The organism is Nocardia transvalensis NBRC 15921 (assembly GCF_000308875.1).
Classification (GTDB): domain Bacteria; phylum Actinomycetota; class Actinomycetes; order Mycobacteriales; family Mycobacteriaceae; genus Nocardia; species Nocardia transvalensis.
In genome coordinates, this window is sequence record NZ_BAGL01000080.1 from 1 (window position 1) to 57,671 (window position 57,671).

Below are 57,671 nucleotides of genomic sequence, written 5' to 3' on the forward strand. Positions count from 1 at the left end.
GAGCCGGCCCTCGCTGCCCACCTCGCGCGCCACGCGGGTCACCTCGTCGCCGAAGGCCGACAGCTGATCCACCATCGTGTTGATGGTGTTCTTCAGCTCCAGCAGCTCGCCCTTGACGTCGACGGTGATCTTCTGCGACAGATCGCCTTTGGCGACCGCGGTGGCGACGCCGGCGATATCGCGCACCTGCGCGGTGAGGTTGTCCGCCATGGCGTTCACCGAGGCGGTGAGGTCCTTCCACGTGCCCGACAGCCCCGGCACCGACGCCTGACCGCCGAGCTTGCCGTCGGTGCCCACCTCGCGGGCCACCCGGATCACCTCGGTGGTGAACAGCGCCAGCTGGTCGACCATGCCGTTGAACACGATGGCGATCTCGTCCAGCGTCGGATCGCCCACCTGCGGCAGCGACCGGCCGAAATCGCCGTCTCGGACGGCCTTCAGGCCGTTGAGCAGCGGCTGCAGGCGCTCGTCGTTGCCACTGACCCGTTCTGCGGTCGCCATGTCCTGGACCATCGTCGGCCTGCCTTCACTGCGATATCTGTCAATGCCCGAGATCGGCGTCGAAATAGTCGTCACCGGCGGCGACCCGCCGGATCACCTGTAGGAGGTCCTCGAACAGGCCCGTCTTCAACATCAGCCCGGCGCCGCCCGCCCTGGCCACCCGGTCGAGCATGTCCCGGTCGGCGTATCCGGTGAATACGAGGACCCGGACTCCCGGCGACACGTCGCACAGCGTGGTGATCGCCTCGATGCCGTCGCCGTCGCGCAGGCGGCGGTCGAGCAGGACGACGTTCGGGCGGGCGCGCGCCGTCGCGGTGATCGTGTCGGCGACCGATCCGGTCCGCTCGACGACCTGGATGTCGTCGACCAGTTCGAAGGCGGAATCCAGTGCCACCGCAACCATCGGATGGTCCTCCGCCACCAGCAGCCGGATGGCGTCCTCCGCCGTATCGGATGGCATGCGGAAATTCTATGGCGATTACCGGCGGTTACCACCCGGTTTCCCGAAGATAAACGCAGGTCATGGACCCACCGCACGGTCTCTTTCGGGTGTGTTGACACTAGGATTCAGCGCCCGGGCAACCCGTCCGGTACGTATGTGGGACGGCACTCCCCGGCCCCGGCGCGGCCGGGCCGCACACACCTATCCAGCCAGGTCGCCGGGTTCGCACCGGGATCCGGGCGAACCGCGGGGCCGCCCGGATTCCCGCCCGCTCCGGCCATCGCCGCGGACCCGGAGCGGTCGTCCGGACGCCCGGTTTCGCTGTGATGGGAATCTCAGTGCGACAAAAGTTTTCAATCACCGGGTCAGTGCTTGCGAACCACCCGCTCGTCCTCGCCGGGCTTCCAGATGGTCACGTCCATGTGACCGCCGCCGACCTCGACCGCGGACGCGCCGGTGATATCGGCGACGTAGAACGGGTCGAACACCCGCCCGCGCAGGTCGAACCCGGTCTTGTCGTACAGGTCCCGGGCGTAGCGCTGGTGCAGCCGGTCGTCCGGGACGTGGCGGACCGTGCCCCACAGTTTCGCGTCCCCGTCGCCCACCTGCGTGTCGACGGTGGCCGTGTGCAGGCAGAACCGCGGATCGCGGCGCAGGTCCAGGAATTTCGTCGTGCCCGGCATACCGCCCACGACCAGTTCGCCCTCGAAGATCCGCGGTTCCATCGGGCTGATCCGGGGGTAGCCGTCCGAGCGATTGGTGGCCAGCATGCAGAGATTGCCCGTCGCGGCGTGACGCCGGAGGAAGATCGCGGAGATCCGCGGCGCCGCCGTCGTGAACTCGGCCCAGGTCGTCATGCGCCCACGGTAGGCCGCGCGGACCGGAACGCGGCGCATTCCGCCGTATCCGCCCGCGTCCCCGCCGACTCGCCAGTACGGCGGCCGGTGCGGCAGACTCGCGTCGGTGTGCCCGGCCGCCGGTCCGGGCGCCCGTCATCCGAGGAGGTACGACATGCCCATCTCCCGCGGCGTCACCGCGGCCCTCGCCGCGCTCACGGGCGCCGGATTCCTCGCCGCGGCGCCGGCCCAGGCAGTGGTGGGCGGCGCCGAGGCCCAGGCGTCGGCCTATCCGTGGCTGGGCGCCATCGGCACCCCCTGGTACGCGACCCGGCCCGGCGGCCAGTTCTGCGCCGGATCGCTCGTCGCGCCCGATCGCGTCGTCACGGCCGCGCACTGCGGCGCGCTGGCGAAGGTGCTGCCCGGGACGACGGTCACCTTCGGACGCACCGATGCCGGGGACTCCGGCGGAATCACCGTGGGTATCAAGGACATCCGGATCCATCCGGACTTCCGGGTCTCGACGTTCGGCGATACGCTCGCCTTCCACCACGACGTCGCCGTGCTCACCCTCGCCGATCCCGTCGACCTGCCGACCGTGGACATCGGTGCCCCGCACGGCGATTCGGCCACCGTGGCCGGATGGGGCGTCACCTCCGACGAGGACGACTCCAACAGCCACCTGCGCGCCGCGGACGTTCCCCTCCTCCCCGATGCCGCGTGCGCGGCCTACGGCGCCGATTTCGATCCCGGCGAGGCCCTGTGCGCCGGCTCGACCGACGCCGACGCCGCCAATTTCGACAGCGGCGGCCCGCTGCTCGTCGACGGCAAGCTCGCGGGCATCGTGTCGTGGGGCAAGGGAAGCGCCGAACCGGGTTACCCCGGTCTCTACGCCCGCGTTCCGGCGCTCGACTTCTGAGAATCGCCCGCGATTCCGATCCTCGGGTAGGCAAGGGATTCCCCCCGAGCGGTGCCGGACGAGTTTGCTGCCGGTGTGCTTGCGTCTCGATGCCGCCGACCTGACAGCACGAGGTGTAGTTGCCCGGCCGGCGCTGAATCGGGCGAACGGGATGTGGTCAACTGTCGCGGAACCGGCACGGCCACTGCCTCTCGCACGTAGGCTGACCCCATCCACCCCGGCCGCGACGACGCGGGGCGCACGCGACCGGCGGAGCACCGATCAGTGATGAGGGACTCTGATGACCGCGCCGGATCCGAACGTGCCGTACTCGACTGTCGTGTCCACCGACGGCACCACCATCGCCTATCTCACCGTCGGCGCCGGGCCGCCGGTGGTCGTCGTCCCCGGCGTATTGGCGGTTGCCGGAGGATATCTGGACTTCGCCCGAGCCTTGGGGCTGCACTTCACCGTGCACGTGATCGAGCGCCGCGGCCGCGACGGCAGCGGCCCGCAGGGCGACGACTACAGCATCGACAAGGAGCGCGAGGACCTGCTCGCCGTGTGCGACAAGACCGGCGCCCGATTTCTCGTCGGCCACAGTTACGGCGGGCTGGTGGCGCTGGAGACCGCGCGCGAGCGTCCCGATATCCGCAAGGTCGCCGTCTACGAGCCCGGCCTGTCGATCGACGGTTCCGTGCCGACCGCCTGGATGCCCGTCTACGAGCGAAAACTCGCCCAGCACAAGCCGTTCGACGCGTTCGTGGAATTCACGCGGGCGATGGGCCCGGAGTCGGCGCGCCGCGCGCCGCGCTGGGTCATGCGGCGTGTCATGCCCATGCTCATGGAGGCACCCGAGCGCACGCTCGTCACCGGCCTGCTCGCCGAGAATCTCCGCGAGCACCGCGAGATCGTCCGCCTGGACAACACCTATCCCCGCTACCAGGACATCGACGCCGAGGTCCTGTTCCTCCAGGGCGGCAAGGACCACACTCCCCAAGCCGACATCGACCGCGCCACACTCGAATACACCATCCCCCGCTGCACCGGCCACCTGTTCCCCGACCTCGACCACTTCGGCCTCGACAAACACGCGCCTCAGCGAGTAGCCGGGGTCATCAACACCTTCTTCTCCGGCTGACCCTCGATTGCTCGTTTTCCGGCATGCTGTTGGCCGGAATTCACTGCTGGTAGCTGGTTCCCGGCCAAAAGCGTGCCGGGAAAATGAAGGGGCTCGCGCGGGGCGGGAAACGAGGGGGCTCGCGCGGGTGGGAAACGAAGGCGCTCACGCGGGGCGGGAAACGAAGGCGCTCACGCGGGGCGGGAAACAAAGGCACTCACGCAGGTGGGAAACGAAGGCGCTCACGCGGGGCGGGAAACAAAGGCACTCACGCAGGTGGGAAACGAAGGCGCTCACGCGGGGCGGGAAACAAAGGCACTCACGCAGGGCGGGAAATAAAGGGGCTTGCGCGGGGTGAGTCAGGCTGGGGTGGGGCGGCGGGTGGGTTCGCAGCAGCCGACGGCGCAGGGGGCTCCGTTCGTGGTGCAGCCGTAGCCGGGGACCTCGCCGAGGCGGCGGGGGGCGGTGTCCGAGAGGTGTTCGGCCACCAATTCGGCTACCAGTTCGGCGAAGCGGGGGTCCGTGCCCGGGGTGGCGGCGCGGGCGAAGGCCATGCCGAGGTCGGCGGCCTTCTCGCGGGCCTCGTTGTCGAGATCCCAGACGACCTCGAGGTGGTCGGAGACGAAACCCACGGGGCAGACGACGACGGCGTCGATTCCCTTGGCGGACAGCGCTTCCAGGTGGTCGACGATATCGGGGTCCAGCCACGGGACCTGGGGCGGGCCGGAGCGGGACTGCCAGACCACGTCGTAGTCGCCGAATCCGGTGGCGGCGGCGCACAATCGGGCGGCCTCGGCGACCTGGCGGCTGTACAGTTCACCGCCGTCGGCCGGTGGTCCGGCGGCGGCATCGGCCGCCACCGGAATCGAGTGCGCCGTGAAGACCAGCCGGGCGCGGTCCCGCCGGTCGGCCGGAATCTCCCGCACCGCAGCGCGAATCGCGTCGGCGAAGGCATCGACGAGCAGCGGGTGGTCGAAGAACTGCCGCAGCTTCACCAGCTCCGGCGCTCCCGCTCCGGCCGCCGCGCGCGCCCGCGCGATGTCCTCGTCGTACTGCCGGCAGCCGGAGTAGCCGCCCCACGCGGATGTCGGGAACACCAGGGCCGCCCCGATCCCGTCGGCCCGCATCCGCTCGACCGTCTCCTCGACCATCGGATGCCAGTTGCGGTTACCGAAGTACACCGGCAATTCGACACCGCGCCTGGCGAATTCGGCCTCCACGGCCGCGATGATGTCGCGGTTGAGCGCGTTGATGGGCGAGACGCCGCCGAAGTGCAGATAGTGCTGAGCGACCTCCTCGAGACGTTCCCGGGGCACACCGCGCCCCCGGGTCACGTTCTCCAGGAAGGGCATCACGTCCTCCGGACGCTCCGGCCCGCCGAAGGACAGCACCAGTAACGCCTCGTAGTCCGTGCCCGTCTCGGTCATCGCGGGAAGGCTCAGTTCGTGCCGAAGTTGTCCGGGAACCAGGTGTTGTGGCTGGCGCCGCCGTCGACGTAGATGATGGAGCCGGTGGTGCCGGGCAGCCAGTCCGACAGCAGGGTGACGATGGAGCGGGCCACGACCGTCGGGTCGTCGACGTCCCAGCCGATCGGGGACGCGCCGTCCCAGTAGGTGTTGAGCATGGTCAGCTGCTTGGCGTCGTCGGTGGCGGTGCCCGCGATGGCCTTGGCGGCGAGGGTCTTGATCGGGCCCGCGGCGATCAGGTTGGAGCGAATCCGCTTGGCCTCGCCCACCTCTCGCGCCACGTACCGGTTCACCGACTCCAGCGCGGCCTTGGCGACGCCCATCCAGTTGTAGTACGGCAGCGCGGTGCGCGGATCGAAGTCCATGCCCACGATCGAGCCGCCCTCGTTCATCACCGGCAGCACGGCCCGCGCCAGCGACGCGTAGCTCCAGGCCGAGATCTCGAACGACTTCGCGGCGTCGGGACCCGGGCCGTCCAGGAACGGCTTGGCCTCGGGGCCCATCAGGGTCCGCGGTGCGAAGGCGATCGAGTGCAGCACGCCGTCGACGCCCTCGGGGGCCAGTTCGCGCACCTTGTCCGCCAGCGCGCCGAGGTCGTCCTCGCTGGTGATGTCGAGGCCGATGGCGGCCGGGATCTCCTGCGGCAGCCGCTTGGCGATCCGGTCGATCAGCCGCAGCCGCTCCGGGATGCCGGTGATGATCACCTTCGCGCCCTGCTCCTGCGCCACCTTGGCGGCGTGGAAGGCGATCGAGGCGTCGGTGATGATGCCGGTGATGAGGACGGTCTTGCCCTCGAGCAATCCGGTCATGGGGTGTCGGGTCTCCTGTTCAGGGGTCTGATGGGTCCCGGCGCGCACACGGCCCGGGACGGCGAGATCGGAACGCTCAGTGGCCCATGCCCAGGCCGCCGTCGACCGGGATGATCGCGCCGGAGATGTACTGGGCGTCGTCGGAGGCCAGGAAGCTGATCGCGGCGGCGACGTCGTCCGTATTGCCCATCCGGCCGGCCGGGATCGCCTTCAGGGCGACCTCGCGCATCTCCTCGGTCATCTCGTCGCGGGTCATATCGGTATCGATGAACCCGGGCGCCACCACGTTGGCGGTGATGTTGCGCGACCCGATCTCGCGGGTGATCGCGCGCGCCATACCGATCAGACCCGCCTTGGCCGCCGCGTAGTTGACCTGGCCCGGGACGCCCATTGTGCCCACGACCGAGCCGAGGAAGATCATCCGCCCGAACCGCGCCCGCAGCATCGCCCGGTTGGCCCGCTTGGCGCAGCGCCACGCGCCGGTCAGGTTGGCGTCGATGACCCGGGTGAACTGCTCCTCGCTCATCCGCATCAGCAGCGTGTTGTCCACGATGCCCGCGTTGGCCACCAGCACCTCGACCGGACCCTGCTTCGCCTCCACCTCGGCGAACGCCTGGTCGATCGAATCGATATCGGTCACATCGCATTTCACGCCGAGCAGCCCGTCCGGCACCCCGGAACCGCGATGCGTCACAGCGACCTTGTGTCCGTCGGCGGCGAGCCGCTGGGCGACCGCGAGACCGATGCCGCGGTTGCCGCCCGTCACCAGAACCGAGCGGGATGTGAAGTTCGACATGGGTGTAAACCTATCTGTTCGAGTTCAGCTGTCGTGCTCGGGCTGCGCGGTACCCGCTATGGCAGGCGTTGACGATAGACCAAACCACCCACGACACCCGCGGCGGTTATCAGAAGTCCCAACAGCAGCCACGGACGGCTGGCGTCGCCCATCTGCATCTCGAACCCGATCTGCTTGTCCAGGGTGTCGTAGACGGCGGTCAGTTCCTCCAGCGAGGACGCGGTGTAGAAGTCGCCGCCGGAGATCTTCGCGATCTCGCGCAGCGAATCGTCGTCCACCGGCACCGGCACGCGCTGCGGGGACTTGCCGTCCTTGTCCGGGATCTCCACCGACCCCCAGGTGGTGCCGAACGAGATCGTCGACACGGGGATGCCCTTCTGCTTGGCCATCCGGGCGGCGACGAAGCCGTGCCGCGGATTGTCGATGTCCTTGTCATCGGGCACGGTCTGCTTACCGTCGGACATCAGCACGATGCGCGCGGGCGGCGGGGTCTCGGCGCCGCCGAGGACCGAGGCGAGGGTGTCGACGGCCTGCATGGCGCTGAAGATGCCCTCACCGGTGGCCGTGCGCTCGGCCAGTTTCATGTTCTGGATGGCCGCCTTGACGGCCTCGCGGTTGGTGGTCGGCGACACCTGCACCGAGGCGGTGCCCGCGAAGGTCACCAGCCCGAGATTGATTCCGGGCGTGAGACCTTCGGCGAAGTCGCTGGCCGCCTTCTTGGCGACCTGCACGCGCGAGGGCGGCACGTCGGTCGCCTCCATGGACAGCGACACGTCGATCACCAGCATGACGGTGGCGCGGTTGCGCGGGACCTTCTTCGCCGCCTGCGGACCGGCCGCGGCGATGGTCAGCAGGACGAGGCCGACCAGCATGAGGGCCACGGGCACGTGCCGCCAGCCGCTGGGCCGCTTGGGCGCGACCTGTTCCAGCGCCTCCATATTGGCGAACCGGAGCACGTGCCGCTTGCGCCGCCGCTGCACCACCACGTAGAGCAGGGCGATGGCGGCGACGACGAGCAGGAAGGCCAGCCAGCCGGCGGCCGAGAAGTGCGAAATACTCACTGTCGGGGGACCTGTCCGGTCGGGGCGCCGAACGTGTGGCGCCGGGTGGACACGAACCGGACGACGTCGGCGATCCAATCCCGATCGGTGCGCAGGGTCATCACCGGGGCGCCGCAGCTGCGCAGCGCCTGTTCGACCTGACCGCGGTGCCGCTCCGCCGCGCGCGCGAAATCGCCACGCAGCGTGGGGGTTACGGTGAACTCGCGGGTGCGACCGGTCTCGGGATCGTGCAGCACCACGTCGCCCACGTCGGGCAGATCCAGATCCAGCGGATCCAGCACCTCCACCCCGAGCAGATCGTGGCGGCCGGAGATGGCGCGCAGCGACCGTTGCCAGTCGATGTCGCCGAGGAAGTCCGAAATCACCACGGCCAGACCGCGTTTGCGCTGCGGCCGGCGCAGCGACTCGATGGCGCCGCGCAGATCCCCGCGCACGCCGTCGGCCGCGTGTGGTGTGGTGGCGATGGTGCGCAGCATCGCCTGGGCGTGCACGCGCCCGGTGCGGGCGGGAATGCGGAACAGCCGCTCGCCGTTGGCGACGACCGCGCCGACGCGGTTACCGCCGCCGCTGGTCAGATACGTGATCGCGGCCGCCGCGGCGACCACCAGATCCCGCTTCTGGCACAGCGCGGTGCCGAAGTCCAGGCTCGCAGACAGGTCGACCACGAGCCAGGTCTCGAGCTCCCGGTCCGCGATCATCTGCCGCACGTGCGGATAGGTCGTGCGGGCCGTCACCGACCAATCCATCTGGCGCACATCGTCGCCCGGCTGATACAGCCGCGCGTCGCCGGGCTCGGAGCCCGGACCCGGGATGAGGCCCAGGTGATCTCCGTGCAGGACGCCGTCGAGGCGGCGGCGCACGGTCAGTTCGAGGGTCTTCAGCGCCGCCGTCAGCCGCGGGTCGTTCAGCTGACCGGAACGGAAGGAGGGCGGGGCCGCTGTCTCTCTGCTCGGTGGGATCTTCGGTGAATTCGTCACGGGCGCAACCGGTTCCGGTCCTCCGTTCACGGACGCTGCGGTTGCTGACCGGCGGCCTGCTGGCCGTTCGGCACGGGCGGCTGCGGGGCGCCCTGCTGCGGCGCGGCCATCGCCGGCGCGGGCATCGGGGCGGGACCCGGCTGGCCCTGCGGCGCGGGCGCGTTGGCCTGCGGCGCCACCTGCGGCAGACCGACGGTCTGCAGCACGCGGCGGATCACGTCGTCGGGGCTGACCTCGTCGGCGAGCGCGTCGTAGGACAGCACCAGGCGGTGGCGCAGCACATCCGGCACCACCTCGACCACGTCCTGCGGCACCACGTAGTCGCGGCCGCGGATGAGCGCGACGGCGCGCGCGGCGGCGATGATGCCGAGGCTCGCGCGCGGCGAGGCGCCGTAGGCGATCCAGCCCGCGACGTCGTCGAGGCCGAAGTCGGCCGGCTTGCGGGTCGCGGAGATGACCCGGACCACGTAGTCGACCAGGGCGTGGTGCACGAAGGTGTTGGCCGCCAGCTGCTGGAGGCGGATCAGCTCGGTGGGCTCCAGAATCCGCTTCGGCTCCGGCGGGGTGACGCCCATCCGGTAGATGATCTCGCGCTCCTCCTCCACCGAGGGGTAGTCGACGACGACCTTGAACAGGAAGCGGTCGCGCTGCGCCTCGGGCAGCGGGTACACGCCCTCGCTCTCGATCGGGTTCTGGGTGGCCATGACCAGGAACGGATCGGGCATCGGGAAGGTCTTGCCGCCGATGGACACGTGCCGCTCGGCCATCACCTCGAGCAGTGCGGACTGCACCTTGGCGGGCGCGCGGTTGATCTCGTCGGCGAGCACGAAGTTGGCGACGACCGGGCCCAGCTCGGTGTCGAACTCCTCGCGGCCCTGCCGGTAGATGCGGGTGCCGACGAGGTCGGTGGGGACCAGGTCGGGGGTGAACTGCACGCGCGAGAAGGTGCCGCCGACGACGCGGGCGAACGTCTCGACGGCGAGCGTCTTGGCGATGCCGGGCACACCCTCGAGCAGCACGTGCCCGCGCGCGAGCACGCCGACGAGCAACCGTTCCACCAGGCGGTCCTGGCCCACGATGACCCGTTTGACTTCGAAGATCGCCTTCTCCAGGGTCTGGACATCGCGCTCGAGGGTGGCGGGTGTCGGCGCGTCCGGACCGGACGCCGCCGAATTCACCGTGCTCACACCATCAGTCGAAGTCACAAACATCCCCGCTTTCGCCTAGTACCGCCCCGTGGGGCCCGCCGCTGCCTCTGTGGTTCGTCACCCCGGTGCGCCCGCCACCGCGTCCGCGGCCGGCCCGGCATCACCCGGCGTGTTCCCCACCACTATTCCAGGTTCGACATCCTCCCCCAACGCAGCCAGGGGATTCCGACACGCCGCTCGTCCAGCGGCCTGTCGCGCAACACACGCGACGTGGTGAACCCTAACGCAAAACGCGTCGTCCGCGCCTGAGAGGACACTGGGAGTCCTCAGGTGAGCAATCGCACCGCATACGGCATGATGCCCCCCTCGCGCACCGGCGAAACCTTCACCACATCGCCGGATTCGGGCGCCTCCACCATCGTGCCGTCGCCCAGGTACAACGCCACGTGCTCGCTGCCGCTCGATCCCCAGAACAGCATGTCGCCGCGTTCGCGCTCGTCGACCGGCACCCGGGTGCCCATCGTGTACTGGTAGCCGCTGTAGTGCGGCAGCGCGATGCCGACCCCGGCGAACGCGTAGATCATCAGTCCCGAGCAGTCGAAACCGACCTTGTCGAAATCGCCGTAGCTGTCGGCGACGCCGCCGTCGTGGATGCCCAGGGTCGGCCCGTTCTCGTCGCCGCCGCCCCAGGAGTAGGTGACGCCCAGCTGGGACATCGCCCGGTCGACCACGGTCTCCACCAGCTCCGACCGGCTGCCGGAGGGCCGGTGCGGCGTGGGCATCGAGGCCCGCGGCGGCGGCGCGTTGTCGAGCTGGGTGTGCGGGCGCTTGCCCGAGCCCACGCGCGCGGCCTGCTCGTGGGCCGCCTGGTCGGCCGCGGCACGCGCCGCCGCCGCGGCCTGGGCGGCCGCCTGCTCGGCCGCCCGCTGCCGATCCCAGGACAGGAACGCGTCGCGCTGCCCCTGTAGTCCCGCGACCCGCTGGCGGGCCTCGTCGAGGCGCCGCTGCGCCGAATCCCGCTGCTGCTGAAGCGCGTTGCGCTGCTCGGCCTGTTGCCGCTGGGCGGCCTGCGCCGCGGCGACCGCCCGCTGGGCCTCGTTCTTCTTCTGCTCGGCGGCCGCCGCGGCGGTGTCGGCGACCTGTTTCGCCTGGCGCGCGGCCGAATCCCGGTTCGCCTGCTCGACCTGGGCCCGGCGTAATCGCTCCAGCGCATCCTGCCGGGACTTCGACGCCAGGCCGAGCAGTTGCGCGCGATCGAGCGCGATGGCCGGATCCGTGCCGGAGAGCACGTTGACCAGCGATCCCGTGCCGGGTTGCGTATAGGCCTCGATCGCGAACCGGTCGAATTCGGTCCGGGCCTGGTCCACGGTCACGCCGGCGGCGGCGAGTTCGCGGCGGCTCGCCTCCACCGCCGCCGCGGCCGCGTCGGCCTCCGCCCGCGCGGCCTGCAGATCGACGAGCGCCTTGTTCACCGCCTCGCGCTTGCGCGACACCTCGGTGTCGAGCTGCTGCAGCTGCTGTTCGGCGGCCGCGACATCGTTGATCAGCGTACTGACCTGTGTGACACCGGAATCCACCTGCCCGCCCGCGTCGGCGATGTCGCCGTCGCTCGGATTGGGTGGCGGCGGCGGGACCGCCCCGGCCGCGGGACTCGAGACCACCAGCGCGACGGCGCACACCAGCAATCCCAGAGCGACTCTGATCGAGGCCCCCTGTCGCCTTGCCCGCACCGCACACCTCCCTGGATCCGGATCCGGCTCCCGGGGAAGTCGAGACGCTCACCGGGACTGCGCGGGGCGATCGGTCACCGGCATCGCCTCACGAGTACCAGCAGAACCCCTGCATACCACCGGTCGCTCATGCCTCACACGACACTTCTTCCCCATGCGTGTCATTCGAAACCGTACGACACTTCTCTCACAGAAAAAATAAGGGCAGGGGAATGCCAGGGATGTAATTTACAGGTAGCTGCGCGATAGCTTGATGGGCCTGCGGATTCGGGCACCCGAAACAGACCGAATGCCCGGAAAGTAGGGGTGATTACAGGGTGTCTCAGGCAGGTGCGGGCGCGGCGCGCCGGGCCTTGACCCAGTACAGCGCGCCGATGACGACCAGCAGCGCCGCCAGCAACACCGACGTCGCCACGGTCGGCGACACCTTCTGCGGCGCCTCGAGGCGGCCGACGACGATCTGCGCGGCCGTATCGGCGTGTCCGACGCCCTTGCCCTTCGCCGGATCCTCGGCCCACTCCAGGCGCGCCCGGGGGATCGAATCGCTGTAGGTACCGACCATGTCGTCGCTGAACACGGCCACCGTGCCGCGTTCCGTCTTGCCCACCGCGGTCGCCAGATCGCGCAGGTCCGACTCGCGGCCTTTGTTGCCCTGCACCACCACGATGCTGAGCGGGATCCCCTGCTCGCGCGCGTCGCCGGCGATCGCCGCCAGCGCGCCCTCGCTCTGCTTCTGCCCCTTCGGCGTGGCCACGTGGTCGTCCGCGAGGTCCTTGAGGATCGCGTTCAGATCCGTATCGGGCGGTAGCGCTGCTTTGGGCGTGAGGGTGTCAAAGACGGTCATCTTCCATCCGGTCAGTCGAGCCGCCCAGGGGGCGGCGGGCATCCAACACTCTTCAGGCGATCAGCTTGCTGATGAAGGCACGCCGGAACCGGCCACTCCGACGGGCTCGAGAGCACAGTACGCGACAGGAGGATGATGGTTGCTGGCACGGCACGCGTGCGTGCCCCCCGCGTTTCACAGGACAAGCGTACTGTTAGGGTTGAACGTACGAGGCGCACAGCCCAGACTGCGCCCTCGACCGGGCCATCGGCACAGCCCCGCCGGTGGCCGAGAGACTCACCGACGAGTGGAGCTGAACGTATGACGAGCATCGATACATTCGGCGCCAAAGGCACCCTCGAGGTCGGAGATCGGTCGTATGAGATCTTCCGCCTCAACGCCGTGCCCGGCACCGAGAAGCTGCCCTACGCCCTGAAAGTGCTGGCGGAGAATCTGCTTCGCACCGAGGACGGCGCCAACATCACCGCCGATCACATCCGGGCCATTGCCGGCTGGGATCCGTCCGCGGATCCGAACACCGAAATCCAGTTCACTCCCGCGCGTGTCATCATGCAGGACTTCACCGGCGTGCCCTGCATCGTCGACCTGGCCACCATGCGCGAGGCCGTGGCGACCCTGGGCGGCGACCCGAACAAGGTGAACCCGCTCGCGCCCGCCGAGATGGTCATCGACCACTCCGTCATCATCGACGTCTTCGGCCGCGAGGACGCCTTCGAGCGCAACGTCGACATCGAGTACCAGCGCAACGGCGAGCGCTACCAGTTCCTGCGCTGGGGCCAGACCGCCTTCGACGACTTCAAGGTCGTGCCGCCCTCGACCGGCATCGTGCACCAGGTCAACATCGAGCACCTCGCGCGCGTCGTGATGGAGCGCAACGGGCAGGCCTACCCCGACACCCTCGTCGGCACCGACTCGCACACCACCATGGTCAACGGCCTGGGCGTCCTGGGCTGGGGCGTCGGCGGCATCGAGGCCGAGGCCGCCATGCTGGGCCAGCCGGTCTCGATGCTCATCCCGCGCGTGGTCGGCTTCAAGCTCACCGGTGAGATCAACCCGGGCGTCACCGCGACCGACGTCGTGCTGACGGTCACCGACATGCTGCGCAAGCACGGCGTGGTCGGCAAGTTCGTCGAGTTCTACGGCAAGGGCGTCGCGGAGGTGCCGCTGGCCAACCGCGCGACGCTGGGCAACATGAGCCCCGAATTCGGTTCCACCGCCGCGATTTTCCCGATCGACGACGTCACGATCGAGTACCTGAAGCTGACCGGCCGCAGCGACCAGCAGGTCGCGCTGGTCGAGGCCTACGCCAAGGAACAGGGTCTCTGGCACGACGCCGACAAGGAGCCCGCCTACTCGGAGTACCTGGAGCTGGACCTGAGCACCGTGGTGCCGTCCATCGCCGGCCCGAAGCGCCCGCAGGACCGAATCCTGCTGTCGGAGAGCAAGACCGCGTTCCGCAAGGACATCCACAACTACACGAACGACGCCGAATCGGGTCCCGCCGCGGTCACCCCGCACAGCCAGCTGGACGAGGCCGTCGAGGAGTCCTTCCCCGCCAGCGACCCGGCGGTCCTCTCGTTCGCCGACGACGGCTCGGTCCCGCTCACCTCGGCCGCCAACGGGGCCGAGGGCCGGCCGTCGAAGCCGGTCAAGGTCTCCACCGAGGAGTACGGCGACTTCGTGCTCGATCACGGCGCCGTGGTGGTCGCCTCGATCACCTCCTGCACCAACACCTCGAACCCGTCGGTCATGATCGGCGCCGCGCTCCTGGCACGCAATGCCGTGGACAAGGGCCTGTCCCGCAAGCCGTGGGTCAAGACCTCGATGGCGCCGGGCTCGCAGGTCGTCAACGGCTACTACGAGAAGGCCGGCCTGTGGCCGTACCTGGACAAGCTGGGCTTCAACCTGGTCGCCTTCGGCTGCGCCACCTGCATCGGCAACACCGGCCCGCTGCCGGAGGAGATCTCCAAGGCGGTCAACGACAACGACCTCACCGTCACCGCCGTGCTGTCGGGCAACCGCAACTTCGAAGGCCGCATCTCCCCCGACGTGAAGATGAACTACCTGGCCTCGCCGCCGCTGGTCATCGCGTACGCGCTCGCGGGCACGATGGACTTCGACTTCGAGAACGACGCGCTGGGCAAGGACAAGGACGGCAACGACGTCTTCCTGAAGGACATCTGGCCCTCGCCGCAGGAGATCCAGTCGACCATCGACGCGGTTATCTCCCGCGACATGTTCCTCGAGGACTACAAGGACGTCTTCAAGGGTGACGAGCGCTGGCGTTCGCTGCCCACCCCGGAGGGCAAGACCTTCGAGTGGGCCGAGGATTCGACCTACGTCCGCAAGCCTCCGTACTTCGAGGGCATGCCGCAGACGCCGGAGCCGGTCCAGGACATCAAGGGCGCGCGAGTGCTTGCGCTGCTGGGTGATTCGGTCACCACCGACCACATCTCCCCCGCCGGCAACATCAAGCCGGGCACCCCGGCCGCGCAGTACCTCGAGGCCAACGGCGTCGAGCGCAAGGACTACAACTCCTACGGCTCGCGGCGCGGCAACCACGAGGTCATGATCCGCGGCACCTTCGCCAACATCCGGCTGCGCAACCAGCTGCTGGACGACGTCTCGGGCGGCTACACCCGCGACTTCACCCAGGACGGCGGTCCGCAGGCCTTCATCTACGACGCCGCGCAGAACTACCAGGCCGCGGGCATCCCGCTGGTCGTGCTGGGCGGCAAGGAGTACGGCTCGGGTTCCTCGCGCGACTGGGCGGCCAAGGGCACCAGCCTGCTGGGCGTGAAGGCGGTCATCACCGAATCGTTCGAGCGCATCCACCGCTCGAACCTCATCGGCATGGGCGTCATCCCGCTGCAGTTCCCCGAGGGCGAGTCGGCGGCGTCGCTGAAGCTGGACGGCACCGAGACCTTCGACATCGAGGGCATCACCCAGCTGAACGAGGGGGCGACCCCGAAGACCCTGAAGGTGACCGCCACCAAGGAGAACGGCGACAAGGTCACCTTCGACGCCAAGGTCCGCATCGACACCCCCGGTGAGGCCGACTACTACCGCAATGGTGGCATCCTGCAGTTCGTGCTCCGTAACATGATCAAGAACTGACATGCCGGCCGTGGCGTCTGCCCCCGAATCCCCTTCGGGGGCAGGCCCGATCGCTCGTCGCTAGTGTGGGACCCCCGCTACCCGCCTTCGTCCTACCCGGCGGAGGCCGGGAGCGGGGGTTTCGCGCACACCCGCTTGGAGGAGCCCCATGCCGAAGGTCAGTGACGACCACCTCGCCGCCCGGCGTAGCCAGATCCTCGACGGTGCACGCCGCTGCTTCGCCGAATACGGATACGAGGGCGCGACGGTGCGCCGCCTCGAGGACGCCATCGGACTCTCGCGCGGGGCGATCTTCCACCACTTCCGGGACAAGGACGCGCTGTTCCTCGCCCTGGCCCACGAGGACGCGGCCCGCATGGCCGAGGTGGCGGCCACCCAGGGTCTGGTGCAGGTGATGCGCGATATGCTCGCGCGCCCTGAGGATTTCGACTGGCTCGGCACCCGGCTCGAGATCGCCCGGCGCCTGCGCACCGATCCCGAATTCCGCGCCAACTGGGAGCAGCGGTCCGAGGAGCTGACCGCCGCCACCATCGCCCGCCTCGAACGCCGCAAGGCGGCCGGCGCCCTGCGCGAGGACGTCCCCACCGATGTCCTGCTCGGCTATCTCGACCTGGTGCTAGACGGGCTCATCGCCCGCATCGCCTCCGGTCACGCCAACGACAACCTCTCCGCCGTGCTGGACCTCGTGGAAGCCTCGGTACGCCGCACGCGCTGAGAGTTCCCGTCCGGGAAGGTTTTTCGGCTCAGGCCGCGGCGACTCCTGCCGAGCGGTCGAGGAAAAGTCGGATGGCGGCCGTCGCCTCGTCGACATGGCTGAGATAGAGGTCGTGGCCCGCGCCCTCGATCACGGCCAGGTCGGTATTCGGGCGCCGGCGCACCATCTCCCGCGCATGGCCGGGCGGGACCACCGGGCTCTCGCCACCCAGCAGGAGCAGGGCCGGGTGCGTGCTCCCGGTCCAGTCGGCCCACCAGTCTCCGATGACGCCGCGCTTCACCGCGCGCATATCGTCGGCATTCCACCGGAAATACCAACCGTTCTCGTCTTCCGCCGCGCTTTCCAGGAAATGGAACGGCACTCCCATCGAGGCCGCCTCGCTCAGCGTGTCCCGCATCTCGGTGAGGCTGCCGAACCGCGCGGGTAACTCGTCCAACCACGGGTCGGTGAATTCGCCGGCGACCGCCGGAAAGTCGATAGCGACGAAGGATTCGACCAGATGCGGGTGCCGCGCGGCCAATTGATACGCGTTGATCGCACCCAGCGAATGCCCGATGACGGAAACGGGACCCACTCCCAGCGCCTCGACGGCCGCGGCGGTGTCGGCGACGAATGCGGCCCGGGAATAGTCGGCGGAGGTGTCGGAGCGGCCGTGGCCGCGTTGGTCGAGGGCGATGACGCGCCGCCCGAGGCGCCGGGCCAGCGGCTCCCAGCCCCGGCCGCGGCCGAAGGCGCCGTGCAGCGCCAGCACCGGCCGCCCCGGACCGTCGAAGTCCACGTAGGCGAGCCGGATCCCCTCGGGGTTGTCAGGTAGTCGGTCATGACCGTGACTCTAATCGAGACTCTCTATTCGAGACAACTCTTTTCGAGATGAGTCGAATCGAGGGTAGGGTTATCCCATGCTGGAGCTGAGCATTCTGGGCTTTCTCTACGAGCAGCCCATGCACGCCTACGAGCTGCGCCAGCGCATCTCGGGGCTGTCCGGCCACATCCGCCCGGTCAGCGACGGTGCGCTGTACCCTGCGGTGAACCGGCTGCGCGCCGCCGGCTTCGTCGACAAGATGTCCGTTCCGGACGGCGGGCGGCGGTTGCTCTCGCTCACCGAGGCGGGCCGCGCCGAGTTGCTGCGCCGGCTGCGCGATCCGGCGGATGTCGAGATCACCGACCGCAACAACTTTCTGATCCTGCTCGCCTTCCTCGGCCACCTGCCCGATCCCGCCGACCAGGCCGCGGTGCTGCGCCGCCGCCTCGACTTCTACGAGCAGCCGGCGAGTTACTTCTACGACCAGGGCCGCCCCCTGCGGGCGATCGAGATGGACGACCGGTTCCGCCGCGGCATGCTCTCGCTCGCCGCCGCCACCCGCCGCGCCGACAAGGACTGGCTGCGCGCCGAACTCGCCGACCTCGAACAGGCCCCCGGCCGGGAGGCCTAGCGATGGCACTCGATGCAGAATTGCCACGCGTGCCGCGCCGCACCACGTGCCGACGGGCGGAATCCGCAGCGCCCCAGGCGGTTCCGCCGAACGTGACACGAACCACGCCGGTTCCGGAAATACCCGGCACATCCTGGAGGTTCGCCGGGTTATGACCTTTTCCGTCCCTGTCACCGTCCGCGGCTACGAACTCGATGTGAACGGCCACCTGAATCAGGCCGTGTACCACCAGTACGCCGAGCATGCGCGGTGGGAGGTCCTGCGCGCCGCCGGGCTGGTCCCGGACAAGATGCGGCTGCAGGGTGTGGGGCCGGTGGTCCTGGAATCGACGGCGAGGTACCTGCGCGAACTGCATCTCGGCGACGAGGTGACGGTCACGTGCGCGTGCGAGTGGGGCGAGGGCAAGGCATTCCGGATGCGGCAGGAGATCGTCAAGCTGGACGGAACGATCTCGGCGGAATTCGACGTGGTGCTCGGACTGATGGATCTCACCACGCGCAAACTCGTACCGAATCCCATAGAGCGATTCCTCGAACTCGCTGACTCGCGCGAGGCGCTCGGTCTCTGATGCACGGTTCGATGCGCGCGTTGAGCGCTCAACTGAAAATCTTTCGGCGATAGCGCATTACGGATCGGCTCCGGCTCTCCGCACGTGCACGGGAAATCTCCCGTTGTGAACCGATCGGCACGATCGTGGGGCTATGATCCAGATCACGCTCGGCTTCCGTGGCAAACCGCGAGCAGATCGGAGACCAGCCCTATGACCGAAACAATTCGCCCGTTCAATCCTGTCGCCGGACCGTCCCCGGACCGCCGAGATATCGTTCTCCCGTTGTCCGGCTACCTGACGGCAGAGTCGGATCGCGCCATCAGTATCCGCACCGGCGAGGGCACCTGGACCTTCGATCGGGCGGATGTGGTGAGCATCGATGACGGCGACGGCGAACGCGGCCGTCCGGAAGTGCCGGGCCGCGCGGTCCGCGTCCGGGTACGCCCCGGCGCCACCGCCGATTTCACCCAGCGACGGCGGATCGACCTGACCGACCGCCCGATGACGTTGGCGCACCAGCACTCCCCCGCCCTCGGCGACGACGCGCTGCGGCGTCTCACCGAGGACTGGGCCCGCGAGCTGCGCCTGCCCACGTCACCCGGTATCGGGGGCGCCACCTTCACCTTCTGCCAGACCCGCACCTCCGCGCGCAGCGACGACGGCACGGCCTGCGACAGTCTGGACTGAGGTCACGTCCCATGGCCGTCCACCCGGCAGGTTCGGTCCTGATCGTCACCGAGACCGACGACCTGCACGCCGACGCGATGACGGCCACACTGCGAAAACATCATCAGCTCGGTCCGATTCGCCTGGATATGCGCGAGTTCCCGCGCGCCGGGGGCAGTTTCCGCCTCGACCGCGCGGGCACCGCTCGCTCGCTGTCGCAGGTGGTCGGGCTCGATGACGTCACCGCAGTGTGGTGGCGTCGTCCACATCGATGCGCCGTACCCGGCAGCGTCAGCGGCGCCGACGACGACTTCCGGCAGGCCGAGTGCGACGGCTTCCTGCAGGGCCTGCTGTGGTCGATCCCCGCGGTCTGGGTGAACGATCCGGGGGCCGACCGCACCGCGACCCGCAAGATCGTGCAGCTGGAGACCGCGCGGCGCAGCGGATTCGCCATTCCGGAGACCCTGATCACCAACGATCCCGACGAGGCGCGCAGCTTCGTCGGCTCGCGCCGCGGCGCGGTGGTCTACAAGCGCACCGGTACCGGCCGCGCGGAATTCTCCGAGACCCGGCTGATCCTGCCGTCGGACCTGGACCGGCTAGGTACCATCCGTTCCGCGCCGACCACCTTCCAGGACTACATCGACGCCGAGTGCGATCTGCGCGTGGTGTGGATCGACGGGATCGAATGGGCGGTGCGCATCGACTCGCAAGCCGGTGTGGGACGGGTGGATTCGCGCCTGGACACCTCGGTGGACTTCGCCCCGGCGCGGCTGCCCGCGTCGGTGAGCAAATCGCTCGCCACGCTGATGGGCGCCCTCGGGCTGGCGTTCGGGGTCCTCGACATCCGGCTCGGCGTGGACGGCGAGTACTACTTCCTCGAGGTGAACCCGCAGGGCCAGTTCGCCTACCTGGAGATCAAGACCGGGCTGCCGATCTTCGAGAGCCTCGCCAACTACCTCGTCCTCGGCGACGCGGCGGTTCCGGACTACTGATCCTCGCCCTCCAGGCTGTCCAGCAGCACCCGCAGGATCCGGTCCAGGTCGCGGCGGTCCTTCGCCGGGAGCACCGCCAGCAGCCGGGCCTCGTTCGCCGTGTGCGCGGCGACCACCTCGTCGATCAGCTCCCGGCCCGCCGCCGTCAGCACGACCCGCACCGCGCGGCGATCCCCGGCATCGGCCACCCGCTGCACGAGGCCCGCCGATTCGAGCCGATCCAGCCGCCCGGTCATCCCGGCGCGCGACAGCATCAGGGTGTCGGCGAGCACCGAGGGATTGAGCGCGAACGGCGCACCGGAACGGCGCAGTGCCGCAAGCACATCGAACTCGCCGCGCTGAAGCCCGTGCGCGGCGAAGACCGCCTCGATCGCCGGCTGGGCCACCAGGTGCAGCCGCCCGAGCCGGCCCACGATCGCCATCGCCTCCAGCTCGAGATCCGGCCGCTCGCGCCGCCACTGCTCGACGATTCCGTCGATCGCATCCGCGTTCCGCTTCGCCATGGACAGCATTCTATTCGGTGAGATATAGTTCGGTAGCGAATTATCAACCACCGAACAATATGGAGCCGGTCATGAGCGCCACTTCCCCCCGCATTCCCGCCGCGATCCGCCGGCCGCAGGACGCCGAGGTCCACCGGACCGACGCGGTCACCATGCGGCTGCTGATCGACTCCGAGGAGACGGGCGGTTCGGTCAGCACGCTCGAGGTGACGATGGCGGCGGGCGCGGACGGCGCGACGCCGCACTATCACACCCGCTCCGACGAGCTGTTCTATGTCGCGGACGGCGAACTGCAGGTGCTGGCGGGCGACGAGATCGTCACCGTCGCGGCGGGCGGGGCGATCACGGTGCCGCGCTTCATGCCGCACGCGTTCGGCGCCGCCCCCGGCAGCCCGGCGCGCATCCTCATCGCGCTCACCCCGGCGGTGCAGCGCTTCGGCTACTTCCGCCTGCTGGAACGGGTGGCCCACGGCGAGGCCACGCTGGAAGAACTGGCCGCGACCCAGGACGAGTACGACAACCACTTCGTCGACGCGCCGCGGTGGTGGGCCGAGCGCACCGCCGGTCGCCGGTGAGCGGCGGTCACTCCGCGCGGACGGTCTCGTGCACGGTGTGCCAGCGCAATCCGTTGCGGGCGGCCACATCTCGATGCAGCAGCGCCGTCGTGACCCGGTCGTCGGACTCGGCGTCGCGGCGGTGCCGTTCCAGGAACCGGACCAGCGCGTAATCGGTTGTGATGACCAGGGGTTCGAGATCGGAGATCTCGATCGTCAGGCGCGGCACCGTATTTCGCGCCGAGCGCAGCCCCGCGAGCAGGGTCGCGCGCGGCATCACCGCACCGGACACCGTCACCACCGACAACTCCGGATGCTGCTGAGCGGCAAAGCGGTCGAACACGTCCGCCGACGCGTCGGTGCCCAGCCAGCACTCCAGATCCGCGTGCAACGCCCGGACCTCGCGCTTGATCGCCTCGTCTACCGAATTCACGAGACGATAAGTTACCCAACGAGATCCGCTGCGCGCGGTTATTTACCGGCGGCCTTGCGCCGATTCGCCCCACCCCTACTGCGGAGTTGCACATGCGACTCCACCAGTACGTTGTGGATGAATCCGTACGAGCGCCCGGTCTCCCGGGCCAGGGAGCGAATGCTCGCCCCTGCCTCGTACTGTTTCTTCAGCTGGGTTTGCAGGCGGTCTCGCGACTTTCCGGTGACGCGCGTGCCCTTACCCAACGTGGACTTCCCTTGTGCGGGCCTGTCACTCATGGCTTCCTCCGGTCGCCCTGCAGCCTCACTCCAGGCTAAACACTCCGCTGTCGGTGATCAACGCCTCTCTGTGATTTAGCTCACCGATTTCGGCTACCGTCGCCTCGGAGCGACGATTTTCCGATGTCCGCGCCGTCCTACGAACGACAGCGTGACCATGAGAACCAGCACCTTGGAGCACCCCATGCGCAAGATCACCGCCGGACTGTTCATCGCCCTCGACGGCGTCGTCGACAATCCGCAGGACTGGCATTTCCCCTATTACAACGAGGAGATGGGCGCCGCCGTGGACGCTCAGCTCGGCAGCGCCGACACGCTGCTGCTCGGCCGCGTCACCTACGACAGCTTCGCCGGCGCCTGGCCGGACCGCGAGGCCGGTGGCGCCGAGGACGCCGATTTCGCCCGCAAGCTGGGCGACGCCCGCAAGATCGTGGTGTCCCGCCAGGACCTGACCTTCACCTGGCGCAACTCCGAGACGCTGAAAGGCGATCTGGTGGAGGCGGTCACGGCCCTCAAGCAGGAGCCCGGCGGGGATATCGGCATCAGCGGTTCGGTGTCGGTCGTGCGTCAGCTGCTGGCCGCGGGACTGATCGACGAACTGCATCTCCTGGTGCATCCGATCGCCGTCCGCTCCGGCCTGCGACTGTTCGAGGAGGCGGATACGCCCCTGCCCCTCACCCTGCTGACCTCCACCCAATTCAAGACGGGAGTGGTTCACCAGGTCTACGGTCCGGGTGAGCAGCTGTCGGGTGGGTATGACGACGCCAAACAACATCTCGCGCAGGGTGATTGAGGTATGTCGCGGAGGCCTGGACCGCCCGCTGCGCGGACGGTCCAGGCAATGGAAGGATGCTGTGGCCCAGGCAGTCGAAGGAGGCTGCGGTCCAGGCAATGAAGCGCCAGGCGGGCAATGGGGCGGGCGGACGATTCAGGCAATGGAGGGTCCGCCTAGCAACAGCACGGGTGGGGAGTCCACGTTTCCTTGCCTGAACCGTCCGCTCTGCGGGCGGTTCAGGCTAGCTGGATGAGTTCCAGGTATTCCTGGGACCAGTGGTCCTCGGTGCCGTCCGGGAGCATGATCACGCGTTCGGGGTTCAGGGCCTCGGCGGCGCCGGGGTCGTGGGTTACCAGGACGACGGCGCCGGCGTAGCTGCGGAGGGCGTCGAGGACCTGCTCGCGGGAGATGGGGTCCAGGTTGTTGGTGGGCTCGTCGAGCAGCAGGACGTTCGCCGCCGAGGAGACCAGGCCGGCCAGCGCGAGGCGGGTCTTCTCGCCGCCCGACAGGGTTCCTGCGGGCTGTTCGAGCTGCGGGCCGGTGAACATGAACGCGCCCAGCAGGCCGCGCAGATCCTGCTCTCCGGCGTCGGGGGCGGCGTGGCGGATGTTCTCCCACACCGACGCCCGATCGTCGAGCGTGTCGTGTTCCTGGGCGAAGTAGCCGACCTTGAGGCCGTGGCCGGGGACAAGCCCGCCTGCCGAGGGCTGCTCGACCCCCGCCAGCAGGCGCAGCAGCGTGGTCTTGCCCGCGCCGTTGAGGCCGAGCACCACGACCCGGCTGCCACGGTCGATGGCGAGGTCGACGCCGGTGAAGATCTCCAGCGACCCGTACATCTTGGTGAGGTTCTCCGCCATGAGCGGCGTCTTGCCGCAGGCGGCGGGCTCGGGGAACTTGATGCGCGCGACCTTGTCGGCCACGCGGATCTCGTCGGCCTCGGCCAGCATGCGCTCGGCGCGCTTGACCATGTTCTGTGCCGCAACGGCTTTGGTGGCCTTGGCGCCCAGCTTGGCGGCCTGCGCCTTGAGCGCCGACGCCTTCTTCTCGGCGTTGGCCCGCTCGCGGCGGCGGCGCTGTTCGTCGGTGGCGCGGGCGTCGAGGTACTTCTTCCAGCCCATGTTGTAGATGTCGGCCTCGCCGCGCACCGCGTCCAGGAACCACACCTTGTTGACGACGGCCTCGAGCAGTTCGACGTCGTGGCTGATCACGATCAGGCCGCCGTCGTGGCTCTGCAGGAAGCCGCGCAGCCAGGTGATGGAGTCGGCGTCGAGGTGGTTGGTCGGCTCGTCGAGCAGCAGGGTGGTGTCGGATTTGCCGCCGCTGCCGTCGGAGGCGGAGAACAGGATGCGCGCCAGCTCGATGCGGCGGCGCTGACCGCCCGACAGCGTGCGCAGCGACTGGCCCAGCACCCGTTCGGGCAGGCCGAGGCTGTTGCAGATGCGGGCCGCCTCGCTCTCGGCGACGTAGCCGCCGAGCGCCGAGAACCGCTCCTCGAGGCGGCCGTACTTGCGGACCGCCTTCTCGCGTTCGGCGTCGTCGGCGACCTCGGCCATCAGCGCCTGCTGCTTCTCCATCTGGCGGATCAGCGCATCCAGGCCGCGGGCGGAGAGCACCCGGTCGCGGGCCAGCACGTCGAGGTCGCCCTCGCGCGGGTCCTGCGGGAGGTAGCCGACCTCGCCCGTGCGAACGACCTTGCCCGCGTACGGCTCGCCCTCTCCCGCGAGGATGCGCAGGGTGGTGGTCTTCCCGGCGCCGTTGCGCCCGACCAGCCCGATCCGGTCGCCGGCCTGCACCCGAAGCGCCGAGCCCGGCGCCGTCAACAGGGTGCGGATTCCGGCCCGGACCTCCAGGTCGGTCGCGGTGATCACAGATATCTCCTCGGCAGGTCAGCGTTTCGGCGGGGGTGGTGACTCGAGTGTGCATCCCGATCGCACACAAGAACCACCTATTTTACCTGGGCGAAGGACGCGCCGCCGTAACCCGGGCCACCCTGCGGACGTCCGGCCGAGCGGGGAGTCCCGGCGCGACGCGGCGGCGGATGGGTTACGGTGCGGTCCATGAGCGATCTGAAGGGCAAAGCGGCGCTGGTCACGGGGGCGAGCCGGGGTATCGGCAAGGCGGTCGCGGCCGAACTGCTCGCGCGCGGGGCGAATGTGCTGATCACCGCGCGCAAGGCGGAACCGCTGGAGGAGACCGCTGTCGAGCTGCGGGCGCTCGGGCATCCCGGGAAGGTCGTCGCGCTGGCCGGGAACTCGGGGGACGCCGACGCGCGCGCCGAGGCGGTCGCGCGGGCCGTCGCCGACTTCGGGTCGCTGGACATCCTCGTCAACAACACCGGCATCAACCCCGTGTACGGGTCGCTGATGGACGCCGACCTGAACGCGGTCCGCAAGATCTTCGACGTCAATGTGGTCGCGGCACTGGGCTACGTGCAGGAGGCGTACCGGGCCTGGATGCGCGACAACGGCGGCGCGGTGGTCAATGTCGCCAGCGTGGCGGGCCTGCGTTCGACGGGCGTGATCGCGGCCTACGGCGCCTCCAAGGCGGCGCTCATCCGGCTCACCGAGGAGCTGGCCTGGCAGCTCGGGCCCGCCATCCGCGTGAACGCGGTGGCCCCGGGCGTGGTGAAGACGAAGTTCGCCGACGCGCTCTACTCCAGCGGCAGCGAGGAGGAGGTGGCCCGCGGCTATCCGCTGAAGCGGCTCGGCACGCCCGAGGATGTGGCCGCGCTCATCGGCTTCCTGGTGTCGGACCAGTCCGCGTGGATCACCGGCGAGGTCGTGCGGGTGGACGGCGGGCTGCTCGCGACCGGCGGACTCTAGACCGCGGCGGCCGCACCGGTGGCCATCGATCTCCTCGTGTGCGGCCTCGGGCCCGCCGGGCGGTCGCTCGCGCATCGCGCGGCCGCCCACGGGCTGTCGGTGGCGGCGGTCGACCCGAAGCCCGGGCGGCGGTGGACGGCGACCTATGCGGCGTGGGCGGACGAGATCCCCAAGTGGGTCGCGCCGTCCGCGATCGCGGCGACCGTGCGGCGGCCCGCGGCCTGGGGTACGCGGCGGTTCGAGATCGATCGGCCGTATTCGGTGTTCGATGTCGCGGCGCTTCAGGATTCGCTCGAGCTGAGCGGCGTCCGCGTGGTCACCGACCGGGTCGCCGAGATCTCCCGGCCGCGGGATCGGCGGAAATCCGCTGAGACAGTGCGCCTTTCGTCCGGCGAGGTGCTGCACGCGCATCGGGTCGTCGATGCGCGCGGTGTCACCCGCGCACCCGATCGTGCCGAGCAGACGGCCTACGGCGTCATGGTGTCGCGCGAACGGTGGGACGAAACGCTGTTCATGGACTGGCGGCGGGACAACGGAGCCGACGTGGCCGAGACCCCCTCGTTCCTCTACGCGATTCCCTTGGACGACAACACCTTTCTGCTCGAGGAGACGTGCCTCGCGGGCCGTCCGGCGCTGAGCGGGACGCAACTGCGGGACCGCCTGCACACCCGCCTCCACCGCCGGGGCGTCGATCTCGACGGGACGGAAACCGTGGAACACGTACGCTTCCCGGTCCAGGGCGGTCGTCCCGGCGACGGTCGGTTCGGCGCCGCGGGCGCGCTCCTGCACCCCGCGACGGGCTACAGCGTCGCCGCGTCCCTGGCGGCGGCGGACCTCCTCGTCGCCGCGCGGTCCCTCTGGCCGCTCCCGGCTCGCGCGGTGCACCGGCTCCGGTCGACCGGGCTGCGGTCCCTGCTCGCCCTGCCGCCGCAGGACATTCCGGCCTTCTTCGACGCCTTCTTCACTCTGCGCCCCGGCCTCCAGCGCGCCTACCTCTCCGATCGGACCGACCTGCGCGGCACGCTCACCGCGATGACCGTCCAGTTCGGCGCCCTCCCCTGGCATCTGCGCCGGAATCTCCTCGGCGCCACCCTCGGCCCGAGCCGATCGGCCTGATACTGGGGGCGTGATCGTCCGACTGCGCGCCGCCGCCGTGGTGGTCGTGCTGGCGGGGTTCTTCGCCGTCGGCGCGGGACTGCCGCTGCTGTTCCTCGGTGAGATCGCGCTGGCGGTGGCCGACGGCCGGTGGACGAAGATCTGGAAGGCGGCGCTGGGGGTCGTGGCGACGGTCTGGGTGACCGGACCGTGCCTGGTCGCCGGGTGGCGGCGCACACCACTTCCGGTGCACGGTGTCGAGGTGCCCCGCGAGCACCAGCCGCGATTGTGGCGGCTGGTGGACGACGTCAGCGAGCGCACAGGCGGCCCGCCCGTCCGGGAACTGTGGCTGGTCCCTGGCGCGACGACCGAGGTGCGGTGTGACGGTGGCCTGCTCGGGTTGCGGCCGGACCCGATGCGTCTGTATCTCGACGTCGCCACACTGCTGACGGCACGTGCGGACGAGCTGTCGGCCGTCATCGCGCGGGTGGCGGCTCCGCACAGCGCGCGAGGCGCACGGGCCGTGGTCGCCCGCAGCGCCGCCGCGGTGGAGGTGGCCGGGCAGCGGGTTCGCGGGCTGCCGTACGCGGTTTTTCTGCTGTCGTGGCGATGGTTGTACGACCGGTTCGCCGGGCGCGTGATCGCCGCACAGACCACCGCATCCGACGCGGCGGCCGATCGATTCGAGGATCGAGCGACCCGGGAGTCGTTGCAGCACAGAGCATCCGCCGAATGGCGACGCTATCGCGAACAGTACCTCGCGCGAGACGACGAACCGGCCTCCGTGCCGGTGGCCGGCTTCCTCCGGTTCCTCGTCCACGACGGCGGCGCACCCGGCTCAGCGCTGCTGGAGGACCCCGACGACTTGCTCACGGCGATGGACCGCCAGGTGCTCGATCCGGACCAGACGGCAGTGCGGCTCGTGGAGTCTCGAATCCTCGGTCGCGCCGCATCGTTCGGCGACGGCATCGGACGCGTAGCCCGAGCGGAGCCGACGATAGGCCTACTGCTCGACGCGCTCGGGAGCGGGGCATTGGGCCCGGCGGCCGACGCGATAGCGGACCTGGCCCACGGCGAGACGCCCGCGCCGGATCGGCGGCGTCGCCTCGCCGACGACGTGAACGCGGCCCTGGTGTCCGCCGCGATCGGGACGGGACGGGTGGGCTTCGAGGACGACGGGTCCGGCATCCCCGGCTTCCGAATCGACGGAATGCCCTACGATTTCACCCCGTCGATCACCCGCGCCCTGACCGACCCGGCCCGGCTCCCAGCACTGTGGGCATGCCTGATCGACCTGGGTATCGACCCCGATCACCGCCTGGTTCACCCGCCGATCGATACCGAGCGGCCCGCCCGGGTCTTCGGCAATGTCGGCGTCGGCGGCCGCCGAGCCGATCTCGCCCTGTTCGACTGGGGCATGATCGCCCTCCCCCACCGCTGGCGATGGCGTCCGGGCTGGATGATCGACAGCTGGCCGGAAGACCGCCGGATCGAACGGCTCGCGGCGCTCCCGGCCCGCAGCCTCCTCGAACTCCCTGCGGCACAACGGATACCGCTCGCCGAGATCGCCTCGGCGCACCTTCTGCTCCCGCTCGCGGCCCTGCGATTGCGGCTCGTCCGTACCGACGACTCCCGCCTGATACTGCGGGTGCCCCTCCGCGACGCACGGGCGGCTCTTCCTCGCCTCACCGCGCTGCTGGCCCCCGCCCTTCTGGACGACGCCGTGCGAGAGCACCGGGCCGACGTCAGCGACTGTCGATGACGAGGGCCGTGGTGTTGTCGGTACCGCCGGATTCCAGGGCGGTGTCGACCAGGGACTCGGCCGCCACGTCGGGGGTGGTGTCGGCGGCGAGGATGTCCTTGATCTCGGCGATGCCGAGGCGTTTGTGGACGCCGTCGGTGCTCAGCAGCAGGCGGCCGGAGCTCGTTCCGGTGGCGGCGTACCCGATCTCGGCCGCGCGGGCCGTGCGGGCGGTGGTGTAGACGAGGTGGTTCGCGCGCGCGGCCGGCTCCACGCCGCGATTGCGCAGATATTCGGCGACGGTGTGGTCGGTCGTGATCTGGTGCAGGACGCGGCCGTTCCAGCGGTAGGCGCGGCAGTCGCCGACCCAGGCGACCTCGCAGATCGCGTCGGAGTGGTCGCCCGGCAGCACGACGACGACCAGGACGGAGTCGGCGCTCGGCTCGGGGAATTCGCGCAGCAGCTCGCGCTGCGCCGCCAGGATGCCGGACTGTGGTCCGTGGGCGGCGGCCTCGCGGGCCGCCACCGCGGCGGCCGTGCGCGCCGCGCGGGCGGCCAGCAGGTGGTCCGCCCACACCGTCGGCCACCACGAAGGCCGAGCGGCCGGTCCCCGGATCCGTGTACCCCGCCACCGCGTCCGCGTTGATCGACCGCGACCCACGCCTGCTCACCGATTGTCCCGTGATCCCGGTGAGCCGGATGAGCTCGCGACGGGTGATGGCGGTGGTGAGTGCAGTGTCCACGGCCTGGCCTCCTCGGACTGGCCTGCGTGTGCTGCCGGTCAGCACAAGACGAGTAAACCCCGGCAATCCAAGAGTCAACCGTGTGCGCCCTGTGAAAGGGGCCACGAGTTGATCACGATTCGGTAGCGGGTGGAACGGGCCGGCGCGACGGCCGACAGGGTTGGAAGTCGCCCCGGACCAGCCCGTTCCGATGTCGCGGGCATACGGAGATGCCCGGACCCGGCAGCGTCGAACAGCACCGGCACGGCAACCGGCGCTGGCACCCACGACGAATACCGGCCTACGGCGCCGGGCATTTGCCTCTCCCGGAGCCTGCGATCACGCTAGGTCGCCGCCCGCGTCGGCGCGACCCGACTGGGACAACTCACCATCCGCGGACACGCCCGTTGCGGCGAGGCCCAGCCGCCGGACCAATCCGGCCGCCGCGGCGGCTCCGACTCCCCTGTGTCCCCCCGTCGAAAGGACGAGCGACCATACGTCGACACTCCTGACCGGTACTCTCCACACCGGCCGCGTCACCACCGAATCCGACCCGCTCGGACCCGTGAAGCCGCCGAGACATACGGGCGATCGCGGCGTGCGTACCGCATCGGATCGAATATTTTTCTGTCCGGAACCAATCCGGCGGCCCTTCGGCTACGACTCGCTTCTGTGAGGTCGTACGCATTGGCCACCGGTCTGGAAGGACACTGAATGGTCTCCCGCGCCCGAGGTTCGACGGGTGGCGTCGCTGCCGACGACGTGGCAGACATGGACGCGATACTGCACGCGCTCATCGAACGGGTCGCCGTGGGTGACGAACAGGCCTTCGCCGAACTCTACGATCTCGTCTCCGGCCCGGTGCTGGGCGTCGTCACCCGAATCCTGCGCGACCGCTCCCGCTCCGAGGAGGTCACCCAGGAGGTCATGCTGGAGATCTGGCTGAAGGCGCCGAAGTACTGCCGGCAGCCCGGAAACGTGATGGCGTGGGCCGTCACCATGGCACACCGGCGGGCGATCGACCGGGTGCGGCACGAACAGGCCAGCGCCGACCGCGAGGATCGTATCGAACAGCTCGACGTGCGCCGCCCGGTCGACGAGGTCGTCGAGACGGCGCTCGCGCGATTGGATACCGAGCTGGTGCGCACCGCCCTGGACCGGCTCACCGAGCTGCAGCGGCAGTCCATCGTGCTCGCCTACTATGGCGGGTACACCTACCGCGAGGTCTCTCAGGTTCTCGACACCCCGGTCGGAACGGTCAAGACCCGGATGCGCGACGGCCTCATCCGCCTGCGCGAATATTTGGGAGCACATCAGTGATTTGCCCGGCCGAGATGAACGATCTCACCGCGCCGTATGTTCTGAACTCACTGCCCGACGACGAGCGTGACGCATTCGAACTCCACCTCCGCTCGTGCCCGGACTGCCGTCACGACGTCGACGAGCTGGGCGCGGCCCTGGGCCGGCTCGCCGAGGAATGGGCCCGCACCCCGCCCCCCGCCCTGCGCGAGCGGGTGCTCGGGGCACTGCCGCACACGCCGCAGCAGCCGGCCGAACCCGATCCGCCCGGCCCCCCGCCGGGCGGATCGGGACGACGCCGATCAGTCCTCGATTCCCGTCAGGATCCGCGCGCGCAGGCCCGGATCGGGCTGACACGCCAGATACTCCGCGAGCCGGACGACGACCTCACGCAGTTCGACGACCTCCAGGGCGCATGCCACGCACAGCTCCAGATGCCGTTCGAATTCTTCCCGTTCCTCATCGATCAGCGCATCGAGAACGTATGCGCCACTGAGACCGTTCCACTCCGGGCACGTCGTCACGAGGCGACGACCGTGATAGCGACTGCATTTCCGAGCACCTTTCCCCGACCTCCCGATAGACGCAGCTCCTGTCCTGGACATGCCGAACTCCCCGGCCGGGCCGCTAGGGCGCCGGCCCGGCCGGGGACCTTTAGCCATGTATCTCGGTGAAATGCTCCCGCAGCGCCGCGCCGATCTCGGTCAGCGCCTCGGGAGAGGTCATCGCACCGTGCGAACATCCGACGAGATATTCGCGCAGTGCACCTCGTACCAGCGGATGCCACTGTGCCGCACCCGGATTCGGACCGCGTTCGGCGGCCGGTCCGTCCACGAGGGTCGCGGTGAACAGCAGCATGTCGCCGTCGTACCCGCCCGGCCGATACCGAGAACCCATACGGCTGCCCGCCAGATAGGCGGCGTACAGGCGCTCGACGTGGCGGGCGGTCAGTGCGCCGAACGGACCCGGCCGCTCACCGAGCAGCCGCGCCGCCTCCTCCGCGGTGACGTCCGACTCGCGCAGGTCGTCGTCGCCGAGCAGGGCGCCCAGCAGTTCCCCCGTGGTCGGCTCGGCCGCTTCCGGCTCGTCCGCGAGGATCCGGCTGTCCAGCACCGCCAGCTGCGCAACCCGCTCGCCGGACGCCGTCAGCCGCACGGCCATCTCGTAGGCGATCAGGCCGCCGAGCGACCAGCCGAGCAGGTGGTACGGGCCGGTGGGCTGGATCTTCCGCAGCTCCTCGACGTAGCGGTCGGCCAGTTCCTCGACGGTCTCGGGCCCGGTGCCGTCGCCGGTGAGGTGCGGCATCTGCAGCCCGTACACCGGCCGTTCGGCGCCGATGTGCGGCAGCAGCCCGGCGTAGCTCCAGGACACGCCGCTCACCGAGTGCACGCAGAACAGCGGGGCCTGGTCGCCGCCCGGACGGATCGGAAGAACCGTCTCGAACGCCGCGTCGGCCATCGCCGCCTCGCCCGCGTCCGGCGATCCGATCCGCGCGGCGATACCCGCGGGGGTCGGGTCGAGGAATACCGCCTGCACGGGCACCTCGAGCGCGTACCGCTCCCGCACGACCGCCGCCAGCCGCGCGGCCAGCAGGGAGTTGCCGCCGAGTTCGAAGAAGCTGTGCTCGCAGCCGACCCGGTCGATGCCGAGGACCTCCTCGAACGCGGCGCACAGCGCCGACTCCGCGGCCGTGACCGGAGCGCGGTATTCCGCGCCGGCGGTGAATTCCGGCGCCGGCAGCGCGGCCCGGTCGAGTTTGCCCGCGACCGTCACCGGCAGCGCGTCGAGCAGCGTGATCGCCTGCGGCACCATGTAATTCGGTACCCGCTCCACCAGATGGGCCCGCAGCTGGAGCTCCGTGCAGCCCGAGCCGGGCACCGGCTGCACGTAGGCGGCCAGGGCCTGCCCGCCGGCGGGCAGGTCGCAGGCGGTCGTGACCGCCCGCTCCACGGCGGCGTGGCTCACCAGGGCGGCGTCGATCTCGCCGAGTTCGATGCGGAAGCCCCGGATCTTGACCTGATCGTCCGTGCGGCCGAGGTATTCGATCTCGCGGTCCGCGGTGTGCTGCGCCCAGCGGACCAGATCGCCGGTGCGGTACATGCGCTCGCCCGCCGCGCCGTAGGGGTTCGCGACGAACCGCTCGGCGGTCAGGCCGGACCTGCCGTGGTATCCGCGCGCCAGGCCGGCACCTGCCAGATACAGCTCACCGGGAACGCCGACAGGCACCGGGCGCAGCCGTCCGTCGAGCACCATCAGGCCGAAGCCGCGGATCGGGCCGCCGAGCGTCACCGGTGTTCCGGGCCGCAGCGGCATGCTCAGCGCCGCCGCGACCGTGGCCTCGGACGGGCCGTAGGCGTTGTACATCCGCCGCGACCGCGCGCCCGGCCCGAACGGCACGGCCCACCGCTCGACCAGTTCCGGTCCGGTCCGGTCGCCGCCCACCATGACCACCTCGAGGTCGTCGAGGCCGTCGGGATCGACGGTCGCCAGCGCGGCCGGGGTGACGAAGGCGTGCGTGATCCGCTGGCCCCACAGCAGGTTTCGCAGTTCCCCGCCGCCGTAGATGCCCGCCGGCGCGATGACCAGGGTGGCCGCGCCGCCGAGAGCGAACATCAGATCCAGCACCGCGGCGTCGAAACTCGGGGACGCGAAGTGCAGCACCCGCGCGCCCGGATGCACCGCGCAGCGCTCGGCCAGCTCCCGGGTGAAGTTGGCCAGGCCGCCGTGGGTGACGACGACGCCCTTGGGAATTCCGGTCGATCCCGAGGTGTAGATGAGGTACGCCGGATGCTCGAGCCGCGGCGCGACGCCCAGTTCACCCGCCCGGATGGGCGAATCCGCCAGCGCGTCCAGCCGGTCGGTGACCCACGGATCGTCGAGCACCAGCCAGTCCGGCCGGTCGGGCAGATCCGCGCGGCACTCTCGCACGGTCACGCCCAGCCGCGCACCCGAATCGGCGAGCATGTGCTCCTTGCGCGACCGCGGATACGCCGGATCGACCGGCAGGAACGCCGCCCCGGCCTTCACCACCGCGAGGACGGCCAGCACCGAGCGGATCGATCGCGGCACGCCGACCGCGACCACCGTCTCCGGGCCGGCGCCCGCGGCCAGCAGCATGCGGGCCAGCCGGTTGGTGGCCCGGTCGACCTGGTCGTAGGTCATCTCCTCGGCGCCGTACCGCAACGCCACCGCGCCCGGGTCCACGGCCGCGGCGCGGGTGAACAGATCCGCGAAACTCGTTGTCTCGCAGAGCCCGAGCCCGCGTACCGGGGACAGCGCGCGCTGTTCGGCGGGCGCCAGCACGGCGAGATCACCGACGGCGCGGCCCGGATCGGCGATCGCGGATTCGAGGACCCGGACGAACCGCTCGGCGAGCCGGTTGGCGGTCCGGGCGTCGAACAGGTCGGTCGCGTAGGTGACGCTGAGTTCGATCCCGTCGGGTTCGCCTGCCGCACCGAAGGTTTCGACCATCGTGAACTGCAGATCGAACTTCGCGGTGTCGATCTCGATCTCCTCGGCGTCGACCGTGACGCCGGGCAGCCGCAGCCCGGCCGGCGTCGCGCCGTGCACCGACAGCATCACCTGGAACAGCGGGTGATACGCGGTGGAGCGCATCGGCTCGAGGACCTCGACCAGCCGCTCGAACGGGACGTCCGCGTGCGCGAACGCCTCCAGGTCGCGGTCGCGGGCGGCCGCGAGCAGATCGCCGAAGGGACGGCCGGAGTCCACCTCGGTGCGCAGGACCAGGGTGCCGACGAACATGCCGATCAGTCCGTCGAGCTGGATGTCCTCGCGCCCGGCGATGGGCGTGCCGATGGCGATGTCGCCGGTGCCGCCCAGACGCGACAGCAGCGCGGCCAGCGCGGCGTGCAGCACCATGAACACCGACGCGTCGTGCCGGCGCGCGAGTTCGTGCACGGCCCGGTGCGCGGCGGCGTCGACGGCCGTGACGACCGTGGCGCCCCGATGGCTCGGGAGCGGCGGGCGCGGGCGATCGGACGGCAGTTGCAGGCAGTCCGGCAGGCCGTCGAGCGTGCGCCGCCAGTAGTCCAGCTGGGCCGCGGCGGCGCTGCCCGGGTCGTCGTCGCTGCCGAGCAGTTCGTGCTGCCACAGGCTGAAGTCGGCATACTGCACCGGCAGTGGCGCCCATCCGGGCGTGGCGTGGTCGATCCGCGCCCGGTAGGCGGCCGCCAGGTCGGCGGCCAGCGGGCCCACGGAACCGCCGTCGGCGGCGATGTGGTGGATGACGACGGCGAGCACGTGCTCCTCGGCCGACACCCGCAGCAGGAGCATCCGCACCGGGGTCTCGGTGGTCAGGTCGAATCCCGCTGCGGCGAAACGGCGTACGCGCCCGGCGACGGCGTCCGCGCCGACCTCGACGGTCTCCGAGCGGACCCGCGCCGGCACGATCACCTGGCTCGGGCCGTCCACCGAATCCGGGAACAGGGTGCGCAGGCTCTCGTGCCGTTCGACGACGTCGTGCAGCGCGCCCCACAGCGCGATGGTGTCGAGCGCGCCGCGCAGGCGCAGCACCACCGGGAGGTTGTAGGCGCCGGACGACACGTCGGCCCGGTTGAGGAACCACAGCCGCTGCTGCGCGGGCGACAGCGGGATGCGTTCCGGCCGTTCGCGCTTCGCGAGGAGCGGCCGGTCGGCGGCGGGGCCGGAGGCGTCCAGCAGAGCCGCGAGCCCGGCCGGCGTGGGATGGTCGAAGACCGCCCGCACCCCGAGCCGCTGCCCGCTCGCCGCCGCGATCCGCGCGACCAATTGCGTTGCCGACAGCGAGTTTCCGCCCAGATCGAAGAAGTTCTGGTCGGCGCCCACCTCGCGCCGGCCGACGGTGTCGGCCATGGCGGCCGCGACCAGTTCCTCGGTGGGTGTGGCCAGTGCGCGGCCGCCCTCGGACACGCCGAACACCGGGTCCGGCAACGCTTTCCGATCCAGCTTCCCGGTCGGGGCGAGCGGCACCGAGTCGAGGGCGACGACCGCCTCCGGCACCATGTGTGACGGCAGCCGCCGGGCCGCGTGGGCCCGCACCGCGTCCGTCGTCGCGCCGTCGCACACCACGTAGGCCACGATCCGGGCGTTCCCGGCCGGGTCGGGGCGGATCTCGGTGTGCGCGAACCGGATTCCGGGGCAGGCGGAGACGACCGCGGTGATCTCACCCGGTTCGATCCGGAAGCCGCGGACCTTGACCTGGTCGTCGCCGCGGCCGACGAAGACCAGCTCGCCGTCGCGGGTCCACCGCACCAGGTCGCCGGTCCGGTACATCCGCTCCCCGGCGTCGCCGAACGGATTCGCGACGAACCGGCCCGCCGTCTGTCCCGGGCGGCGGTGGTAGCCCTGGGCGAGTCCGGCGCCGCCGAGGTACAGCTCGCCCACGGCGCCGGGCGCGACCGGGCGCATCCGGGTGTCCAGCACCACCGCGGTGACGCCGCGCAGCGGACGGCCGAGGGTGATCGGGCCGCCGGGGCGCATCGGTTCGGACAGTGTGCCGGCGATGGTCGCCTCGGACGGCCCGTACCCGTTGATCACCTGCCGTCCGGTCAGCCACGGGGTGACGAGGTCCGAGTCGAACGCCTCGCCGCCCAGGTTCAGGGTGCGCAGCCGGGGCAGCGGCCAGCGCGCCGGGTCGATGGTGGCCAGGACCGCCGGGGTGATCGCGACGTGGGTGACCTCGTGCGTGTCGAGCAGGGCGGCGAGTTCGTCGCCGCCGTAGACGTCGGCCGGTGTGATCACCAGCGTGGCGCCCGCGCTCCAGGCCATGAGCAGTTCCAGCACCGCGACGTCGAAGCTCGGCGACGCCAGATGCAGTGTGCGCGACCGGGAGTCGATGCCGAACCGCCGCCGGTGCTCCTCGGCGCAGTTGCGCAGCCCGCGGTGGGTGACCGCCACGCCCTTGGGCCGTCCGGTCGACCCCGAGGTGTAGATGAGGTACGCGACGTCGTCCTCGTGCAGCCGCCGGGTGCGGACCGCGTCGAGTACGGCGTGCGAGACCGCGTGCGGCGTCTCCAGATCCTCCGGTGTCAGCCAATCGATATCGGCAGGCAGCGCGGCGCGGTCCTCCGGCCGGGTCAGCCCGATCCGCACGCCCGAATCCGAGAGCATGTGCCGGATGCGTTCGGCCGGATGCCGGACGTCGACGGGCAGGAACGCCGCCCCGGTCTTGGTGATCGCGAGGGTTCCGACCACCGATTCGACCGAGCGGGACATGCCCAGCGCGACCACGTCGCCGGGGCCGAGGCCGCGGGCGATGAGCGCGCGCGCCAGGCGATTGGCCCGGCGGTCGAGGTCGCGGTAGGTCAGCTGGACCGAGCCGCAGTGCACCGCGACACGATCGGCGTTCGCGGCGGCGGAGGCGAACAGCGACGGCAGGGTCCGCGGCGCGGCCGCCGGGGCGGTGCGCGCGGGGACCAGGGCGTCCCGCTCCTCGGCCGTCAGCAGATCGATATCGCCGACGGCCGTGTCCGGCGTCCGGCTCACCGCGGCGAGGATGCGGGTGAATCGCTGGGCGAGAGCGTCCGCGGTGTCGGCCTCGTAGAGGTCGGTGGCGTAGGTGAGGCAGACGTCGACGGCGCCGGGTTCGCGGTCGTCGCCCCAGGATTGGGTGACGGTGAACTGGAGATCCATCTTGGCGATGCCCGGATCGACGTCCTCGCTGACGATGTCCAGACCCGGCAGGCGCAGTGGCGCGGAGGCCAGGTTGTTCAGCGACAGGCCGACCTGGAACAGCGGGTGGTGCGCGGTGGAACGGCCCGGATTCAGCACCTCCACCAGACGCTCGAACGGCACGTCCGCATGCGCGAACGCATCGAGATCACTCTCCCGCACCGACTCCAGCAACTCCGCGAACGACCGCCCGCCGTCCACCTCCGACCGCAACACCAGCGTCCCCACGAACATGCCGACCAGGCGGTCGAGCTGAGGGTCGGTGCGGCCCGCGACCACGGTGCCGACGGAGATGTCGCCGCTGTCGCCGAGGCGGGCGAGCAGGACGGCCAGCGCGGCGTGCAGCACCATGAAGACGCTCGCGTCGTATCGCCGGGCCAGCTCCACGAGTCCGGCGTGGACGTCGGGTTCCACCCGTGCCGTCACCGAGGCGCCGCGGTGTGACGAGACGGCGGGGCGGGGCCGGTCGGTGGGCAGCTCGAGGCATTCGGGCAATCCGGCGAGCCGATTCGCCCAGTACTGAATCTGTTGGGAGAGAACGCTGTCCGCGTCTTCTTCGGCTCCGAGCACGTCGCGCTGCCACAGGCTGAAGTCGGCGTACTGCACGGGTAACGGCGACCAGTCGGGAGCGTGGCCGGACCGCCGCGCCTCGTAGGCCGTCGTCACGTCCGCGGCGAGCGGGGCCAGCGACCAGCCGTCCGCCGCGATGTGATGCAGCACCAGGACCAGGACGTGCTCGCCGGGTGCGAGGCGGAACAGCGTGGCGCGCAGCGGCGGGTCCACCGTGAGGTCGAATCCGGCGGCGGCGCGGTCCGCGATCGCTGCCTCGAGGTCGTCCGACGCGCAGTCGATCAGCGGCAGGTCCGGCCGATGCTCCGGCACGATCACCTGCCTCGGGCCGTGCTGGTCCTCGGGGTAGACGGTGCGCAGCACCTCGTGCCGATCGGCCAGGTCCGCGATCGCCTCCCGCAACGCCCGGGCGTCGAGATCGCCGCGCATGCGCAGCACGGCCGGGATGTTGTACGCGCCGGAGGCAGGGTCGAAGCGGTTGAGGAACCACAGCCGCTGCTGCGCGGGTGACAGCGGGATCCGGCCGGGCCGTTCCCGGGCCGCCAGTTCCGGCCGGGTCACGCCCGAGCCGGTGGCGTCGAGGACCATGGCGAGCGCGGCGGGTGTCGGATGTTCGAAGACCGACCGCACCGCGAGCTGACATCCGGTGGCCGCCGCGATGCGGGCCACCAATTGTGTTGCCGACAGCGAGTTTCCGCCCAGATCGAAGAAGCTGTGGTCGGCGCGGACCTCGTCGCGGCCGATCACCTCCGCCATGGCCGCGGCGATCAGTTTCTCGGTGGGCGTGCGCGGTTCGCGGCCCTCCGCGACGGCGAACACCGGTTCGGGGAGGGCCTTGCGGTCGAGCTTGCCGGTGGCGGTGAGCGGCACCGAGTCCAGCACCACGATCGCCGACGGCACCATGTGCGCGGGCAGGCGGCGGGCGGCGCGGGCACGCAGGTCCTCCGGGTCGAGGCCGGCGCCGGCGGTCGGCACGACGTAGGTGACGATGCGCCGTTCACCGGTCTCGTCGTCGCGAACCTCGGTGTGCGCCAGTTGAACTCCCGGTTCGGCCGAGAGGACGGCGGTGATCTCGCCGAGTTCGATGCGGAATCCCCGCACCTTCACCTGATCGTCCGACCGCCCCACGAACACCAGTCCGCCGCGCGACCACCGCACCACATCACCGGTGCGGTACATACGTTCGCCCGCCCCGCCGAACGGATAGGCCACGAAACGCGATGCGGTCAAAGCGGTCCGGCCGACGTACCCCCGGGCCACACCACAACCCACCACGTACAACTCCCCCGCCACACCGACCGGCACGGGACGCAACCGGCCGTCCAGCACCACCACGCCCACGCCGCGGATCGGGCCGCCCAGCGCCAGCGCGTCGCCGGGCGACAGCGGTTCGGACATCAGCATGACGATGGTGGTCTCGGTGGGGCCGTACACGTTCCGGAACATGCGGCCGGGCGACCAGCGCTCCATCAGGTCGGCGCCGTAGGACTCGCCGCCGACCGCCAGGCATCGCAGATCCGGCAGGGGGTGGCGGCGGGTGTCGATGCTCGCGAGTGCGGCGGGCGTGATGAACGCGTGCGAGACCCGTTCGCGCTCCAGCAGAGTCGCGAGTTCGTCGCCGCCGTACACGTCGGTCGGCGCGATCACCATCGTCGCGCCCGCGCACCACGCCAGCAGCGCCTCCAGGACCGAGGCGTCGAAGATGGGCGAGGCGAAATGCAGTGTGCGCGACTCGGCGTCGATCAGATAGCGGTCGCGCTGGGCCGCGGCGAAGTTCGCCAGTCCGCGATGGGTGACGGCGACGCCCTTGGGCAGCCCCGTCGACCCGGACGTGTAGATCACGTACGCCACGTCGTCGACCGACAGCGGGCGGACCCGATCGGCATCCCGCACCGGCGACGCGTCGCCGGTCACGTCCGAGGGAACCACCCACGTCACATCCCCCGGCAGTGCCGCGGCGTCGTCCGCCGCGGCCAGCCCGAGCCGGACGCCGGAGTCCGACAGCATGTGCCGGATCCGCTCGGCGGGATGGCGGGGATCGATCGGGAGGTAGGCCGCACCGGTCTTGGTCACCGCCAGCGCCGCGAGGACCGACTCCGCGGAGCGCCGCAGGGCCAGCGCCACCACATCGCCGGGTCCCGCGCCGAGCCCGATCAGCGTGCGCGCCACGCGGTTCGCCGCCTCGTCCAGTTCGCGGTAGGTCAGCTCCGCCGACTCCGACCGCAGCGCAACATGATTCGGTCCGGCGGCGACTGCGGCGGCGAAGCACTCCGACAGCGGCGCGGCCGGGACCGCCGGGCCGCCGTGCGCCGGGACGAGGGCCTTTCGCTCGGCCGCGTGCAGCAGGTCGATATCGCCCACCGCGAGCCGCGCGTCGGCCGCGACGGCGGTCAGTACTCGAATCAGGCGCTCCGCCAGCGATTCCGCGGTCGCCGGGTCGAACAGGTCCGACGCGTAGGTCAGGTGCACCTCGACGCCGCCGGGCGCGTGATCGGCCGTCCACGACTGCGTGAAGGTGAATTGCAGGTCGAATTTGGCGGTGCCGGAGTCGAGGGGTTCGGCGGTGACGTCGAGTCCGGGCAACCGGACGGTGCCCGGTGCGTCGTCGTGCACCGAGAGCATCACCTGGAACAGCGGATGGTGTGCGGTGGACCGGGCGGGGTCGACCGCCTCCACCACGCGTTCGAACGGCACGTCCGCGTGGGCGAACGCGTCCAGGTCGCCGTCCCGCACCGCCGCCAGGACCTCGGCGAACGAGTGTCCGGTGTCGACCCGGGCGCGCAGGACCACGGTGGCGACGAACATGCCGACGAGACGGTCCAGCTGCGATTCGGAACGGCCGGCCATGGCGGTGCCGACCGCGATGTCGCCGGTGCCGCAGAGGCGGGCGAGCAGGACGGCGAGCGCCGCGTGCAGCACCATGAACACGCTGGCGTCGTGCTTCCGTGCCAGCGCGACCAGGTCCGCGTGTGCGGTCGCGTCGAGGCCCGCCGTCACGGATCCGCCGCGATAGGAGGGCACGGCGGGGCGTGGGCGATCCGACGGCAGTTCGAGGCATTCGGGCTGTCCGGCCAGCGCCTGCCGCCAGTACGCGAGCTGCGTGGCGGCCAGGCTGTCCGGATCGTCCTCGTCGCCGAGCAGGTCGTCCTGCCACAGGCTGAAGTCGGCGTACTGGACGGCCAGCGGCTCCCAGTCCGGCGCGTGACCGGCGCGGCGGGCGTCGTAGGCGGCGGCCACATCGGCGGCGAGCGGTGCGAGGGACCATCCGTCGGCCGCGATGTGGTGCAGCACCAGGACCAGGATGTGCTCGTCGTCCCGCTCGCGGAACAGCCCGGCACGCACCGGCGGCTCTGCCGTCAGATCGAAACCGGTGGAAGCGAATTCGGCGACCGCGGACGCCTCCGGGCGTACCGCGCCGAGTGGTGTGCCGTCCGGCCACAGCGCCGCGGCGTCACGCACGGACTGCACCGGGCCGTCCGCGTCCGGGAAGACGGTGCGCAGCACCTCGTGCCGGTCCGCGATATCGCCCAGCGCCGCCCGCAGCGCCTCGATATCGAGGTCGCCGCGTAGCCGCAGCGCCAGTGGGATGTTGTACAGGCCCGAGCCGGTGTCGAAGCGGTTGAGGAACCACAGGCGGCGCTGGGCGGCGGACAGCGGAATGCGATCGGGGCGCTCGCGCGGCGTGAGTGCCGGCCGCGTGCTGTCGCCGGGTTCGGCGGCGTCCAGGATCCGGGCGAGGTCGGCGGGCGCGGGATGTTCGAAGACCGTGCGCACCGCGAATCGGTGGCCGGTCGCGGTCGCGATCCGCGCGACCAGGCGGGTGGCCAGCAGCGAGTTGCCGCCGATGTCGAAGAAACTGTGGTCGGCGCAGACGGTTTCGCGACCGGCCACCTCGGCCATCGCCGCGGCGACCAGGATCTCGTTCGGCGTCGCCGGCTCCCGGCCCGAGACAGCGCCGAATACGGGTTCCGGCAGGGCGGCGCGGTCGAGCTTCCCGGCGGGCGTCCGCGGAATCTCCGCCAGCACGACCACGGCGGCGGGGACCATGTGCGCGGGCATCCGGTCGGCGGCCTCCCGGCGCACCGATTCCGGGGTCACCGATCCGGTGGCGTCGGCCGGGACCACGTAGGACACGATCCTGGCCTCGCCCCGCTCGTCGGTCCGCACCTCGGTGTGCGCGAAACCCACACCGGCACAGACGGATACGACGCTGGTGACCTCGCCGAGTTCGATGCGGAATCCCCGCACCTTCACCTGGTCGTCCGACCGCCCCACGAATACCAGGTCGCCGCCGGGCGTCCACCGCACCACGTCTCCCGTGCGGTACATCCGCTCTCCCCCGCCGAACGCGGACGCCACGAACCGCGACGCGGTCAATCCCGTGCGGCCCACGTATCCCCGGGCCACACCGCACCCGAGCACGTACAGCTCTCCCGCCACGCCGACCGGCACCGGGCGCAACCGGTCGTCCAGCACCACGACGCCCGCACCGCGAATCGGACCGCCCAGCGCCACGGGTTCGCCGGGGCGCAGCGCGTCCGAGAGCAGCGGCGCGACAGTGGCTTCCGAGGGCCCGTAGGCATTGAACATCCCACGGTCGACGGCCCAGCGCCGGACGAGGTCCGCGCCGACGGCCTCACCGCCGACCACGAGCGACCGCAGCCGCGGCAGCGACCGTCCGGGATCGATGCTGGCCAGAGCGGCCGGGGTGAGGAAGGCGTGCGAAACCTGTTCGCGCTCCAGCAGATCCGCGAGTTCGTCGCCGCCGTACACATCGGCCGGCGCGATCACCATCGTCGCGCCCGCGCACCACGCCAGCAGCATCTCCAGGACCGAGGCGTCGAAGCTCGGCGACGCGAAATGCAAGGTGCGAGAACGGGATTGCACGCCGTACCGGTCGCGCTGCTCGGCCGCGAAGTTGGCGAGGCCGCGGTGGGTCACCGCGACGCCCTTCGGCACGCCGGTCGACCCGGACGTGTAGATCACGTACGCCACATCGTCGACCGAGACCGGCCGCACGCGGTCGCCGTCGCGCACCGGGGCGGCGTCGCGGGTCTCCGCGTCGGCGGCGGTCAGCCAGTCGACGTCCGCGGGCAGGCTGTCCGCGTCGGCGGCGGTGGTGACACCGAGCCGGGCGCCGGAGTCGGCGAGCATGTGCCGGATCCGTTCACCCGGATACCGCACGTCCACCGGCAGATACGCCGCACCCGTCTTCGCGACCGCGACCACGGCGACCACCGATTCCACCGACCGCGCCAACGCCAGCGCCACGATGTCGCCCGGTCCGGCGCCGCGTCCGATCAGCGCGCGCGCCAAGCGGTTCGAGCGCTCGTCCAGTTCCCGGTAGGTCAGGCCCCGCCCGTCGTATCGCAGCGCGACCCGATCGGGAACGGCCGCCTCGGTGACGAGGTCGGCCAACGTCACCGCGGGCAACGAGGCCGCGCCCGCGGCCGGGACCAGGGCCGTGCGCTCCCAGTCGTCCAGGACGTCGATATCGCCGACCGCCCGAGCGGGCGTCGAGGCCACCGCGTCGAGGATCGCGAGGTACCGGCAGACCAGTCCGTCCGCGGTCGCCGGTTCGAACAGGTCCGCGGCATAGTCCAGCCGCACCTCGATGCCATCGGGCAGATGCGCGCCGGTATGGGCCTCGGTCAGGGTGAACTGCAGGTCGAACCGCGCCACGTCGGCGTCGATCCGCTCGCCGTGAATGTCCAGCTCCGGCAGCGTGATTCGCACGGGCTGCGAGTTCTGCACCGACAGCATCACCTGGAACAGCGGGTGGTGCGCGGTGGAACGGCCCGGATTCAGCACCTCCACCAGACGCTCGAACGGCACGTCCGCATGCGCGAACGCATCGAGATCGCTCTCCCGCACCGACTCCAGCAACTCCGCGAACGACCGGCCCCCGTCCACCTCCGACCGCAACACCAGCGTCCCCACGAACATGCCCACGAGGCGGTCCAGCCGCTCGTCGGAGCGGCCCGCGATCGGCGTGCCGATCGCGATGTCGCGGGTGCCGGACATGCGGGCCAGCAGGATCGCGAGCGCCGCGTGCAGCACCATGAACAGGCTCGCGCCGCGCGCGCGGGCCAGGTCGGCCAGCCGCTCGTGCAGGGCCGCGCCGACACGGGCCGTGGCGGTCGCGCCGCGGTGCGAGGCGATCGCCGGGCGGGGGTGGTCGATCGGCAGTTCCAGGCATTCGGGCAGTCCGGCCAGCCGTTCGGTCCAGTAGCCGACCTGCCGCGACAGGACGCTGTCCGCGTCGTTCTCGTCGCCCAGGACCTCGCGCTGCCACAGGCTGAAGTCCGCGTACTGCACCGGCAGCCGCTCCCACCCCGGAGCATTCCCGGAGCGCCGCGCCTCGTACGCCGCCGTCACGTCCGCGGCCAGCGGTTCGAGGGACCAGCCGTCCGCCGCGATGTGGTGAACGATCAAGGCCAGCAGATGGTTTCGGTCGTCGGCGCGGATCAGTTCGGCCCGCAGCGGCGGCTCGGCGGTGAGATCGAACCCGCGCGCGGCCAGCTCCCGGGCCCGCCGCGGCGCCTCATCCGCCGGGGCGTCGGTGACCGGCAGGGCCGGATCGGCCGCGCCGGGCGCGAGCACGAGCTGACTCGGCCCGTCGTCGGAGTCGGGGAACAGCGTGCGCAGGCTCTCGTGGCGTCCGACGACATCGCACAGCGCCTGCCGCAGCGCCTCGATATCGAGCGGACCGCGCAGCCACAGCCCGATCGCGATGTTGTAGGCGCTGGAGGCGGTGTCGAACTGGTTCAGGAACCACAGCCGCTGCTGTGCGGTCGACAGCGGGATGCGGTGCGGCCGTTCGGCACGGGTCAGGGCGGGGAGCGCGGCGTGGCCGTCCCGGCCGGCGGCGTCCAGCAGCGCGGCCAGTCCGGCGGTGGTCGGGTGTTCGAAGACCGACCGCACGCCCAGCCGGTGACCGGAGCGGGCCGCGATCCGCGCCACCAGCCGTGTCGCCGACAGCGAGTTGCCGCCCAGATCGAAGAAGCCGTGGTCGGCGCATACCTCCGGCACGCCGATCACCTCGGCCATGGCGGCCGCGACCAGGATCTCGGTGGGGGTCGCCGCCGGTCGGCCCGGACGGACGGCCGCGGTGAGGTCCGGTTCCGGCAGCGCCCGGCGGTCCAGCTTGCCGGTCGCGGTGCGGGGAATCACGGACAGCGGTACGAGGGCAGCCGGAATCATATGCGCGGGAAGCCGATTCGCGACGTGCTCCCGGATCTCCTCCGGGTCGGGGCCCGCACCGTCGGTGGCAACCAGGTAGGTCACGAGGCGCGGTTCGCCCGCATGGTCGTGCCGGACCTCGGTGTGCGCGAACCGCACCGCCGGGTGCGCGGCGACGGCCGCGGTGATCTCCCCGAGTTCGATGCGGAAGCCGCGAATCTTGACCTGGTCGTCGGCGCGTCCGATGAGGGCCAGGGTCCCCGAAGCGGTCCAGCGCGCGAGATCGCCCGTCCGGTAGAGCCGTTCACCGGCCCCGTCGAAGGGATTCGCGACGAATCGGTCCGCGGTGGCGCCGGGCCTGCGGTGGTATCCGCGGGCCAGACCGTCACCCGCGAGGTACAGCTCGCCCACCACGCCCGTCGGTACCGGGCGCAGCCGCGCGTCCAGCACCACCGCGCTCGTACCGCGCAGGGGACGTCCGAGTTCGATGGGCCCGCCGGGTTCCAGCGCACCGATGGTGACGGCGACGGTCGCCTCGGTCGGGCCGTAGGCGTTGAACATGTGGCGGCCGGGCGCCCACCGGCGCACCAGTTCGCCGTCGCAGGCGTCGCCGCCGACGATCACGCACGACAGCCAGTCCAGCCGATGCCGGTCCGGCTCGACGGTCGCCAGCGCGGCGGGCGTGACGAACGCGTGGGTGACCTGGTGCCGGGCGAGCAGATCGCCCAGATCGTCGCCGCCGTAGACATCGGACGGCGCGAGGACCAGCGATGCCCCGGCGCCGAAGGCCAGCAGCAGTTCCAGGATCGACGCGTCGAAGCTGGGCGAGGCGAAATGCAGGACACGGGAATCGGATTCGACGCCGTACCGCTCACGCTGCTCGGCGGCGAAACCGGCCAGCCCGCGGTGGGTGACCGCGACGCCCTTGGGATGTCCGGTCGATCCGGAGGTGTAGATCAGGTAGGCGACATCGTCGATCCGGACCGGGTGCCTCCGGTCGGCGTCGGTGATCGGGGCGGCGGACGCCGTGGCGACGGGCATCAGCCAGCGCACCTCGGCGGGCAGCAGGCCCGCGTCGTCCGGTGCGGCGAGTCCGATGCGCACCTGAGCGTCGGACAGCACGTACCGGATGCGATCCGCCGGATTCCCCGGATCGATCGGCAGGAAGCCGGCGCCGGTGCGGGCGATCGCGAGCGCGCCCACGACCGAATCCACCGAGCGCGGGAATGCCAGCGCGACCACGTCACCCGCGCCGACACCCTGCCCGATCAGCATGCGCGCCAGGCGATTCGAGCGCGCGAACAGTTCCCCGTAGGTGATCCGCGTGGCACCGGCCCGCAGTGCCTCCCGGTCCGGATCGGCGTCCGCGATCCGGTCGAACAGGGCGGTGAACGTGCGCGGCGTCTCCCCGGCCGCGCCGCGCGCGGGGACGAGCGCCGCCCGCTCGGGCGCGTCCAGCAGGTCGGCGTCGCCGACGGCTGCCGCCGGGTCCTCGGTGACCGACGACAGCAGGCCGACGAAGCGTTCCGCGATGCGCTCGGCCGATTCCGGATCGAACAGATCGGTGGCATAGGTGAGGCGCAGCTCGATGCCGTCCGGTGCGCGGTCACCGGTGTAGCGCTCGGTGAGGGTGAATTCCAGGTCCCACATGGAGATTCCGGTCTCGACCGCCTGCGCGACGGCCTCGAGCCCGGGCAGCGGCAGGACCTCCGGCACCGAATCGTGCACCGACAGCACGACCTGGAACAGCGGATGATGCGCGGTCGAGCGGACCGGGTTGAGCAGTTCGACGACGCGCTCGAAGGGAATGTCGTTGTGCGCGAACGCGTCCAGATCGGATTCGCGCACGGCGGCCAGCAGGTCGGTGAACCGTGCGGCGCCGTCCACCCGCGTGCGCAGCGCCAGTGTCCCGGCGAACATGCCGACCAGCGGATCCAGCTGCGCGTCGGTGCGCCCGGCGATGGGCGTGCCGACACACACGTCCCCGGTCCCGCCGAGCCGGGCCAGCAGGGCCGCGAGCGCCGCGTGCGCCACCATGAACACGCTGGTCTCGGTGCGCCGCGCCAGCCCCACCAGTGCGGCGTGCAGTGCGGCGTCCACCCGCAGCGCGACCGACGCGCCCCGCTGCGAGGCCACCGCGGGCCGTGGCCGGTCGGCCGGAAGGTCCAGGCGGTCGGGCAGATCGGCGAGCCGGTCCAGCCAGTAGCCGGCCTGGACGGCGGCGACGCTCCGCGGATCGTCCTCGTCGCCCAGCACCTCGCGCTGCCACATGCTGTAGTCCGCGTACTGCACCGGCAGCGGCTGCCAGGAAGGCGTCACACCGTCGCGGCGGGCCGCGTAGGCGGCGGCGACGTCGGCGGCCAGCGGCGACAGCGACCGGCCGTCGGCGGCGATGTGGTGCACCACCACGCCGAGCACGTACTCGTCGGGACCGGTGAGCAGCAGTTCCGCCCGCAGGGGCGGCTCGGCGGTGACGTCGAAGCCCGCGCCGGCGAGTTCCCGCAGCCGGAACTCGGCCGCCTCCGGGCTCACGGTCGTGATCGGAAGATCGAGCGCCACTTCGGAATTCAGGAGGATCACCTGGTGCGGGCCGTCCGGCCCGTCGGGGAAGACGGTGCGCAGCGATTCGTGCCGCTCGACCACATCGCGGAGCGCGCCCGCCAGCGCCGCCACGTCGAGGTCGCCGCGCAGCCGCAGCGCGACGGCGATGTTGTAGGCCCCCGAATGCGGATCGAACCTATTGAGGAACCACAGTCGCTGCTGGGCCGGGGAGAGCGGGATCCGCTCCGGCCGTTCCCCGGCGGTCAGCACCGGCCGGACGCCGGTACCGGACTGCCGTTCGACGTGCGCGGCCAGCGCCTCGACGGTCGGGGCCTCGAACAGAGCGCGCACGCCGATCGAGGTGCGCGCGGCGGCGCTCAGGCGCGCGGTGACGCGGGTGGCGGCGAGCGAATTGCCGCCGAGGGCGAAGAAGTCGTCGTCCAGGCCGACCTGCGGCAGGCCGAGCACCTCGGCGTAGGCCGCCGCGACGAGGCATTCGGCCGGTGCGTGCGGCGCCCGGAACTCGGCGATCTCGAAGACGGGTTCGGGCAGCGCCCTGCGGTCCAGTTTGCCGTTGGCGTTCAGCGGTAACGCGTCGAGGACGAGGAACGCCGAGGGCACCATGTACGACGGCAGCACCCCGCTCAGCCGCGCGCTCACCGCCGCGGTGTCGATCGGCGCGCCGTTCGCGGCCACCAGATAGGCGACCAGGCGGTCGCCCGCGCTGTCGCTGTGCGCGATCACCGCGGCCGCGGTGATCTCCTCGAGGGCCAGCAGGGCCGCCTCGACCTCGCCCAGTTCGATCCGGAAGCCACGGACCTTCACCTGGAAGTCGGTGCGCCCCAGGTATTCCAGTTCGCCGGTGGGTTTCCATGCCACGAGATCGCCGGTGCGATAGAGGATCTCACCCGGGCGATTCGCATAGGGGTGCGCGAGGAAACGTTCCGCGGTCAGCCCCGGCGCCGCGAAGTATCCGTGCGACAGCTGCGCCCCGGCGAGGTACAGCTCACCGGCCACGCCCATCGGGACCGGCCGCAGCCGCGAATCCAGCACGTACACCTGGCTGTTCCATTCGGGAACGCCGATCGGCACGGTGCCGGAGTGCGTTTCGTCGACCCGGCGCGCGGTGATGGACACCGCGGCCTCGGTGGGCCCGTACAGGTTCCACAGCTCGACGCCCGGATTGCTCTCCCGGAAACGCTGCGCCGCCGGTCCCGGCAGCGCCTCGCCGATCACCAGCACCGCGCGCAGCGAGGCGGGCAGGGACGCGCCGGTGGTGAGCAGCGCGTCGAGGGTCGAGGGCACCAGGTGCAGCACCGAGACGCGATGCGTCTCGACGGCCTTGGCCAGATACACCGGGTCGCGATGCCCGCCCGGCGCCGCCACCACGAGACGGCCGCCGCAGACCGGCGCGCACCAGAACTCCCACACCGACAGATCGAAGGTGGCCGCCGTCTTCAGCAGCACGGTGTCGTCCGGTCCGAGCGCGAATGTCGCACGCTTCCACGCCAATTGGTTGACGATGGCGCGGTGCGGGACGGCGACGCCCTTCGGCCGGCCCGTCGAGCCGGAGGTGAAGATGAGATAGGCGGTGTGCTGCGGGCGCAGCGGCGCGAGCCGGTCGCGGTCGGTCACCGGCGCGGGCGACACCGACGACAGATCGAGGGTGTCGATCTCGATCGCCGGGGCGTCCGCCGTCCCGCGCACCCCGTCGCGGCGCGTGGTCAGCACGCAGCGCGGCGCGGCGACGTCGAGCACGTACCCCAGCCGGTCGGCCGGCTGGTCGGGATCCAGCGGCACGTACACACCGCCCGCGACCGACACCGCGTACATGCCGACCACCAGGTCCACCGACCGCCGCATGCCGAGCGCCACCCGGGTCTCGGGTCCGACGCCCTGCGCGATCAGGTGGCGCGCCAGGCGATTCACGCGATCGGCGAACTGGCCGAAGGTCAGCGACCAGGTCGGTTCCCGGTCGTATCCGTCGGACACCACCGCCACGGCCTCGGGAGTCCGCGCGACCTGCTCGGCGAACAGGGACGCGAGCGTGGCGGCCGGGATCGGGTGCCGGGTCCGGTTCCACTCGTACAGCATCGCGGCGCGTTCGTCGGCGGCCAGCACCTCGATATCCCCCACCGGATGCCGCGGCGCGGCGACGACGGCACGCACCACGCGCCCGAAACGCGCGGCGATCGACGCCGCGGTCGCCTCGTCGAAGAGATCCGACGCGTAGGCCAGGTGCCCGGTGATGCCGGCCGGGGCGCCGGAGTCGTCGTACTGGTCGGTCACCACCAGTTGCAGGTCGAATTGCGCTATCCCCGTGTCGATTTCGGCGGCCATGACGGTCAGGCCCGGAATCCTCATATCGACCTGCTCCAGGTTCTGGAACGAGAATCCGACCTGGACCAGCGGGTGGCGCGCGGTGGAGCGCACCGGGTTCAGTTCCTCGACCAGCCGCTCGAACGGGATCTCCGCGTGCGCGAAGGCGCCGAGATCGACCTCGCGCTGCCGGGCGAGCAGGGTGGTGAACGATTCCCCGGCCTCGACGCGGGCCCGGAATACGAGCGTATTGACGAACATGCCGATCACGCCGTCGAGTTCGCGCTCGCCGCGGCCCGCGATCGGGGTGCCCACCGCGATATCGCCCATCCCCGACAGCCGGGCGAGCAGGACGGCGAAGGCCGCGTGCGCCGCCATGAACAGCGTCGCGTTACCGCCGCGGGCCAGATCGACCAGACCGGCGTGCAGTTCGGCATCGATCGCGATCGGCACGCGGCCGCCCTCGAACGACTGGGTGGCGCCGCGCGGGCGGTCGTAGGGCAGGCTCAGCTCGTCCGGGAGATCCGCCAGCTGTTCGGTCCAGTAGGCCAGCTGGATGGCCGCGCGGCTGCCGGGCACCGCCTCGTCACCGAGCGAATCCCGTTGCCAGACACTGTAGTCCGCGTACTGCACGGGCAGCGGCGGCCACTCGGGGGCGTGGCCGGCGTGCCGGGCGCGGTAGGCCGCGGACAGGTCGTCCGACAGCGGGCTCAGCGACCAGCCGTCGGCGGCGATGTGATGGATCACCAGCGCCAGCACGTGCTCGTCCGGCCCGACGCGGAACACCTTGGCGCGCAGCGGGGTATCGGCGGTCAGGTCGAATCCGGCGCGCGCGAAATCCCGCAGCCGGTCGACGACCTCCGCCGGGTCGGTGTCCACGACCGGCAGCGTCACCTCGAGCTCGGCGGACGGCAGGATCACCTGCCGGGGGCCGTCGGCGCCGTCCGGGAAGAGGGTGCGCAGGGTCTCGTGGCGCTCGACCAGGTCGGCGAGCGCCGCCCGCAGGGCCTCGATGTCGAGTTCGCCGCTCATGCGCAGGGTGAACGGGATGTTGTAGGTGCCGGCCGTGGGATCGAACCGGTTGATGAACCACAGCCGCTGCTGGGCAGGCGAGAGCGGAATCCGCTCGGGCCGCGGCCGCGCGGTCAGCGGCGCCGGTCCGCCACCGCTGCCGACGTGCCGTTCCACCTGCGCGGACAGCTCCGCCACGGTCGCTTCCTCGAGGAACAGCCGCACGGGCAGCCGGGCGCCGACGTGTTCGCCGAGACGCGCGGCGGCCTGGGTCGCCGACAGCGAGTTGCCGCCGAGGGCGAAGAACCCGTCGTCCAGGCCCACGCGCTCGACGCCGAGCACCTCGCCGAGGGTGCGCGCGGTCGCGTACTCGATGGGCGTGCGCGGGGCGCGGTAGGCCCGTACCTCGGCCCGCGGCGCGGGGAGCGCTCGCCGGTCGAGTTTTCCGTTGGTGGTCAACGGAATCGCGTCGAGGACCACGAAGGACGCCGGAATCATGTAGTCCGGCAGGACGGCCGCCACGCCGGTGGCCACCGCGCCGGTGTCCGGCGCGATCCCGTCCTCCCCGGTGAGGTAGGCGACGATGCGCCGGTCGCCGGGGATGTCCTCGCGCACGATGACCGCGGCCGTCCGCACGCCGTCCTGGGCCAGCACCGCGGCCTCGATCTCGCCGAGTTCGATGCGGAAGCCGCGAATCTTGACCTGGTCGTCGGCGCGGCCGAGGTAGTCCATATCCCGTCCGGCGGTGGACTTTCCGAGGTCGCCGGAGCGGTACAGCCGCGATCCCGGGGCGCCGAACGGATTCGCGACGAAGCGGGCGGCGGTCAGCCCCGGCTTGCCGAGGTAGCCGCGGGCCAGCTGTTCGCCCGACACGTAGATCTCCCCCGGCACGCCCGCCGGGACCGGCCGTAACCTGTTGTCCAGCAGCACCGTTCGCAGGCTGTCGATGGCCGCGCCGATACCTCCGGCGTTCGGCCGCGTCACGTCCGCGGCGTCCAGCGCGCGGTGGGTGACGTGCACGGTGGTCTCGGTGATGCCGTACATGTTGACCAGCCGCGGCGCGCGGTCGCCGTGCCTTCCGAACCAGCCGCCCAGTCTCCGCAGTTCGAGGGCCTCGCCGCCGAACACGATGTGCCGCAACGCCAACGGCCGCGCGTCCGGGTCGGTCACGGCCGCGTCCGCGGCGTCGAGCTGATAGAACGCCGAGGGCGTCTGGTCGAGCACGGTGACCCGTTCGCGGCGCAGCAGCTCCAGCAGCTGCTCCGGCGACCGGGAGGTGAGGTAGTCGACCACGACCAGCGTGCCGCCGTGCAGCAGCGGGCCCCACAGTTCCCATACGGAGAAGTCGAAGGCGTGCGAGTGGAACATCGTCCACACGTCGGTCTCGTCGAAGCCGAATCGTTCCCGGGTGCCCGCGAACAGCGTCGCGACATTGCGGTGCGGGATCTGCACGCCCTTGGGCCGGCCCGTCGATCCCGACGTGTAGATGACGTAGGCGATGTGCTCCGGGCGCAGCGGCGCGCGCCGCTCGGCGTCGGTCACCGGCGAGCCGTCGCCCGCGTCCAGGTCGATGCCGTCCAGATCCAGCACCACCGGGCCGGGCGGCAACGCGTCCGGGCCTCCCGTCGAGGAGGTGACGGCGCAGACCGGGCGCGCGTCGGCCAGCATGTACTCGATGCGGTCGGCCGGATACGCCGGATCGATCGGCAGGTATCCGGCCCCGGTCTGCACCACCGCCAGCAGCGCCACGATCAGGTCCGCCGAGCGGGGCAGCGCGACCGCGACCAGCGTCTCGGGCCCGGCTCCGCACTCGATCAGCGTGCGCGCCAAGCGGTTCGCCCGCGCGTTCAGGTCGCGGTAGGTCAGGCTGTCGTCACCGCAGCGCACGGCCACGGCGTCGGCGCGCGCCCGCGCCGCCGCGCCGAACAGGGCGGGCAACGTCGCGTCCTCGTAGACCGGCGGGATCGCCGCCGCGGATTCGGCGGCGAGCCGGTGGTGTTCTGCCGCGCTCGCCAGGGGCAGGTCGGCGACCACGGCCTGCGGCCCCGCCGCGAGGAAGCGGCCGAGGTAGTCGAGGAAGCGCCGGTGGTGTGCGCGCAGTTCCCGGGCCTCGTACCGCTCGGGATTGCCGACGAAGTCGAGGCGCAGCCCGGCGTCCCCGCCGCCGTTGTAGATGTTGATCGACAGGTCTTCGACGGGCCCGGTCGACACCAAGTGGACGCTCGCGTCGGCGTCGCCGAACCGAATCCGGTTGTGGTACAGCATCAGATTGACCACGGGGCCGAAGAAGCCGCGGCGGTTGTTCGCGTTCCCGAGGTCGCGCCGCAGGTCCTCGTGCCGGTAGCACTGGTGCCGCAGCGCCTCGGCCAGCCGGTCCGCGGCCGTGCGGACCAGATGGTCGACGGTCGCGTCCGAATCGACCGGAATGTGCAGGGGCACGACGTTCGACACATATCCGGCCGACGACCGCAGCAGCGGGCTGGTGCGCGCCGTCACCGGCAGGCTCAGCACCACATCGGAATTGCCGGTCACCGCCGCGAAGTAGCCCGCGAGCGCCGCGGCGAACAGCGCGGGCCGCGAGACGCCGAATCGCTCACGCGCCGAGCCGAACAGTTCCGTCGCCGCCGCGTCCACGGCGCCGGTCTCCGTGCGCCGCCCCGCCCCGGCGGGCGCGGGACGGTCGCTGAGTTCGAAGTAGTCCGGCACGCCGGTCAGGCGGTCCAGCCAGTACCGCCGGTCCTCCACGAACGCCGCCGAATCCCGGTAGTCCAGCTCCGCCGTGTAGACCTGGTAGAGATCACCGGCCGCCGATTCGCTCGGCTCGGCGCCCGCCCGCGCCGCGTTGTAGTGCTCGACGATGCGGGCCATCAGCAGCATCGCGCCGTAGCCGTCGATCGCGATGTGGTGCATCTTCGCGTACCAGAGGTATTCGGCCTCGCCGACGCGCAGCACGACGGACCGGAACAGCGGTCCGTCCATGGGCATCGGCGCGCTCGCGTCCCGGTCCATCCACCGCCGCGCCGCCGCGTCGTCCTCGCCGCGCAGATCGACGACCTCCGACGCCAGCGGCGTCCGCGGATCCACGACCTGCGACGGCGTGCCCTCCACCTCGACCACCCGCAACCACAGGCTCTGCAGATCCGCCGCCGCGCCGGCGATCGCCGCGTCCAGCCCCTCGATGTCGAGCCCGCCTCGGATCTCGACGTACTGCGCGACCGTGAGCGGGACGTCCGGGGCGATGTGCTGGGCGTTCCAGATTCCGGTCTGCGCGGCCGAGAGCGGGAATCCGCGGTGCGCGTCCAGCGCGGTGCGGCCGGCGGATTCGGGTGCCAACGAGGTCATGCAATCGCTCCGTTCACGGTCGAGACAACGAGGTGACGCAACTGCAGGGGCAAGCCGGGACTGGCAGCACGAGAAGGGCTCCCCCGGGGAAAGTCGGAACACGCGGCCGAACGGATTGGTCGGTCTTATTCGCGATTCGGCGACCCGCGAAAATCACCGCGGTCACGTCCGGAACGGGAGAAAAAACGGTATCCACACCGAGCGTCGGCTGGCGGTATCCGATCACATCGAGTATGGGCGAATCACGGTAGCTGGCAACACAGTAACGATCGAGTATCAGCCTCCGGTGCGGAGAAGTGCCGAGCATGTGCCCAGGCGAGAAGCCCCACTCACCGCCCGGAGTGCAAGCGATGCGGACCCGCGCGTCGGTCGCGCGGATGTTGCTGGACGTGGTCTACACTCCGATGCGATCACGCGCCCGTGCAATCCCGGCGATTTCCTCTGCCGTACAGCCGGATTCGAGTTGCCATTTCTTCGGAACGGCTTCTCGAAATTCACACGACGGCTCGTCTCGCCCGTCTGCGCGTCCGGCCGTGTCGCTCTTTCCGGTCATTCGGAAGTGACGGAGTGCGCGTATACCCGCATCCACGGCGTTCACTCGGTGATCGCCCCTTTCGCTCCCCGCATTTTTCCGCTGCGGGTGCGGTCGTTTATCGGCGCGGTGGGCGGGTACCGGCGGAAATATCCGAGCGGTTCGACGCATCCGAACAGGAGACCACGGTATGACCGAGGATTACGCAGGACGACGGGGACACGGCGGCGAAACCCATCAGCAGGCCTCCGGCGACGATGTCCGGCTCACGACACAGCAGGGCGTCGTGGTCGGCGACGACCAGAACACGCTGCGCGCGGGCGAGCGTGGTCCGGCACTGCTGGAGGATTTCCACTTCCGCGAGAAGATCTTCCATTTCGACCACGAGCGGATCCCGGAGCGCGTGGTGCACGCACGCGGATTCGGGGCACACGGCTACTTCGAGAACTACGCGGCGCTCGACGACCTGACCAGGGCAGATCCGTTCCAGGAGGCCGGCAGGCGCACCGAGGCGTTCGTGCGGTTCTCCACGGTGGCGGGCAACAAGGGATCGTTCGACCTGGCCCGGGACGTCCGCGGCTTCGCCGTGAAAATGTATACCCGCGAAGGTAATTGGGATCTGGTCGGGAACAACATTCCGGTCTTCTTCATCCAGGACCCCATCAAATTCCCGGATATGGTCCACGCGGCCAAACAGGAACCCGACCGGGGTTTCCCGCAGGCCCAGACCGCACACGACAACTTCTGGGATTTCGTCTCGCTGACGCCGGAGTCGACCCACATGCTGATGTGGATCATGTCCGACCGCGCCATCCCGCGCTCGTTCCGGTTCATGGAGGGGTTCGGGGTCCACACCTTCCGGCTGGTGAACTCCGAGGGCCGGTCGACCTTCGTCAAGTTCCACTGGAAGCCCAAGCAGGGCATCCAGTCCGTGGTGTGGAACGAGGCGGTGAAGATCAACGGCGCCGACCCCGACTTCCACCGCCGGGACCTGTGGGACGCGATCCAGGCGGGCGACTTCCCCGAGTGGGAACTCGGCATGCAGCTGTTCGACGAGGACTTCGCCGACCGGTTCGAGTTCGACATCCTCGATCCGACGAAGATCATTCCGGAGGAGCAGGTTCCGGTGCGCCGGGTCGGCCGGCTGGTGCTCGACCGGGTCGTCGACAACTTCTTCGCCGAGACCGAGCAGGTCGCGTTCTGCACGCAGAACATCATCCCGGGCATCGACTTCACCGACGACCCGCTGCTGCAGGGCAGGAACTTCTCCTACCTCGACACCCAGCTGAAACGCCTCGGCAGCCCGAACTTCACGCAGCTGCCGGTGAACGCGCCGAAGTGCCCGTTCGCGACGTTCCAGCAGGACGGCCACATGGCGACCGCGAATCCGGCGAATCGGGCGAACTACGAACCGAATTCGTGGTCCGGTGAGACCAAGGGCCCGCGCGAGGACCCCGCGCGCGGGTTCGTGAGCTACCCCGAGACCGTCTCCGGTCCCAAACGCCGGCTGCGCCCGGAGAGTTTCGCCGACCACTACAGCCAGGCCCGCCAGTTCTACGCCAGCCAGACGGCCGTCGAACAGCAGCACATCATCGACGGTTTCGTCTTCGAGCTGAGCAAATGCGACCGCGTCGACATCCGCGTCCGGGTGGTCGCGGCGCTGCGCAATGTCGACGGGGGCCTCGCCGAGGCGGTCGCCGACGGGCTCGGGCTGCCGGAACTCCCGGATCCCGCCGTCGCCGCGCGCGAACCGGTCACGGGCCTGGCCGAATCGCCCGCGCTGAGCATCCTGCGCAACGGTCCCGAGACCTTCGCGGGCCGCAAATTCGGCGTCCTCGTCACCGACGGCGTCGACGCGAACGCGCTGGCCGGCCTCCGGGACGCGATCCGGGCGGAGGGCGCGATGCTGGAGATCGTCGCCGCGAAGGTCGGCGGTGTCGTCGCGGACGACGGTGAGCACATCGCGGCCGACCAGAAGATCGACGGCGCCCCCTCGGTCCTCTACGACGCCGTCGCGGTACTCGCCACCGACAAGGCGGCCGCCGGTCTCGCCGACCTGGCGCCCGCGCGCGATTTCGTCAGCGACGCCTACGCCCACGGCAAATTCATCGCCCACCGCGAGGCCGTCGCCCTGTTCGCCGCCGCGGGCCTCGACGGCCGGCTCGACGCGGGCGTCGTCGATCTCGCGGCGTCCGGCGCGTCGGCCGCCGACTTCGTCGCCGCCTGCCGCGACGTCCGTTTCTGGTCGAGGCTCGCCTGACGCGAGGTGTCAACGGCCCGGTGACGGGTAGGCGGGCGATAGCTGCCCGCGATCCGGTCGCCGGGCACACGACCACACAGGAGGTACGTCATGCCCAAGGCATGGACCGATAAACAGGAGAGGCAGTACCGGCACATCCGGGATTCGGCCGAGGAGCGGGGAGTGAGCCCCGACCGGGCCGAGGAGATCGGCGCGCGCACGGTCAACAAGAATCGCGCGCAGTCCGGCCAGTCCCGCACGGCCAGCCGCACCTCCGTGCAGGACAAGTCACCGCAGCAGCGCGGCGGTCAGCGCTCGCACTCCGGCGCCCAGGGACCCACCCGCGACCAGCTGTACAACGAGGCGCGGCAGCGCAATGTGAAGGGCCGCTCCAAGATGACCAAGTCGCAGCTCGCGCACGCGCTCGGCCGCGACTGAGCCGCCCGTACAGGTCCCGGCCCGCCGCCTGACCGTCCGGACCGCCGTCAGGCGGCGTGGGCGATGTGATCGGCCGAGCCGCCGATGACGGCGCTGTCCGTACCGGTCAGGGTGCGGATGAACGCCAGCTGGGCAGCGCGTCCCTCGGCCGCCGCGCGCACGAACCGGCCGGGCACGACCCGGTCCCGGACCGAGCGGGCGAGGTTGACCGGCATGCGCAGCAACGGATACCACGGCACGGTCGCGGGCAGGCCGAGGGTCCGCATCGCGTCCGATCCCAGGAACAGGGTGGCGATCGACAGGTGCTGCGAGCGGGCCAGGCGGCGGCGCAGCCCGGGCATGCGGGAGTAGTGCCAGCCCAGCGGTTCGTCCAGCATCGGCAGCGCGAGCTGCACCGATGTCTCGTCGGGATTGGTGATCGCCGTCATCGTGTGGAAGAGGATGCGGACGCTGTCGCGAAAGCCGGTGGGCAGGAAGCGTTCCTCGACACCCATCACCCAGC

Annotated in this window: 36 protein-coding genes and 1 pseudogene (1 of these 37 running past the window's edge); 17 read left to right on the forward strand and 20 right to left on the reverse strand. The window is 70.8% G+C overall.

Annotated elements, in window-relative coordinates; translation table 11 throughout:
• From ON41_RS27680 to ON41_RS27690, 3 genes are all read right to left on the reverse strand, one after another.
• A partial coding sequence (locus ON41_RS27680) for a HAMP domain-containing protein (RefSeq protein ID WP_246829617.1) occupies window positions 1-501 on the reverse strand: 501 nt, incomplete at its 3' end.
• A 40-nt stretch (window positions 502-541) separates the two neighbouring features.
• Window positions 542-961 (reverse strand): response regulator, encoded by a 420-nt coding sequence (locus ON41_RS27685; RefSeq protein WP_051162642.1) that lies wholly within the window; start codon window positions 959-961, stop codon window positions 542-544.
• Between the two features lie 347 nt (window positions 962-1,308).
• Window positions 1,309-1,800 carry a pyridoxamine 5'-phosphate oxidase family protein gene (locus ON41_RS27690; protein WP_040750871.1) on the reverse strand — a complete coding sequence of 164 codons (492 nt, stop codon included), beginning with the start codon at window positions 1,798-1,800 and terminating at the stop codon, window positions 1,309-1,311.
• 154 nt (window positions 1,801-1,954) lie between these two features.
• Here ON41_RS27690 and ON41_RS27695 point away from each other — a divergent pair, with 154 nt between their 5' ends.
• Window positions 1,955-2,698 carry a S1 family peptidase gene (locus ON41_RS27695; protein ID WP_040750807.1) on the forward strand — a complete coding sequence of 248 codons (744 nt, stop codon included), beginning with the start codon at window positions 1,955-1,957 and terminating at the stop codon, window positions 2,696-2,698.
• Between the two features lie 280 nt (window positions 2,699-2,978).
• Window positions 2,979-3,818: an alpha/beta fold hydrolase gene (locus ON41_RS27700; RefSeq protein ID WP_040750808.1), complete on the forward strand. Its 840-nt coding sequence runs from the start codon at window positions 2,979-2,981 to the stop codon at window positions 3,816-3,818.
• A 338-nt stretch (window positions 3,819-4,156) separates the two neighbouring features.
• Here ON41_RS27700 and ON41_RS27705 read toward each other — a convergent pair whose 3' ends face one another.
• From ON41_RS27705 to ON41_RS27740, 8 genes are all read right to left on the reverse strand, one after another.
• Window positions 4,157-5,224 (reverse strand): ferrochelatase, encoded by a 1,068-nt coding sequence (locus ON41_RS27705; protein ID WP_040750809.1) that lies wholly within the window; start codon window positions 5,222-5,224, stop codon window positions 4,157-4,159.
• Between the two features lie 11 nt (window positions 5,225-5,235).
• Entirely contained in the window at window positions 5,236-6,072 is an 837-nt protein-coding gene (inhA, locus tag ON41_RS27710) for an NADH-dependent enoyl-ACP reductase InhA (protein ID WP_040750810.1), read from the reverse strand.
• A gap of 76 nt (window positions 6,073-6,148) precedes the next feature.
• On the reverse strand, window positions 6,149-6,868 hold the full coding sequence (gene fabG1 / locus ON41_RS27715; RefSeq protein ID WP_040750812.1) for a 3-oxoacyl-ACP reductase FabG1: 720 nt from the start codon (window positions 6,866-6,868) through the stop codon (window positions 6,149-6,151).
• A 56-nt stretch (window positions 6,869-6,924) separates the two neighbouring features.
• Window positions 6,925-7,929, reverse strand: coding sequence for a VWA domain-containing protein (locus ON41_RS27720; protein WP_040750813.1), 1,005 nt, complete (start codon window positions 7,927-7,929; stop codon window positions 6,925-6,927).
• On the reverse strand, window positions 7,926-8,906 hold the full coding sequence (locus ON41_RS27725) for a DUF58 domain-containing protein (protein ID WP_246829618.1): 981 nt from the start codon (window positions 8,904-8,906) through the stop codon (window positions 7,926-7,928). Before ON41_RS27725 ends, ON41_RS27720 begins: the two co-directional genes overlap by 4 nt.
• 26 nt (window positions 8,907-8,932) lie before the next feature.
• Window positions 8,933-10,117: an AAA family ATPase gene (locus ON41_RS27730; protein WP_040750815.1), complete on the reverse strand. Its 1,185-nt coding sequence runs from the start codon at window positions 10,115-10,117 to the stop codon at window positions 8,933-8,935.
• Window positions 10,118-10,380: 263 nt separating this feature from the next.
• Window positions 10,381-11,784 (reverse strand): NlpC/P60 family protein, encoded by a 1,404-nt coding sequence (locus tag ON41_RS27735; protein ID WP_040750816.1) that lies wholly within the window; start codon window positions 11,782-11,784, stop codon window positions 10,381-10,383.
• A 322-nt stretch (window positions 11,785-12,106) separates the two neighbouring features.
• Entirely contained in the window at window positions 12,107-12,628 is a 522-nt protein-coding gene (locus tag ON41_RS27740) for an Rv1476 family membrane protein (RefSeq protein WP_040750817.1), read from the reverse strand.
• Between the two features lie 300 nt (window positions 12,629-12,928).
• On the opposite strand from ON41_RS27740, the gene ON41_RS27745 reads away from it, so the two are divergent.
• Together ON41_RS27745 and ON41_RS27750 are read left to right on the forward strand one after the other, a co-directional pair.
• Window positions 12,929-15,745 carry an aconitate hydratase gene (locus tag ON41_RS27745; protein ID WP_040750819.1) on the forward strand — a complete coding sequence of 939 codons (2,817 nt, stop codon included), beginning with the start codon at window positions 12,929-12,931 and terminating at the stop codon, window positions 15,743-15,745.
• A 148-nt stretch (window positions 15,746-15,893) separates the two neighbouring features.
• Entirely contained in the window at window positions 15,894-16,460 is a 567-nt protein-coding gene (locus ON41_RS27750; protein WP_040750820.1) for a TetR/AcrR family transcriptional regulator, read from the forward strand.
• Window positions 16,461-16,488: 28 nt separating this feature from the next.
• Here ON41_RS27750 and ON41_RS27755 read toward each other — a convergent pair whose 3' ends face one another.
• Window positions 16,489-17,238, reverse strand: coding sequence for an alpha/beta fold hydrolase (locus ON41_RS27755; RefSeq protein ID WP_051162645.1), 750 nt, complete (start codon window positions 17,236-17,238; stop codon window positions 16,489-16,491).
• 121 nt (window positions 17,239-17,359) lie between these two features.
• On the opposite strand from ON41_RS27755, the gene ON41_RS27760 reads away from it, so the two are divergent.
• The 4 genes from ON41_RS27760 to ON41_RS27775 all read left to right on the forward strand — a co-directional run bounded on the left by ON41_RS27760 (window position 17,360) and on the right by ON41_RS27775 (window position 20,104).
• Entirely contained in the window at window positions 17,360-17,893 is a 534-nt protein-coding gene (locus tag ON41_RS27760) for a PadR family transcriptional regulator (RefSeq protein ID WP_040750821.1), read from the forward strand.
• Window positions 17,894-18,044: 151 nt separating this feature from the next.
• A complete protein-coding gene (locus tag ON41_RS27765; protein ID WP_040750877.1) occupies window positions 18,045-18,461 on the forward strand; it encodes an acyl-CoA thioesterase in 417 nt (138 codons plus the stop codon).
• 192 nt (window positions 18,462-18,653) lie between these two features.
• Window positions 18,654-19,130 (forward strand): hypothetical protein, encoded by a 477-nt coding sequence (locus ON41_RS27770; protein ID WP_040750822.1) that lies wholly within the window; start codon window positions 18,654-18,656, stop codon window positions 19,128-19,130.
• A gap of 11 nt (window positions 19,131-19,141) precedes the next feature.
• The gene (locus ON41_RS27775; protein ID WP_040750823.1) at window positions 19,142-20,104 is read left to right on the forward strand and encodes an MvdC/MvdD family ATP grasp protein; all 963 of its coding nucleotides are present in this window, start codon (window positions 19,142-19,144) and stop codon (window positions 20,102-20,104) included.
• On the opposite strand, the gene ON41_RS27780 is transcribed toward ON41_RS27775, so the two are convergent.
• On the reverse strand, window positions 20,098-20,607 hold the full coding sequence (locus tag ON41_RS27780; protein ID WP_174411369.1) for a MarR family winged helix-turn-helix transcriptional regulator: 510 nt from the start codon (window positions 20,605-20,607) through the stop codon (window positions 20,098-20,100). The two genes, ON41_RS27775 and ON41_RS27780, sit on opposite strands and share 7 nt — an antisense overlap.
• Window positions 20,608-20,678: 71 nt before the next feature.
• On the opposite strand from ON41_RS27780, the gene ON41_RS27785 reads away from it, so the two are divergent.
• The gene (locus ON41_RS27785) at window positions 20,679-21,182 is read left to right on the forward strand and encodes a cupin domain-containing protein (RefSeq protein ID WP_040750879.1); all 504 of its coding nucleotides are present in this window, start codon (window positions 20,679-20,681) and stop codon (window positions 21,180-21,182) included.
• A gap of 7 nt (window positions 21,183-21,189) precedes the next feature.
• Here ON41_RS27785 and ON41_RS27790 read toward each other — a convergent pair whose 3' ends face one another.
• Together ON41_RS27790 and ON41_RS40655 are read right to left on the reverse strand one after the other, a co-directional pair.
• Window positions 21,190-21,594, reverse strand: coding sequence for a hypothetical protein (locus tag ON41_RS27790; RefSeq protein ID WP_040750824.1), 405 nt, complete (start codon window positions 21,592-21,594; stop codon window positions 21,190-21,192).
• A gap of 38 nt (window positions 21,595-21,632) precedes the next feature.
• Window positions 21,633-21,872: a helix-turn-helix domain-containing protein gene (locus tag ON41_RS40655; protein ID WP_083905691.1), complete on the reverse strand. Its 240-nt coding sequence runs from the start codon at window positions 21,870-21,872 to the stop codon at window positions 21,633-21,635.
• Between the two features lie 157 nt (window positions 21,873-22,029).
• On the opposite strand from ON41_RS40655, the gene ON41_RS27795 reads away from it, so the two are divergent.
• On the forward strand, window positions 22,030-22,665 hold the full coding sequence (locus ON41_RS27795; RefSeq protein WP_246461623.1) for a dihydrofolate reductase family protein: 636 nt from the start codon (window positions 22,030-22,032) through the stop codon (window positions 22,663-22,665).
• Between the two features lie 218 nt (window positions 22,666-22,883).
• On the opposite strand, the gene ON41_RS27800 is transcribed toward ON41_RS27795, so the two are convergent.
• Window positions 22,884-24,515, reverse strand: coding sequence for an ABC-F family ATP-binding cassette domain-containing protein (locus tag ON41_RS27800; protein WP_040750825.1), 1,632 nt, complete (start codon window positions 24,513-24,515; stop codon window positions 22,884-22,886).
• A gap of 189 nt (window positions 24,516-24,704) precedes the next feature.
• Here ON41_RS27800 and ON41_RS27805 point away from each other — a divergent pair, with 189 nt between their 5' ends.
• From ON41_RS27805 to ON41_RS27815, 3 genes are read left to right on the forward strand one after another with little or no spacing between them, the layout of a single operon-like run.
• Complete coding sequence (locus ON41_RS27805; RefSeq protein ID WP_040750826.1) at window positions 24,705-25,469, forward strand: SDR family oxidoreductase; 765 nt, start codon at window positions 24,705-24,707, stop codon at window positions 25,467-25,469.
• An 18-nt stretch (window positions 25,470-25,487) separates the two neighbouring features.
• Window positions 25,488-26,585, forward strand: coding sequence for a lycopene cyclase family protein (locus tag ON41_RS27810; protein ID WP_040750827.1), 1,098 nt, complete (start codon window positions 25,488-25,490; stop codon window positions 26,583-26,585).
• Window positions 26,586-26,595: 10 nt separating this feature from the next.
• Window positions 26,596-28,326 carry a M48 family metalloprotease gene (locus tag ON41_RS27815; protein ID WP_040750830.1) on the forward strand — a complete coding sequence of 577 codons (1,731 nt, stop codon included), beginning with the start codon at window positions 26,596-26,598 and terminating at the stop codon, window positions 28,324-28,326.
• Here ON41_RS27815 and ON41_RS27820 read toward each other — a convergent pair.
• Window positions 28,310-28,882, reverse strand: coding sequence for a PP2C family protein-serine/threonine phosphatase (locus tag ON41_RS27820; RefSeq protein WP_157185645.1), 573 nt, complete (start codon window positions 28,880-28,882; stop codon window positions 28,310-28,312). The two genes, ON41_RS27815 and ON41_RS27820, sit on opposite strands and share 17 nt — an antisense overlap.
• Window positions 28,883-29,798: 916 nt before the next feature.
• Here ON41_RS27820 and sigK point away from each other — a divergent pair.
• Both sigK and ON41_RS43885 read left to right on the forward strand, forming a co-directional pair.
• Window positions 29,799-30,347, forward strand: coding sequence for an ECF RNA polymerase sigma factor SigK (sigK, locus tag ON41_RS27825; RefSeq protein ID WP_040750832.1), 549 nt, complete (start codon window positions 29,799-29,801; stop codon window positions 30,345-30,347).
• Between the two features lie 14 nt (window positions 30,348-30,361).
• Window positions 30,362-30,448 (forward strand): annotated as a pseudogene (locus ON41_RS43885) (zf-HC2 domain-containing protein); the annotation flags it as partial.
• 180 nt (window positions 30,449-30,628) lie between these two features.
• On the opposite strand, the gene ON41_RS43190 reads toward ON41_RS43885, so the two are convergent.
• Both ON41_RS43190 and ON41_RS27835 read right to left on the reverse strand, forming a co-directional pair.
• Window positions 30,629-30,850, reverse strand: a complete 222-nt coding sequence (locus ON41_RS43190) for a zf-HC2 domain-containing protein (RefSeq protein ID WP_040750834.1) — start codon at window positions 30,848-30,850, stop codon at window positions 30,629-30,631.
• Between the two features lie 130 nt (window positions 30,851-30,980).
• Complete coding sequence (locus tag ON41_RS27835; RefSeq protein WP_040750836.1) at window positions 30,981-53,960, reverse strand: non-ribosomal peptide synthetase; 22,980 nt, start codon at window positions 53,958-53,960, stop codon at window positions 30,981-30,983.
• 722 nt (window positions 53,961-54,682) lie between these two features.
• On the opposite strand from ON41_RS27835, the gene ON41_RS27840 reads away from it, so the two are divergent.
• Complete coding sequence (locus ON41_RS27840; RefSeq protein WP_040750837.1) at window positions 54,683-56,752, forward strand: catalase; 2,070 nt, start codon at window positions 54,683-54,685, stop codon at window positions 56,750-56,752.
• A gap of 90 nt (window positions 56,753-56,842) precedes the next feature.
• Window positions 56,843-57,169: a hypothetical protein gene (locus ON41_RS27845; protein WP_040750839.1), complete on the forward strand. Its 327-nt coding sequence runs from the start codon at window positions 56,843-56,845 to the stop codon at window positions 57,167-57,169.
• 47 nt (window positions 57,170-57,216) lie between these two features.
• Here the strand turns inward: ON41_RS27845 and ON41_RS27850 are convergent, their stop codons facing one another.
• Window positions 57,217-57,671, reverse strand: the final stretch of a protein-coding gene (locus ON41_RS27850) for an oxygenase MpaB family protein (RefSeq protein ID WP_040750884.1). The gene runs 766 nt beyond the window's last position; the window shows 455 of its 1,221 coding nt (coding positions 767-1,221); its start codon lies beyond the right edge, outside the window; the stop codon is at window positions 57,217-57,219.

Bases quoted from the DNA above. Each gene is read 5' to 3' on its own strand.
- ON41_RS27745 (WP_040750819.1), top strand. From the start codon at position 12,929: ATGACGAGCATCGATACATTCGGCGCCAAAGGCACCCTCGAGGTCGGA.
- ON41_RS27760 (WP_040750821.1), top strand. From the start codon at position 17,360: ATGCTGGAGCTGAGCATTCTGGGCTTTCTCTACGAGCAGCCCATGCAC.
- ON41_RS27700 (WP_040750808.1), top strand. From the start codon at position 2,979: ATGACCGCGCCGGATCCGAACGTGCCGTACTCGACTGTCGTGTCCACC.
- ON41_RS27750 (WP_040750820.1), top strand. From the start codon at position 15,894: ATGCCGAAGGTCAGTGACGACCACCTCGCCGCCCGGCGTAGCCAGATC.
- ON41_RS27845 (WP_040750839.1), top strand. From the start codon at position 56,843: ATGCCCAAGGCATGGACCGATAAACAGGAGAGGCAGTACCGGCACATC.
- ON41_RS27775 (WP_040750823.1), top strand. From the start codon at position 19,142: ATGGCCGTCCACCCGGCAGGTTCGGTCCTGATCGTCACCGAGACCGAC.
- ON41_RS27770 (WP_040750822.1), top strand. From the start codon at position 18,654: ATGACCGAAACAATTCGCCCGTTCAATCCTGTCGCCGGACCGTCCCCG.
- ON41_RS27740 (WP_040750817.1), bottom strand. From the start codon at position 12,628: ATGACCGTCTTTGACACCCTCACGCCCAAAGCAGCGCTACCGCCCGAT.
- ON41_RS27695 (WP_040750807.1), top strand. From the start codon at position 1,955: ATGCCCATCTCCCGCGGCGTCACCGCGGCCCTCGCCGCGCTCACGGGC.
- fabG1 (WP_040750812.1), bottom strand. From the start codon at position 6,868: ATGTCGAACTTCACATCCCGCTCGGTTCTGGTGACGGGCGGCAACCGC.
- ON41_RS27805 (WP_040750826.1), top strand. From the start codon at position 24,705: ATGAGCGATCTGAAGGGCAAAGCGGCGCTGGTCACGGGGGCGAGCCGG.
- sigK (WP_040750832.1), top strand. From the start codon at position 29,799: ATGGACGCGATACTGCACGCGCTCATCGAACGGGTCGCCGTGGGTGAC.
- ON41_RS27690 (WP_040750871.1), bottom strand. From the start codon at position 1,800: ATGACGACCTGGGCCGAGTTCACGACGGCGGCGCCGCGGATCTCCGCG.
- ON41_RS27780 (WP_174411369.1), bottom strand. From the start codon at position 20,607: ATGGCGAAGCGGAACGCGGATGCGATCGACGGAATCGTCGAGCAGTGG.
- ON41_RS27785 (WP_040750879.1), top strand. From the start codon at position 20,679: ATGAGCGCCACTTCCCCCCGCATTCCCGCCGCGATCCGCCGGCCGCAG.
- inhA (WP_040750810.1), bottom strand. From the start codon at position 6,072: ATGACCGGATTGCTCGAGGGCAAGACCGTCCTCATCACCGGCATCATC.
- ON41_RS27795 (WP_246461623.1), top strand. From the start codon at position 22,030: ATGAGAACCAGCACCTTGGAGCACCCCATGCGCAAGATCACCGCCGGA.
- ON41_RS27685 (WP_051162642.1), bottom strand. From the start codon at position 961: ATGCCATCCGATACGGCGGAGGACGCCATCCGGCTGCTGGTGGCGGAG.
- ON41_RS27840 (WP_040750837.1), top strand. From the start codon at position 54,683: ATGACCGAGGATTACGCAGGACGACGGGGACACGGCGGCGAAACCCAT.
- ON41_RS27730 (WP_040750815.1), bottom strand. From the start codon at position 10,117: ATGTTTGTGACTTCGACTGATGGTGTGAGCACGGTGAATTCGGCGGCG.
- ON41_RS27835 (WP_040750836.1), bottom strand. From the start codon at position 53,960: ATGACCTCGTTGGCACCCGAATCCGCCGGCCGCACCGCGCTGGACGCG.
- ON41_RS27705 (WP_040750809.1), bottom strand. From the start codon at position 5,224: ATGACCGAGACGGGCACGGACTACGAGGCGTTACTGGTGCTGTCCTTC.
- ON41_RS40655 (WP_083905691.1), bottom strand. From the start codon at position 21,872: ATGAGTGACAGGCCCGCACAAGGGAAGTCCACGTTGGGTAAGGGCACG.
- ON41_RS27765 (WP_040750877.1), top strand. From the start codon at position 18,045: ATGACCTTTTCCGTCCCTGTCACCGTCCGCGGCTACGAACTCGATGTG.